54 protein-coding genes and 5 pseudogenes (1 of these 59 running past the window's edge) are annotated in these 56,915 nt (G+C 58.1%); 31 read left to right on the top strand and 28 right to left on the bottom strand.

The features are described from left to right. Window positions 1–1,009, bottom strand: the 5' portion of a protein-coding gene (gene icd, locus RT21_RS16765) for an NADP-dependent isocitrate dehydrogenase (protein ID WP_046163621.1). The gene continues 248 nt to the left of window position 1, outside the view; only the first 1,009 of its 1,257 coding nucleotides appear in the window; it begins with the start codon at window positions 1,007–1,009; its stop codon lies beyond the left edge, outside the window. A gap of 366 nt (window positions 1,010–1,375) precedes the next feature. Here icd and RT21_RS16760 point away from each other — a divergent pair, with 366 nt between their 5' ends. The 10 genes from RT21_RS16760 (at window position 1,376) to RT21_RS16715 (ending at window position 12,661) form a co-directional block, all read left to right on the top strand. Further along, window positions 1,376–3,601 (top strand): NADP-dependent isocitrate dehydrogenase, encoded by a 2,226-nt coding sequence (locus tag RT21_RS16760; protein WP_046163620.1) that lies wholly within the window; start codon window positions 1,376–1,378, stop codon window positions 3,599–3,601. 118 nt (window positions 3,602–3,719) lie between these two features. Next, window positions 3,720–4,160, top strand: a complete 441-nt coding sequence (locus tag RT21_RS16755; RefSeq protein WP_045426510.1) for an NUDIX hydrolase — start codon at window positions 3,720–3,722, stop codon at window positions 4,158–4,160. Between the two features lie 67 nt (window positions 4,161–4,227). Continuing rightward, complete coding sequence (gene mnmA / locus RT21_RS16750) at window positions 4,228–5,358, top strand: tRNA 2-thiouridine(34) synthase MnmA (RefSeq protein WP_046163619.1); 1,131 nt, start codon at window positions 4,228–4,230, stop codon at window positions 5,356–5,358. Beyond that, window positions 5,355–5,978 (top strand): high frequency lysogenization protein HflD, encoded by a 624-nt coding sequence (gene hflD, locus RT21_RS16745; RefSeq protein WP_045426495.1) that lies wholly within the window; start codon window positions 5,355–5,357, stop codon window positions 5,976–5,978. Before mnmA ends, hflD begins: the two co-directional genes overlap by 4 nt. 109 nt (window positions 5,979–6,087) lie before the next feature. Continuing rightward, the gene (gene purB, locus RT21_RS16740) at window positions 6,088–7,458 is read left to right on the top strand and encodes an adenylosuccinate lyase (protein ID WP_046163618.1); all 1,371 of its coding nucleotides are present in this window, start codon (window positions 6,088–6,090) and stop codon (window positions 7,456–7,458) included. Between the two features lie 76 nt (window positions 7,459–7,534). Beyond that, on the top strand, window positions 7,535–8,701 hold the full coding sequence (locus RT21_RS16735; RefSeq protein WP_046163617.1) for a ribosomal protein uL16 3-hydroxylase: 1,167 nt from the start codon (window positions 7,535–7,537) through the stop codon (window positions 8,699–8,701). Then, on the top strand, window positions 8,694–9,119 hold the full coding sequence (locus RT21_RS16730) for a GNAT family N-acetyltransferase (protein WP_045426487.1): 426 nt from the start codon (window positions 8,694–8,696) through the stop codon (window positions 9,117–9,119). The genes RT21_RS16735 and RT21_RS16730 overlap by 8 nt, the downstream gene beginning before the upstream one ends. Before the next feature lie 7 nt (window positions 9,120–9,126). Next, the gene (locus RT21_RS16725) at window positions 9,127–9,753 is read left to right on the top strand and encodes a DUF7931 domain-containing protein (RefSeq protein ID WP_046163723.1); all 627 of its coding nucleotides are present in this window, start codon (window positions 9,127–9,129) and stop codon (window positions 9,751–9,753) included. Next, window positions 9,750–10,556 carry a secretin N-terminal domain-containing protein gene (locus tag RT21_RS16720; protein ID WP_046163616.1) on the top strand — a complete coding sequence of 269 codons (807 nt, stop codon included), beginning with the start codon at window positions 9,750–9,752 and terminating at the stop codon, window positions 10,554–10,556. Before RT21_RS16725 ends, RT21_RS16720 begins: the two co-directional genes overlap by 4 nt. A 509-nt stretch (window positions 10,557–11,065) precedes the next feature. Further along, window positions 11,066–12,661 carry an isocitrate lyase gene (locus RT21_RS16715; RefSeq protein ID WP_046163615.1) on the top strand — a complete coding sequence of 532 codons (1,596 nt, stop codon included), beginning with the start codon at window positions 11,066–11,068 and terminating at the stop codon, window positions 12,659–12,661. 557 nt (window positions 12,662–13,218) lie between these two features. Here the strand turns inward: RT21_RS16715 and RT21_RS16710 are convergent. The 7 genes from RT21_RS16710 to ppsA form a co-directional block, all read right to left on the bottom strand. Further along, entirely contained in the window at window positions 13,219–14,211 is a 993-nt protein-coding gene (locus tag RT21_RS16710; protein ID WP_046163614.1) for an OmpA family protein, read from the bottom strand. Between the two features lie 99 nt (window positions 14,212–14,310). Further along, window positions 14,311–14,877, bottom strand: a complete 567-nt coding sequence (gene sigX / locus RT21_RS16705) for an RNA polymerase sigma factor SigX (protein ID WP_045426473.1) — start codon at window positions 14,875–14,877, stop codon at window positions 14,311–14,313. Window positions 14,878–14,983: 106 nt separating this feature from the next. Continuing rightward, on the bottom strand, window positions 14,984–15,808 hold the full coding sequence (locus RT21_RS16700; protein WP_046163613.1) for a mechanosensitive ion channel family protein: 825 nt from the start codon (window positions 15,806–15,808) through the stop codon (window positions 14,984–14,986). A gap of 2 nt (window positions 15,809–15,810) precedes the next feature. Then, the gene (locus RT21_RS16695; RefSeq protein ID WP_045426468.1) at window positions 15,811–16,056 is read right to left on the bottom strand and encodes a hypothetical protein; all 246 of its coding nucleotides are present in this window, start codon (window positions 16,054–16,056) and stop codon (window positions 15,811–15,813) included. 53 nt (window positions 16,057–16,109) lie between these two features. Then, window positions 16,110–17,102, bottom strand: coding sequence for a zinc transporter ZntB (locus RT21_RS16690; protein ID WP_046163612.1), 993 nt, complete (start codon window positions 17,100–17,102; stop codon window positions 16,110–16,112). A gap of 68 nt (window positions 17,103–17,170) precedes the next feature. After that, the gene (gene rraA / locus RT21_RS16685; RefSeq protein WP_046163611.1) at window positions 17,171–17,659 is read right to left on the bottom strand and encodes a ribonuclease E activity regulator RraA; all 489 of its coding nucleotides are present in this window, start codon (window positions 17,657–17,659) and stop codon (window positions 17,171–17,173) included. 216 nt (window positions 17,660–17,875) lie between these two features. Then, window positions 17,876–20,248 carry a phosphoenolpyruvate synthase gene (ppsA, locus tag RT21_RS16680; RefSeq protein WP_046163610.1) on the bottom strand — a complete coding sequence of 791 codons (2,373 nt, stop codon included), beginning with the start codon at window positions 20,246–20,248 and terminating at the stop codon, window positions 17,876–17,878. 156 nt (window positions 20,249–20,404) lie between these two features. Here ppsA and RT21_RS16675 point away from each other — a divergent pair, with 156 nt between their 5' ends. After that, window positions 20,405–21,223 carry a posphoenolpyruvate synthetase regulatory kinase/phosphorylase PpsR gene (locus RT21_RS16675; protein WP_045426458.1) on the top strand — a complete coding sequence of 273 codons (819 nt, stop codon included), beginning with the start codon at window positions 20,405–20,407 and terminating at the stop codon, window positions 21,221–21,223. Window positions 21,224–21,334: 111 nt separating this feature from the next. Here RT21_RS16675 and prpF read toward each other — a convergent pair whose 3' ends face one another. From prpF to RT21_RS16650, 5 genes are all read right to left on the bottom strand, one after another. Beyond that, a complete protein-coding gene (gene prpF, locus RT21_RS16670) occupies window positions 21,335–22,522 on the bottom strand; it encodes a 2-methylaconitate cis-trans isomerase PrpF (RefSeq protein ID WP_046163609.1) in 1,188 nt (395 codons plus the stop codon). 104 nt (window positions 22,523–22,626) lie between these two features. Beyond that, window positions 22,627–25,236, bottom strand: a complete 2,610-nt coding sequence (acnD, locus tag RT21_RS16665) for a Fe/S-dependent 2-methylisocitrate dehydratase AcnD (RefSeq protein ID WP_046163608.1) — start codon at window positions 25,234–25,236, stop codon at window positions 22,627–22,629. Between the two features lie 73 nt (window positions 25,237–25,309). Further along, window positions 25,310–26,437, bottom strand: coding sequence for a bifunctional 2-methylcitrate synthase/citrate synthase (gene prpC / locus RT21_RS16660; protein WP_046163607.1), 1,128 nt, complete (start codon window positions 26,435–26,437; stop codon window positions 25,310–25,312). Window positions 26,438–26,513: 76 nt separating this feature from the next. Then, window positions 26,514–27,401 (bottom strand): methylisocitrate lyase, encoded by an 888-nt coding sequence (gene prpB / locus RT21_RS16655; RefSeq protein ID WP_045426448.1) that lies wholly within the window; start codon window positions 27,399–27,401, stop codon window positions 26,514–26,516. Beyond that, a complete protein-coding gene (locus RT21_RS16650) occupies window positions 27,398–28,120 on the bottom strand; it encodes a GntR family transcriptional regulator (protein ID WP_045426446.1) in 723 nt (240 codons plus the stop codon). The genes prpB and RT21_RS16650 overlap by 4 nt, the downstream gene beginning before the upstream one ends. 266 nt (window positions 28,121–28,386) lie before the next feature. On the opposite strand from RT21_RS16650, the gene RT21_RS16645 reads away from it, so the two are divergent. From RT21_RS16645 to pabB, 4 genes are read left to right on the top strand one after another with little or no spacing between them, the layout of a single operon-like run. Continuing rightward, entirely contained in the window at window positions 28,387–28,923 is a 537-nt protein-coding gene (locus RT21_RS16645; protein ID WP_045426444.1) for a retropepsin-like aspartic peptidase RloA, read from the top strand. 4 nt (window positions 28,924–28,927) lie between these two features. Next, on the top strand, window positions 28,928–30,454 hold the full coding sequence (locus RT21_RS16640; protein WP_045426443.1) for an osmotic stress tolerance membrane protein RloB: 1,527 nt from the start codon (window positions 28,928–28,930) through the stop codon (window positions 30,452–30,454). A gap of 3 nt (window positions 30,455–30,457) precedes the next feature. Then, window positions 30,458–31,441 carry an alpha-L-glutamate ligase-like protein gene (locus tag RT21_RS16635; RefSeq protein WP_046163606.1) on the top strand — a complete coding sequence of 328 codons (984 nt, stop codon included), beginning with the start codon at window positions 30,458–30,460 and terminating at the stop codon, window positions 31,439–31,441. Window positions 31,442–31,488: 47 nt separating this feature from the next. Then, window positions 31,489–32,838, top strand: coding sequence for an aminodeoxychorismate synthase component I (pabB, locus tag RT21_RS16630; protein ID WP_046163605.1), 1,350 nt, complete (start codon window positions 31,489–31,491; stop codon window positions 32,836–32,838). 41 nt (window positions 32,839–32,879) lie between these two features. Here pabB and thrH read toward each other — a convergent pair whose 3' ends face one another. Next, window positions 32,880–33,497, bottom strand: coding sequence for a bifunctional phosphoserine phosphatase/homoserine phosphotransferase ThrH (gene thrH, locus RT21_RS16625; protein WP_045426436.1), 618 nt, complete (start codon window positions 33,495–33,497; stop codon window positions 32,880–32,882). A 185-nt stretch (window positions 33,498–33,682) separates the two neighbouring features. On the opposite strand from thrH, the gene RT21_RS16620 reads away from it, so the two are divergent. After that, window positions 33,683–34,417, top strand: a complete 735-nt coding sequence (locus RT21_RS16620) for a phosphoadenylyl-sulfate reductase (protein WP_046163604.1) — start codon at window positions 33,683–33,685, stop codon at window positions 34,415–34,417. Between the two features lie 110 nt (window positions 34,418–34,527). Here the strand turns inward: RT21_RS16620 and cysB are convergent, their stop codons facing one another. Next, on the bottom strand, window positions 34,528–35,502 hold the full coding sequence (gene cysB / locus RT21_RS16615) for an HTH-type transcriptional regulator CysB (RefSeq protein WP_046163603.1): 975 nt from the start codon (window positions 35,500–35,502) through the stop codon (window positions 34,528–34,530). A 321-nt stretch (window positions 35,503–35,823) separates the two neighbouring features. Further along, the gene (locus RT21_RS16610) at window positions 35,824–36,771 is read right to left on the bottom strand and encodes a putative 2-dehydropantoate 2-reductase (protein ID WP_046163602.1); all 948 of its coding nucleotides are present in this window, start codon (window positions 36,769–36,771) and stop codon (window positions 35,824–35,826) included. A gap of 264 nt (window positions 36,772–37,035) precedes the next feature. On the opposite strand from RT21_RS16610, the gene RT21_RS16605 reads away from it, so the two are divergent. Beyond that, on the top strand, window positions 37,036–38,112 hold the full coding sequence (locus tag RT21_RS16605) for a 3-deoxy-7-phosphoheptulonate synthase (protein ID WP_046163601.1): 1,077 nt from the start codon (window positions 37,036–37,038) through the stop codon (window positions 38,110–38,112). Window positions 38,113–38,152: 40 nt separating this feature from the next. Here the strand turns inward: RT21_RS16605 and RT21_RS16600 are convergent, their stop codons facing one another. After that, entirely contained in the window at window positions 38,153–38,443 is a 291-nt protein-coding gene (locus RT21_RS16600; RefSeq protein ID WP_045426423.1) for a GNAT family N-acetyltransferase, read from the bottom strand. A 423-nt stretch (window positions 38,444–38,866) separates the two neighbouring features. On the opposite strand from RT21_RS16600, the gene RT21_RS16595 reads away from it, so the two are divergent. Continuing rightward, complete coding sequence (locus RT21_RS16595; protein WP_029404583.1) at window positions 38,867–39,121, top strand: Lpp/OprI family alanine-zipper lipoprotein; 255 nt, start codon at window positions 38,867–38,869, stop codon at window positions 39,119–39,121. 88 nt (window positions 39,122–39,209) lie between these two features. Here the strand turns inward: RT21_RS16595 and RT21_RS16590 are convergent, their stop codons facing one another. The 3 genes from RT21_RS16590 to RT21_RS16580 form a co-directional block, all read right to left on the bottom strand. Further along, window positions 39,210–40,172, bottom strand: a complete 963-nt coding sequence (locus RT21_RS16590; protein WP_046163600.1) for a L,D-transpeptidase family protein — start codon at window positions 40,170–40,172, stop codon at window positions 39,210–39,212. 68 nt (window positions 40,173–40,240) lie between these two features. Further along, window positions 40,241–40,522: a hypothetical protein gene (locus RT21_RS16585; protein WP_045426416.1), complete on the bottom strand. Its 282-nt coding sequence runs from the start codon at window positions 40,520–40,522 to the stop codon at window positions 40,241–40,243. 45 nt (window positions 40,523–40,567) lie between these two features. Continuing rightward, the gene (locus RT21_RS16580; protein WP_046163722.1) at window positions 40,568–41,173 is read right to left on the bottom strand and encodes an arylesterase; all 606 of its coding nucleotides are present in this window, start codon (window positions 41,171–41,173) and stop codon (window positions 40,568–40,570) included. A gap of 10 nt (window positions 41,174–41,183) precedes the next feature. Between RT21_RS16580 and RT21_RS16575 the strand changes: the two genes are divergently transcribed. The 3 genes and pseudogenes from RT21_RS16575 to RT21_RS16565 all read left to right on the top strand — a co-directional run. Further along, a complete protein-coding gene (locus RT21_RS16575) occupies window positions 41,184–41,870 on the top strand; it encodes an ABC transporter ATP-binding protein (RefSeq protein WP_045426413.1) in 687 nt (228 codons plus the stop codon). Further along, a complete protein-coding gene (locus tag RT21_RS16570) occupies window positions 41,867–44,368 on the top strand; it encodes an ABC transporter permease (protein ID WP_046163599.1) in 2,502 nt (833 codons plus the stop codon). The genes RT21_RS16575 and RT21_RS16570 overlap by 4 nt, the downstream gene beginning before the upstream one ends. Before the next feature lie 64 nt (window positions 44,369–44,432). Continuing rightward, window positions 44,433–44,600, top strand: a pseudogene (locus RT21_RS16565) (transcription elongation factor GreB); the annotation flags it as partial. A gap of 91 nt (window positions 44,601–44,691) precedes the next feature. On the opposite strand, the gene greB reads toward RT21_RS16565, so the two are convergent. Beyond that, on the bottom strand, window positions 44,692–45,165 hold the full coding sequence (gene greB, locus RT21_RS16560; protein ID WP_046163597.1) for a transcription elongation factor GreB: 474 nt from the start codon (window positions 45,163–45,165) through the stop codon (window positions 44,692–44,694). 78 nt (window positions 45,166–45,243) lie between these two features. After that, window positions 45,244–45,714: a type II RES/Xre toxin-antitoxin system antitoxin gene (locus tag RT21_RS16555; protein WP_052724759.1), complete on the bottom strand. Its 471-nt coding sequence runs from the start codon at window positions 45,712–45,714 to the stop codon at window positions 45,244–45,246. Window positions 45,715–45,890: 176 nt separating this feature from the next. On the opposite strand from RT21_RS16555, the pseudogene RT21_RS23305 reads away from it, so the two are divergent. Next, window positions 45,891–46,260, top strand: a pseudogene (locus RT21_RS23305) (transposase); the annotation flags it as partial. 1 nt (window position 46,261) lies between these two features. Here the strand turns inward: RT21_RS23305 and RT21_RS16545 are convergent. Both RT21_RS16545 and RT21_RS16540 read right to left on the bottom strand, forming a co-directional pair. After that, complete coding sequence (locus RT21_RS16545) at window positions 46,262–46,861, bottom strand: DUF6088 family protein (protein ID WP_046163720.1); 600 nt, start codon at window positions 46,859–46,861, stop codon at window positions 46,262–46,264. A gap of 188 nt (window positions 46,862–47,049) precedes the next feature. Further along, window positions 47,050–47,316 (bottom strand): helix-turn-helix domain-containing protein, encoded by a 267-nt coding sequence (locus RT21_RS16540; RefSeq protein ID WP_046163595.1) that lies wholly within the window; start codon window positions 47,314–47,316, stop codon window positions 47,050–47,052. A gap of 104 nt (window positions 47,317–47,420) precedes the next feature. Between RT21_RS16540 and RT21_RS16535 the strand changes: the two genes are divergently transcribed. Then, window positions 47,421–47,867, top strand: a complete 447-nt coding sequence (locus tag RT21_RS16535) for a hypothetical protein (protein ID WP_045736009.1) — start codon at window positions 47,421–47,423, stop codon at window positions 47,865–47,867. Window positions 47,868–48,147: 280 nt separating this feature from the next. Here the strand turns inward: RT21_RS16535 and RT21_RS16530 are convergent, their stop codons facing one another. Further along, entirely contained in the window at window positions 48,148–48,450 is a 303-nt protein-coding gene (locus RT21_RS16530) for a hypothetical protein (protein WP_371263621.1), read from the bottom strand. Between the two features lie 88 nt (window positions 48,451–48,538). Beyond that, window positions 48,539–49,624 (bottom strand): annotated as a pseudogene (locus RT21_RS16525) (BREX system Lon protease-like protein BrxL); the annotation flags it as partial. Between RT21_RS16525 and RT21_RS16520 the strand changes: the two are divergent. The 5 genes and pseudogenes from RT21_RS16520 to RT21_RS16500 all read left to right on the top strand — a co-directional run bounded on the left by RT21_RS16520 (window position 49,611) and on the right by RT21_RS16500 (window position 54,399). Next, a pseudogene (locus RT21_RS16520) lies at window positions 49,611–51,097 on the top strand (IS66 family transposase). The pseudogenes RT21_RS16525 and RT21_RS16520 sit on opposite strands and share 14 nt — an antisense overlap. Window positions 51,098–51,127: 30 nt before the next feature. Further along, entirely contained in the window at window positions 51,128–52,390 is a 1,263-nt protein-coding gene (locus tag RT21_RS16515) for a TolC family protein (protein WP_046163594.1), read from the top strand. Next, a pseudogene (locus tag RT21_RS16510) lies at window positions 52,387–53,352 on the top strand (efflux RND transporter periplasmic adaptor subunit); the annotation flags it as partial. The gene RT21_RS16515 and the pseudogene RT21_RS16510, both read left to right, overlap by 4 nt. A 46-nt stretch (window positions 53,353–53,398) precedes the next feature. Continuing rightward, entirely contained in the window at window positions 53,399–53,911 is a 513-nt protein-coding gene (locus RT21_RS16505; RefSeq protein WP_234463652.1) for a hypothetical protein, read from the top strand. After that, complete coding sequence (locus RT21_RS16500; protein WP_046163593.1) at window positions 53,908–54,399, top strand: Mov34/MPN/PAD-1 family protein; 492 nt, start codon at window positions 53,908–53,910, stop codon at window positions 54,397–54,399. The genes RT21_RS16505 and RT21_RS16500 overlap by 4 nt, the downstream gene beginning before the upstream one ends. Here the strand turns inward: RT21_RS16500 and RT21_RS16495 are convergent. Beyond that, entirely contained in the window at window positions 54,396–54,944 is a 549-nt protein-coding gene (locus RT21_RS16495) for a 3'-5' exonuclease (RefSeq protein WP_046163592.1), read from the bottom strand. The two genes, RT21_RS16500 and RT21_RS16495, sit on opposite strands and share 4 nt — an antisense overlap. Before the next feature lie 88 nt (window positions 54,945–55,032). On the opposite strand from RT21_RS16495, the gene RT21_RS23050 reads away from it, so the two are divergent. Then, window positions 55,033–55,503 carry a hypothetical protein gene (locus RT21_RS23050; protein WP_052724758.1) on the top strand — a complete coding sequence of 157 codons (471 nt, stop codon included), beginning with the start codon at window positions 55,033–55,035 and terminating at the stop codon, window positions 55,501–55,503. Window positions 55,504–55,640: 137 nt separating this feature from the next. After that, the gene (locus RT21_RS23635; RefSeq protein WP_156155727.1) at window positions 55,641–55,928 is read left to right on the top strand and encodes a hypothetical protein; all 288 of its coding nucleotides are present in this window, start codon (window positions 55,641–55,643) and stop codon (window positions 55,926–55,928) included. A 28-nt stretch (window positions 55,929–55,956) separates the two neighbouring features. Here RT21_RS23635 and RT21_RS16485 read toward each other — a convergent pair whose 3' ends face one another. Continuing rightward, entirely contained in the window at window positions 55,957–56,583 is a 627-nt protein-coding gene (locus tag RT21_RS16485; protein WP_046163591.1) for a site-specific integrase, read from the bottom strand. Between RT21_RS16485 and tcmP the strand changes: the two genes are divergently transcribed. Beyond that, the coding region (gene tcmP, locus RT21_RS16480; protein ID WP_046163716.1) for a three-Cys-motif partner protein TcmP at window positions 56,570–56,915 on the top strand (346 nt) is incomplete at its 3' end. The two genes, RT21_RS16485 and tcmP, sit on opposite strands and share 14 nt — an antisense overlap.

Here is a 56,915-nt window from a genome sequence, read left to right as displayed (position 1 = left end):
ACATCGCTACTGTGTCCGAGAGATTCGCCCCCGGAGCAATACCGATGCCACCCACTTCAGCCGCCAAAGCATCTGACAGGTAGTCACCGTTCAGATTAAGTGTGGCGATCACATCGTACTCGGCAGGGCGCAGCAGAATCTGCTGAAGCATCGCGTCAGCAATGGTGTCCTTGACGACAATGTTCTTGCCTGTATTAGGGTTTTTGAACTGCATCCACGGACCACCGTCCAGCAACTCTGCACCGAACTCGTCGCGCGCCACCTCGTAGCCCCATTCTTTGAATGCGCCTTCGGTGAACTTCATGATGTTGCCCTTGTGGACAATGGTCACTGAGCTGCGATCATTGTCGACTGCGTATTGCAGCGCCTTGCGCACCAGACGCTTCGTCCCTTCCAGAGAAACCGGCTTGATGCCTATGCCGCAATTTTCAGTGAAGCGGATCTTCTTGACACCCATCTCTTCAGTAAGAAACTTGATGACCTTTTCGCACTCAGGCGAGCCGGCCTTCCACTCTACCCCTGCGTAGATGTCTTCAGAATTCTCACGGAAGATAACCATATCGACGTCTGCAGGCTTCTTCACCGGGCTGGGTACGCCTGTGAACCAGCGTACGGGGCGCTGACAGACATAGAGATCAAGCTCTTGGCGTAGGGCAACGTTCAGCGAGCGAATGCCACCGCCGACCGGGGTGGTCAGAGGACCCTTGATAGACACCACAAAATCGCGCACGACCTCCAGCGTCTCCTTGGGCAGCCAGGTATCCTGGTCATACACCTGCGTCGCCTTCTCGCCTGCATAGATTTCCATCCAGGCGATCTTGCGCTCACCGCCGTAGGCCTTCTCTACGGCAGCATCGACTACCTTGATCATCACTGGGCTGATGTCCACGCCAATACCGTCACCTTCTATATAAGGAATGATCGGATTGTTGGGTACGTTCAGGGTGTTATCGGTATTGACGGTGATTTTGTCACCGCTGGCAGGCACCTGGATCTTTTGGTATCCCATGCTGGACTCCGTTTGTGTGGTTAAACATTAAACAGTGGTCATCTTCGAAGAGTAACCCAGTTGAATCGGCCTAAACCATATGTTCGTTCGTCGTATGGCCAGGGCATTCTTTGACAACGGGTGGCAGTGATATACTGCTTAGGTGACTAACGAGTCATGAGAGGCAGCTAATCTCCGACGAGATCCTCGCCCCTGAACCGCCAGGCTGCCAACCGCAGCCGGTCGGTCAAATACTCAACACTCCAGTGGTGCTGCATCCAACATCATCGCGGCGAACCTCGAAACTGGCACGGCTAACGCAGCCAGGGCGCCTACCTGCGCAAATCGAAGTTCTGTGCACGCTCAGCAAGAGAGAGTCAACTCTACATGTCCACCCGCTCGAAGATTATCTATACCTTCACCGACGAAGCCCCGGCGCTGGCCACCTATTCGCTTCTGCCCATTGTAGAAGCCTTTGCCGCCTCCGCTGATATAGCCGTCGAAACACGTGACATCTCTCTCGCAGGGCGCATCCTTGCAAGCTTTTCCGATCAGCTGGGTGCCGACAAAGCGGTTGAAGATGACCTGGCCAAGCTTGCCGAGCTGACTAATCAGCCGGACGCCAACATCATCAAGCTCCCCAACATCAGCGCCTCCGTGCCTCAACTCAAGGCGGCCATCGCTGAACTGCAAGCATTGGGTTATGGCATTCCCAATTTTCCAGAAGACCCGCAGACGGAAGCCGACAAAGAAGTGCGTGCGCGTTACGGCAAGGTGCTCGGTAGCGCCGTTAACCCGGTTCTGCGCGAAGGCAACTCGGACCGACGCGCCCCGGCAGCGGTAAAAGCCTTTGCTCGCAAGCATCCGCACTCGATGGGCAAGTGGAGCAAGGCGTCGCAGTCGCATGCGGACTACATGCGCGGCGGCGATTTCTTCTCCAGCGAACAGTCCATCACCATGGCAGCAGCAGGTGATGTGCGCATCGAGTTTGTCGGCAAGGATGGCAAGGTTGAAGTCAAGAAGCAGCTCGCCTTGCAGGAAGGCGAAGTGCTCGACGGCATGTTCATGAGCTGCAACAAGCTGCGTGAGTTTTTCGAGCAAACGCTGCAGGACTGCAAGGAAACCGGTGTTATGTGGTCCCTGCATGTCAAGGCGACCATGATGAAAATCTCGCACCCGATCGTCTTCGGCCACGCCGTTAGCGTTTACTACAAGGACGTCTTCGACAAGTACGGCGAGCTGTTCAAAGAACTAGGCGTCAATCCAAACAATGGCATCAGCAGCGTCTACGACAAGATCAAGTCGCTGCCCGACTCCCAGCAGGAAGAGATCCTTCACGACATCCACGCCTGCTACGCCGAGCGTCCTGAAATGGCGATGGTGGATTCTGTCAAAGGCATCACAAACCTCCACATTCCGAGCGATGTGATCGTCGATGCGTCCATGCCCGCCATGATCCGCAACTCGGGTCAGATGTGGGGCAAAGACGGAAAGCAGAAAGACACCAAGGCGGTGATGCCAGAGAGCACCTATGCCCGTATTTATCAGGAGATGATCAACTTCTGCAAGACCAACGGTGCGTTCGATCCGGTAACCATGGGCAGCGTACCGAACGTCGGCCTGATGGCGCAGAAGGCCGAAGAGTACGGCTCCCATGACAAGACCTTCGAAATGCAAGCTGACGGCACCATGCGCGTCGTGCTGGCCGATGGCACCGTGCTGATGCAGCACGAAGTGGAGAAAGGTGACATCTGGCGCGCGTGCCAAACCAAGGACGCGCCGATTCGCGACTGGGTCAAGCTGGCCGTTACCCGCGCGCGCCAATCGGGCACGCCGGCCATCTTCTGGCTTGACCCAGAGCGCGCGCACGACCGTGAACTGCAGAAGAAGGTTGAAGCCTATCTGCAGGAGCATGACCTGAGCGGGCTAGACATTCGCATCATGGGCTACAACGAAGCCATCCGCGTGAGCATGGAGCGCTTGATTCGTGGCCAGGACACCATTTCCGTGACCGGCAACGTGCTGCGCGATTACCTGACCGACCTGTTCCCGATCATGGAACTCGGCACCTCGGCAAAGATGCTGTCGATCGTTCCCCTGATGGCAGGCGGTGGCATGTACGAGACCGGCGCCGGTGGTTCCGCACCCAAGCATGTCCAGCAGTTGATCGAAGAAAACCACCTCCGCTGGGACTCGCTCGGTGAGTTTCTGGCGTTGGCCGTGTCGCTGGAAGAGACGGGCATCAAGACCGACAACGTCAAAGCCAAACTGCTGGGCAGAACGCTGGATGCTGCAACCGGCAAGCTGCTCGACAACAACAAGTCGCCCTCTCGTCGTACCGGTGAGCTGGACAACCGCGGCAGCCACTTCTACCTGGCGCTGTACTGGGCGCAGGAGCTAGCAACACAAACCGAAGATACTCAACTGCAGGCCCGTTTCGCGCCCCTGGCGAAGCAGCTACAAGACAACGAGCAAGCCATTCTCGCTGAACTGGCCGAGGTTCAGGGCAAGCCCGTGGAGATCGGCGGCTATTACCGCTCCAATCCTGAGCTGACCAGCAAAGCGATGCGTCCTAGCGCAACGTTCAACGCCGCGCTCGCCGCCCTGGCTTGATCTTCGCTGGCGGTACTGCTTCATGAAACAAAGAAACCCCGGCGCTAGGCCGGGGTTTCTTTTTTACAGTGCCCGCGAAACGCTACCATCGAAGTCTATAGACGAGCTGAGGCCGAACATGAGCTGGCATCCACACATAACCGTGGCGACGATTGTCGAGGTCGATGGCCGCTTCCTTATGGTCGAAGAATCAAAAGGCGGCCGTTTGGTACTGAATCAACCGGCGGGGCACCTTGAACCCCACGAAACATTACGCCAAGCCGCGGTGCGCGAAACCCTAGAGGAAACCGGCTGGGAGGTCGCGCTCGCGGGTGTAGTAGGTATCTACCTATACACTGCACCTAGCAACGGCGTGACCTACCAACGCGTCTGCTTTGCGGCCACTCCGGTTCGCCATGAGCCGCACCGCGAACTCGACAGCGGCATTGTCGCAGCGCTCTGGATGACTCGAGACGAACTGGCCGACCAACCGGAACGTTGGCGCAGCGAGCTGATCCTGCGCTGCATTGATGACTATCTGGCTGGCCCGCCACACGATCTCGCCGTGATACGAGACTGAGCGACCTTAACCGCTGGCTTGACCGGCCTGTTAGAATTGCACGCTTTGCAGTTAACCCTGAGTCTTTATGCCTGATTCACCGTTCGTTGCCCCTGAAAACCTGCGCGTCATTGTCGGCATGTCCGGCGGTGTCGACTCGTCAGTTTCCGCTCTGCTTCTCCTCGAACAGGGGTACCAGGTCGAAGGCCTGTTCATGAAGAACTGGGAGGAAGATGACGGAACCGAGTATTGCACTGCTCGGGAGGATCTAGCCGACGCCCAGGCCGTCTGCGACAGGATCGGCATTAAACTGCACACGGCAAACTTTGCCGCTGAGTACTGGGACAACGTGTTCGAGCACTTTCTCGCTGAGTACAAAGCAGGCAGGACGCCGAATCCCGACATCCTTTGCAACCGCGAGATCAAATTCAAGGCGTTCCTTGATTATGCGCTGGCGCTCGGCGCCGACCTGATCGCGACCGGACACTACGTGCGGCGACGAGACATCGATGGGCGCAGCGAGCTGCTCAAAGGGCTGGACTCGAACAAGGACCAAAGCTATTTCCTTCACGCTGTTGGCGGCGAGCAGCTGAGCAAAACCTTATTCCCGGTGGGGGAGCTGGAAAAGCCAGCGGTCCGGGCAGTTGCCGAAAAGCACGGGTTGGCGACGGCGAAAAAGAAAGACTCGACCGGAATTTGCTTCATCGGCGAGCGCCGTTTCAGCGATTTTCTCAAGCAATATCTGCCTGCTCAACCGGGCAACATCGACACGATAGACGGCGAAACCATAGGTCGCCATCACGGCCTTATGTATCACACCATCGGCCAGCGGCAGGGTTTGGGTATCGGCGGCCTTAAGGACGCGAGCGACGAGCCTTGGTACGTGTTAAGCAAGGATCTCGAGCGCAACGTGCTTGTAGTAGGCCAAGGCAACGACCATCCCTGGCTGTTCTCGCGCGCCCTGCTCGCCTCAGAAATCTACTGGGTCAATCCGATCGAACTGACCGCCCCTCTGCGGCTCACGGCGAAGGTTCGCTATCGGCAGAGCGACCAGACCTGCACATTGGAACAGACCGCCAACGGCTATCGAGCGGTGTTCGACGAACCTCAACGCGCCGTAACGCCTGGCCAATCCGTGGTGTTCTACGATGGCGACGTTTGCCTCGGTGGTGGCGTGATCGAGACCGCAGAGCCCTGGTTCGCCGGAGCCCGCCCATGACGCCACGACAGGAACAACTAGTAGCTCTTGGGGCTGTATTCGAAGCTGCAGCACTGGTCGATCGAATAGCCCGAACCGGTCAAGTGCCGAACGCAGCCCTGGCGAACCTGTTGGGCAGCCTGTTGGTGCGAGAGGACAAACCGGCTTTGGAGATCTATGGCGGAGATGACTTGAATCTCCGCGAGGGCTATCGCGCCCTTGTCGGTGCACTGGAGCGAGACACCAGCAGCCTGCAACGCGAGCCGCTGCGCTATGCGCTGGCGATGATCGGCCTGGAACGACAGCTGGATAAACGCCGTGACCTGTTGCAGGTGATCGGAAGCCGCCTGGACCAGATACAGCAGCAGGCCGATCACTTTGGGCTGACCCACGAAAACGTAATCGCCTCTTTTGGCGGTTTGTACCAGGACACACTGAGCACCTTTCGCCAGCGCATTCAGGTCCAAGGCGACATGCGCCATCTTCAGCAGAACGACAACGCAGCAAAAATACGCGCACTTCTGCTGGCAGGGATTCGTTCAGCGCGGCTCTGGCGCCAGCTCGGCGGGCACCGTTGGCAGATGGTATTCAGCCGGCGCAAAATGCTCGACGCGCTATATCCCATGCTGAAATCTGAATAACCGCAACACGGAGCGCAACGTGCTTACTGGCCACAGCGGCAATTAGCCGTCCGCTTCGTGTATAATCTTCGCCCTCTTTTCGTCGCTCGACTGTCCGAGAATGCCCTCTATGCAGCTTTCCTCGCTCACCGCGGTTTCCCCTGTCGATGGCCGCTACGCCGGCAAAACCAGCGCCCTGCGCCCCATTTTCAGCGAATTCGGCCTGATTCGCTGCCGCGTTCAGGTTGAGGTCCGCTGGCTGCAGCGCCTGGCTGCACATGCCGGAATTCCAGAGGTGGCGCCTTTCTCGGAAGAGGCTAACGCACTACTCAATCAGCTTGCCGAAGACTTCCAGCTGGAACATGCCGAGCGTGTTAAGGAATTCGAGCGAACCACCAACCACGACGTAAAAGCGGTGGAATACCTCCTCAAGGAGCAGGCCAAGCAGTTACCGGAGCTGGCCAAGGTCAATGAGTTCATCCATTTCGCATGTACCAGCGAGGACATCAACAACCTGTCCCATGCTCTGATGCTACGCCAGGGTCGAGATGAGGTTTTGCTGCCCCTAATGCGCCAGTTAGCGGACGCAATCCGCGCCTTGGCTGTTGCGCATGCAGACGTACCAATGCTCTCCCGTACCCATGGTCAGCCCGCTTCGCCCACCACCTTGGGCAAGGAACTGGCTAACGTGGTCTATCGCCTGGAGCGTCAGATTGCGCAGGTTGCGGCGGTACCGCTGCTCGGCAAGATCAATGGCGCCGTCGGCAACTACAATGCTCACCTGTCGGCTTATCCCGACGTTGACTGGGAAGCTAACGCGCGAGAATTCATCGAAGGTGACCTTGGACTCTCCTGGAACCCTTACACCACACAGATCGAGCCTCACGATTACATCGCCGAGCTGTTCGATGCCGTGGCTCGATTCAACACGATTCTCATAGATTTTGATCGCGACATCTGGGGCTACATTTCGCTGGGCTATTTCAAGCAGCGCACCGTTGCTGGCGAAATTGGCTCCTCGACCATGCCGCACAAGGTCAACCCGATCGATTTCGAGAACTCGGAAGGCAATCTCGGTATTGCCAACGCACTGCTGAGTCACTTGGCGAGCAAGCTGCCCATCTCCCGCTGGCAGCGTGACCTGACCGACTCCACCGTACTGCGCAATCTGGGAGTTGGCTTTGCTCATAGCATTATTGCGTACGAGGCCAGCCTCAAAGGCATCGGTAAACTGGAGCTCAACGAAGCGCGAATTGCCGAGGACCTCGACGCTTGCTGGGAAGTACTGGCCGAGCCGATCCAGACCGTCATGCGTCGGTATGCCATTGAGAATCCCTACGAGAAACTCAAGGAGTTGACCCGAGGCAAAGGCATCAGCCCCGAGGCGCTGCAGACTTTCATCGAAGGCCTGGATATGCCGGCCGAAGCCAAGCAGGCGCTGCGCAAACTGACCCCGGCCGCCTACATCGGCAACGCCGCCGATCAGGCCAAGCGGATCTGAGCGAACTCATTATTTGCACGCCCGGCTGTGCCGGGCGTTTTTATTTGCAGCTCTTAAACAGAGCAAGGTACCTGGCATGACTTCCGACACCCCTTTGCAAATCCTTGGCGGGATCAGCGCGCGCGAGTTTCTTCGTGATTATTGGCAGAAAAAACCTCTACTGGTCCGCCAGGCAATTCCCGGGTTCGAAAGCCCGGTTTCCCCAGACGAGTTGGCCGGTTTGTCTCTGGAGGAGGAAGTCGAGTCCCGCCTGGTCATCGAACATGGCGAAACTCCGTGGGAGCTGCGCCGCGGCCCCTTCAGCGAAGATAGCTACCAGAACCTGCCGGAGCGTGACTGGACGTTGCTGGTCCAGGCCGTCGACCAATTGGTGCCGGAAGTTGCCGAGCTTATCGAGCACTTTCGCTTCCTGCCCAATTGGCGGATTGATGACGTAATGGTCAGCTTTGCAGCGCCGGGGGGCGGTGTGGGTCCGCACTTCGACAATTACGATGTATTCCTCCTCCAAGCGCATGGCCAGCGTCGCTGGCGCGTAGGTCAGATGTGCGACAGCGAGAGCAAAATGCTCAAGCATGCCGACCTGCGCATACTCGCGGATTTTCAAGGCACCGACGAATGGGTGCTTGAGCCAGGCGACATGCTTTACCTGCCGCCAAGACTGGCTCATTTCGGTACCGCCGAAGATGCGTGCATGACCTACTCGCTAGGCTTCAGGGCTCCCAGCGCAGCGGAAGTCCTCACCCATTTCACTGACTTCCTGGCGCAGTTCCTGCCTGATGAGGAACGCTACAGCGATGCCGATATGCTTCCGATCGAAGACCCGCACCAGATCCAAAGCGATGCGCTGGATCGCCTGCGCGCGATGCTCACCGAGCATATGGGCGACGAGCGATTGCTGCTAACCTGGTTCGGCCAGTTCATGACCGAACCGCGCTATCCGGAGCGAGTGCAGGGTCCGGAAATCGACGAGCAGGCAATGCTCGCAGCATTGGATGATGGCGCCATACTCGTGCGAAACCTGAGTGCGCGCCTGGCCTGGAGTGAAGTGGACATCGGCTTGTTGCTGTTTGCCAGCGGCCAAAGTCGGTTGATTCCAGGTCATCTGAAGGAGCTATTGAAAATGGTCTGTTCAGCCGATGCGCTCCATGCCGAAAATCTCGCTGGCTGGCTGAGCGACGAGGATGGGCGTAATCTCGTGCTGCAACTGGTCAAACAGGGAAGTCTGGAGTTTGCTGATGAGTGACATAGAAGTTCGCATCGCCGACTGGCAGCAGGATAACGCCGACCTACGCCGGATTAGGGAAACTGTGTTCATTGCTGAACAGTCCGTGCCCCCGGAACTGGAGTGGGACGCAGACGATGTCGAGGCTGTGCATTTCCTTGCCTTGGAAAGCGGCTATCCGATTGGTACCGCGCGACTGCTTAATGACGGGCATATCGGTCGCGTTTCGGTATTACGCGACTGGCGCGGAATGAACGTCGGCGGCGCACTGATGAAAGCGGTCATTGAAGAAGCCGAGCGGCGCGGCCTCAACGAACAGCGACTCACCGCCCAAGTGCATGCCACATCGTTCTATGAGCGCCTTGGCTTCGAAGTAGTCAGCGAAGAGTTCCTCGAGGCCGGCCTTCCCCACGTCGATATGCTACGAAAGAGCCACTAGCCATATGATGCATGACGACCCGGATCACTCTATCAGCGAAGACGCCCCGTCGATGATCGAGTTCCAATCACCGGGTCGCTTCCAGATTGATAACCCAGCGGCACAGCCTGCTCTCCAACAAGAATGGCACGCCGCGCCGTTTACGCTAGGCGTCAGCACTACAGTTCAAGCTTTCAATGACATGGGCGAAGCTCGTAAGCATGCGCTTGCGCTGATCGAGCAGGTCAGGCGCAGCCTGAGCATCTATACGCCGGACCTGGAACCTTGGCTGTACAACCACAGCTGCATTCAAAAGGCATGCTCGCAGTTTTTACGGGCCCATCCACGCAACCGCTTGCGTATCTTGGTGGGCGACTCGTCTCGCGCAGTCAAAGAAGGCCACCGCCTGGTCACTCTGAGCCGCAGATTGACTAGTAACTTGCACATTCGCCGCACTCATCAGGATTATCAACTACAAACCACCGCGTTCCTCGTGGTCGATGGGTGCGGCATGCTGATTCGCCCGAATGCGGATCAATTCTCTGGTCATGCGCTATACCGAGACCCTGGCCGCGCGCGCCAACAGCTAAGGCTATTCGACGCCGCCTGGGACCGTAGCCTTCCTGATCCCGATATGCGGAGCTTTTTGCTATGACTCGTCGTTTTTTCGCTGCTTGCCTGTTAGTCGTTAGCTCAGCGCTTAACGCTGCGACAGAGGTAATTCCGCTGGACTTCCGAATGGCGGAGGACGTGCTACCGATCGCCCAATCAGTTGTAGGGGATAAGGGCAAAGTCAACGCATATGGCAACCAGCTGATTGTAAACGCGCCGTCCGCTGTGATCACTGAGCTGCGCGATGTGCTGTCCAAGCTAGATACCGAACCTCGCAGGCTGCTTATAAGTGTCGATACCCAAAGCTCGGCCGCAGGCAGCGAAAGTGGCTATCGGGTCGACGGCACAACCCGCATCGGTGACGTTGAAATCCAGAGTGGCGACGGCGAGAAGAGAGGCAGAGACCAGGCGCGCATCATTCGTCGCAGCACCAACAGCCAAGGCGGAGGTGTTCAACAGGTCCAAGCCACCGAGGGTTATCCTGCATTGATTCAGATAGGCCAAAGCGTACCAATCACCACCACGGGGGCCGATGGCTACGGGCAGATCTATCAACAAACTCAGTATCGGGATGTCACTCGCGGTTTCTACGCCACCGCTACGGTACAGGGGGACCGGGTGCAGGTTACGATCAGCAGCCATAACGACCGTATGAGCGCATCCCAGCCAGGCGCAATCAACGTCCAGCAAACCGATACTCGGGTCAGCGGGCGGCTCGGCGAATGGATTGAGCTCGGCGGCGTTGACGAATCTGCAAACTCCAGCGAGAACGGAATGCTACGCAGATATTCCACAGCCGGCAGTCAAGACCTTTCCCTACGACTAAAAGTAGACACGCTGAATTAAGAAAGTTCAGCAGACAAATAACGCTCGGTTAAGAAATGTAGTGCTTACCAAAGCTCACTACAAAAACATTTGACGAACCATTTTAGCCGGAGCATCATGGCCCCGCTCCCGCTAACCAGAGACTCTGAAAGGGTCTCCGGATCGCGCTCAGCCAACCAGCAGAGGCGTTCCGTGACTGTACTGCCCACAAGGCGGACTGACGAGGTTGCGACTGGAACGAGTCGTCCTGAGGGACGGGGAAGCGATTAACGCATCAGCTCGAGACATAAGTTCGCTGATCCACTCAACGGCCCCGCGTCGCTGTGTGTTGGAATGCCACGATCATTCCACAGCTAACCGAATCCTCTTGCGGTCGTAACTGCATACCCTCCTCCTCTTGGTTCAATCCTCGTCTCGGTCGATATTTCGACGCTCTGCCACGTGTTGCCCGCTTCATCAGCGCAAGCACGTAGGTTTCAGTGGGAAAAGTCGGTGCTCAACCAAACACGAATTTCTTTGAAGGATTGACCATGTCAGCTTATCAAAACGACATCAAGGCCGTTGCCGCTCTGAAAGAAGCAGCTGGAAGCAGCTGGAGCGCGATTAACCCCGAATCCGTAGCACGTATGCGTACACAGAACCGCTTCAAGACCGGTCTGGAAATCGCGCAGTACACTGCCGACATCATGCGCAAGGACATGGCTGAGTACGACGCCGATACGTCCGCCTACACCCAGTCGCTAGGCTGCTGGCATGGCTTCATCGGTCAGCAGAAACTGATCTCCATCAAGAAGCACCTGAAGACCACCAATAAGCGCTACCTCTACCTGTCGGGCTGGATGGTTGCCGCGCTGCGTTCCGAGTTCGGCCCGCTGCCCGACCAGTCGATGCACGAGAAGACTGCCGTCTCCGACCTGATCGAAGAGCTGTATACCTTCCTGCGCCAGGCCGACAGCCGCGAGTTGGACCTGCTGTTCACCGCTTTGGACGCCGCTCGCGAAGCCGGCGACACTGCCAAGGCCGCCGAGATCCAGTCGCAGATCGATAACTACGAAACCCACATCGTCCCGATCATTGCCGACATTGACGCTGGTTTCGGTAACCCGGAAGCCACCTACCTGCTGGCCAAGCGCATGATCGAAGCCGGCGCATGCTGCATCCAGATCGAGAACCAGGTTTCCGATGAGAAGCAGTGCGGACACCAGGACGGCAAGGTAACCGTTCCTCATGCCGACTTCCTGGCCAAGATTGCCGCCGTCCGCTATGCATTTCTCGAGCTGGGCATCGACAACGGGGTCATCGTTGCGCGTACCGACTCTCTGGGCGCCGGTCTGACCAAGCAGATCGCAGTGACCAAAGAGCCGGGCGACCTGGGTGACCTGTACAACTCCTTCCTTGACTGCGAAGAGATCACCGAAGCCGACCTCGGCAACGGCGACGTTGTGATCAAGCGTGAAGGCAAACTGCTGCGTCCTAAGCGCCTGCCGAGCAACCTGTTCCAGTTCCGCAAAGGCACCGGCGAAGCGCGCTGCGTCCTCGACTGCATCACTTCGCTGCAGAACGGCGCGGACCTGCTTTGGATCGAGACTGAGAAGCCTCATGTTGGTCAGATCGCAGCCATGGTTGACGAGATCCGCAAAGAGATCCCGAACGCCAAGCTGGTCTACAACAACAGCCCGTCCTTCAACTGGACCCTCAACTTCCGCCAGCAGGTGTTCGATGCATTCGCTGCCGAAGGCAAAGATGTTTCCGCCTACGATCGCGCCAAGCTGATGAGCGTCGAGTACGACGAAACCGAACTGGCTCAAGTTGCCGACGAGAAGATCCGTACCTTCCAGAAGGATGGGTCCGCTCATGCTGGTATCTTCCACCACCTGATTACCCTGCCGACTTACCACACTGCCGCACTGTCGACCGACAACCTGGCAAAAGGGTACTTCGCTGATCAGGGCATGCTGGCCTACGTCAAAGGTGTACAGCGTGAAGAGCTGCGTCAGGGTATCGCCTGCGTCAAGCATCAGAACATGGCTGGCTCCGACATCGGCGACAACCACAAGGAGTACTTCGCTGGCGAAGCGGCTCTGAAGGCAAGCGGTAAAGACAACACCATGAACCAGTTCCACTAAGAACTGAATATGGCCCAGGCGCCGCCTGGGTCAGTGGTGTAACAGATGTCTTGGCATCTGCATAAAAGCTGCCCCTATATGGAGCAGCTTTTTTTTTGTGTACGACGCGCACACGAGACCTAGCTAACCGCCGCCCCTCCTCTCGCACCGTCCCTGGGCAGCCCCCGCCCAGACAGAGCACTGCCGACAAGCCGAACAGGCCTTCTGTACTAATCGCGGCGCTCACAACTTGCACGACAGCGTGGAGATCTTTAGACGATCTCAGTAGGCATGCTCGCCGCCCCTGCTCACAGTGTTATGGAGGGCTGTGATGTTGCGCACGACGGCGCTGCATGCCAACAAGCTGGAGAGCCAGCGTGAACGCTGTATCAGCCAGATGACAGGCATATCTGATCTCGCATGCAAAGCCCACCGATAGGTAGACCTTCAGGTCTACAAGGGACGTAGCTAAAGCAAAAAAAATCCGATGCCAGAATCTGGCATCGGATTTTTTGAAAAGCTTAGAAGGAGCCCAAGACTAAGCAGGGCACCCACCAGCTAGCGAAACAAGATACGAATTAACGAACCTGTGCTTCGACTTCAGCTTCTACACGACGGTTGATCTGACGACCTTCCTCGGTGCTGTTGTCAGCAACCGGGCGGGCTTCACCGTAACCGACCGAATCGACACGCTGGCTCTCAACGCCGTACTGGTTGACCAGCACCTCGCGGACAGCCTGAGCACGACGCTCGGACAGACGCTGGTTATATTGATCGGTACCCACCGAGTCGGTGTGACCTTCAACGGTCGTGTTGGTCTGAGGGTACTGCTGCATGAAGTCAGCCAGGTTCTTGATGTCGTTGTAGCTCTCTTCGCGAACGCGGGCCTTGTCAAAATCAAACTTGACGTCCAGCTCGACGCGAACGAGTTCCGGCTCTGGCTCTGGCTCGTTGTCGACCATTGGCGCCGGTGCTGGCGCAGGGGTCGGCTCGACCTGTGCTACCTGCTGCTGAGCACCACCACCGAAGTTCAGACCGACACCTACGCCAGCCATCCACTCAGCTTCGTCCGCATCGATGTTGTACATGCCGTCAACACTCGCCTTGGCGAAGAAGTTTTCGGTGAAGTAATACTTCACGCCAGTACCGACGTTGGCGAAGGTGCTGTGATCACGACCGCCACGGGCAGCTTGACCAATGCTTTGGTGAGCGGCACCTGCGGATACGTAAGGACGCAGACCAACGCCCGGCTGGCCGAAGTGGTAAGTGGCGTCCAGAGAAGTCAGGCTACCCTTGATATCTTTGTGCCCGCCTGCGCCGACCGGGTCCCGGGACGTCAAGTCGTGGTATTCGCCGTACGACAGACCAAGCGAAACGTCATCAGTCAGGAAGTAGCTAGCGCCAGCTCCGTACAGTTCGCCGTCACGCTGAACATCGCGCGAGCTATCGGTGAAGTAATGCTTACCGAATGCTTCCACCTCTACGGCACCTTGGCCCTGGGCCAGCGCGCTAATAGAAGTGGCGGCAACCAAAGAACCAATTACAACGCCTAAGGTGTTTTTAAGCTTCATCCGTAAATCCCCATCTGGTGGTGAGTATCAGAACAATCTAAGGAAACCGGCTAACTGCAAGCCCAAGCTGTTCGCTAACAATAGGACAGCTTAATGCCGTTAAGTTTCAGCGATTCCCGAAAATTTTTCGCGTAATTTATCTAGCGCCCGCTTGTAACGCATCTTTGTTGCGCTTAGTCCCATGTGCATGATGTCGGCAATTTCCTGAAACTCCAATTCTGCCACAAAGCGCAGAACGAGAATCTCCCGATCGATCTGGTTCACATGCACCAGCCACTTGTCTAGCTCCGGCCTTTCTTCGACGTTCGGCGCCTTTTCCTCGGACGCCTCTTCCACAGGATCAAGGCTCAAAGCATCAAGTAAGCGGCGCTTGCGGCGCTCTTTCCGGTACTGAGTAATACACTCGTTGTATGTAATGCTATATAGCCATGTTTTGAACTTCGATTTACCTTCAAAGTTCTTTAAACCATATAAAACCTTGAGCATCACTTCCTGACAAACGTCATCAGCGTCTCGGTCGTTTCCTAAATAACGCGCGCATACGTTGAAGAGTGTACGCTGATAACGGCGCATCAGCTCTTCATAGGCCCTCGTTACATGAAACAGCTCCGCATGGGCGCGCTGCACCAGCTCCTCATCGGATAGCTGGCGGGGGTCGTAGCTCATGGTCGGCGGATGGGTTTTAGTCAAGGCGCTTCGAACCGGCAATAATCGTGGCCGCCGTTCGCGGTAACCCGCAGAAGAGGCTGCGCACTTTAACAGAATACCGGGCCTAACGGCTGCCTACGCGCTGCTCTAGCAGCACTCTATTTGCAACCGAGATCAGCTCACCTTCATCGGTAAGCAGCAAGGTCTTTGCGGTTCCAATCTCTTCGATCGAACCCTCTAGCCCCTCGATGCGCACCCTTTGGCCAACCTCGTAAAGTTCACGAACGTAAATGCCGGCGAGAATCTGACTCACCAACTCTCGGCTACCGAGACCGAAAGCCAACGCAACCGCCAGCCCGACAGAGATCAGTGCAATTGCGATAACGTAATTAAGCAGCTCGGTCTTAACCTCCAGCTGGCCGATTGCGACGGAGATAATGATGATGATCACCAACCCCTGCGCGATTCGTCCAAGCCCGGCGGAATATTCAAGGCCAACGCTTTCAGCAGCGCCTCGCACCAAACCATTGACCAGCTGCGCCAAGAGTATGCCAACCAACAAGATCAGCCCCGCCCCGAACACCTTGGGCACGTATAGCGCGAGCATATCGAGCGTCGCCGAAACGCGAGCGAGCCCCAGAGATTCTGCAGCCGACACCAGAAAGATCAGCAATACGAACCAATAGACGATCTTGCCAATCAAGGCCGAGATCGGCATGCGAATACCGGCACGCCCAAGCAACTTGGTTGCCCCGGTACCGGCAACCAACCGGTCCAGACCCAGTTTTGCCAGGACCTTCGACAACAGAGTGTCCAGTAGCTTGGCGACGACAAAACCAACGGCTACCAGCAAGAGCGCCCCGAACAAACGAGGAATGAAGGCAGCGATAGGTTGCCAAAGGGCGCTCATAGCACCCAGCAAGCTCTGGCTCCAGGGATCGAGTTCCATGATCAGTCGACCTTATTGAAAGTAGTACGGGAACTGGAATGGCGTCGAGTCACAGCCGATGTGTGCGGTGCGCCGGCGCTAAACGCGATCAGCACAGCCTGTAGCCAATGCCCCATCAGGCCAAACAGGTCGCCAGCGCCCACCTGTCGGTTGGCCGTTTTCAGTACACGATCCAAGCGGGCGTCGTCATGACGCTCCGACTGCGTGTTAAGCATGTCCCGCAGGGATTCTTCAAAGGGATCGTGCATGTTTACCTCTGCAACAGTGAGACTCTGACGGCACAGCCATATCAGTAGTCACATCACACCCATTTCAATCGGCGGAAGATCCACCATTGGAAACAGGCCACCGCACCAATGAGCACACAAGCCACTGCAAATCCGTAAGGATGTTCGGACCCGGGGATGCCGCCCACGTTTATCCCAAGCAAGCCCGTGAGAAAGCTCATCGGCAGAAAAAAGCCGGTAATGATGCCGAGCAGGTACATGGTTCTGTTCATCCGCTCGCGCATTCGCCTTTCTTCTGCTTCTAGCACTAGATTGACTCGCTCACGGACCAGCTCCAACTCCTCCAGGTAGCGAATCAACCGGTTGCTCAGCTCGTTCCAGTAATCTGTATCGTCATCAACAAACCACGGCAGACGATTGCGCGTGAGCTGCGCGTATATCTCGCGCTGCGGTAACAGAAAACGGCGCAGACCAGCCGCCTGGCGCCGCAACGACAGCAACTTGTCTTGAGGTGGTGTATATCGTTCATCCGTCTCGACTCGGTCTTCTTCTCCATCCAGCTTTTCTGTCAGAACGGCAACGAGCTCATCAACCCGCTCGGTGAGCGCGTCTGCCAGGGCAAGCAATACTTCGGATGCCGTTTTCGGACCAACACCAGCGTCAAGCTGCTGGAGCACCACTTCGGTCGAGCGCAGCGGCCGCAGGCGCAACGAAATAACCCTGCGCGCATCTGCGAATACCCTTAGCGAAACCATGTCCTCTGGCTCCGCATCGGGATTCAGGTTGACGCCTCGCAGGAATAGCAGCAACTCGTCGCCAGGCAGCGCAAGCAAACGTGGACGAGTATTTTCTTCCAGTAACACGTCGCATGCGAACGCGCTCAGGCCGCTCCGGTCGCGCAACCAAGCCTGGGCCTGAGCCTGACTGCGATCCCAATGAAGCCACAAGCTTTCATGCGCGGCTAACTCCAAAGAGGAAATGTCTGCATAGGCAATTCTGCGCGCACCACCTTGCCCGTCTAACACAAGGGCATGTAGAAGCCCTATACGACCTATTTCGTCAGGCAACGGTCCCGCCTCCTAAAAATCGTAAAAAAGCCCGGCATAACCGGGCTTGATCAACCAACCGCTACCGGCTAGTCGGGTATCTTCAGCTCTTCGGGCGAAACGATAATGCCGTTGTTGTCGGCATAAACGTATTCACCAGGGCGGAAAGTCACTCCACAAAAGGTCACCGGTACATTGAGGTCGCCTATTCCGCGCTTGTCGGTTTTCATCGGATGGGTGGCCAGCGCCTGGACGCCCAATTCCGTTTGCGCGATTACGTCGACATCACGGATGCAACCATAGATCACCAGACCTTCCCATCCATTGCGCGCTGCTTTCTCAGCAAGCATGTCCCCGAGCAATGCCCGACGCAGCGAGCCACCACCGTCTACCACCAACACCTTGCCTGCGCCGTTTACATCTACCTGCTCCTTGACCAATGAATTGTCTTCGAAGCATTTGATCGTGACGATCTGACCACCGAAGGAGTCGCGACCACCAAAATTGCTGAACATCGGCTCCACCACCTGCACCAACTCAGGGTAGGCATCGCATAGATCGGGGGTGATGTATTGCATGGTAAATCTCCTCAAACATGAAACGCGTCAGGCTCGGTCGCCAACATGCTTCAAAGATAAGCAATTTGCCTACCCGCACTGGTTTCCAGCCACAATGGCTATAGCAGCATTAGCGGAAGCGGCATGCGTCGCGACAAAGATAATGGCATCGGCTGACAGCCCCGCTTTTGCTCAACGCAAAAAAGGGCGGAAACCGCCCTTTTTGCCGTGCTGTGCTTATTTGATCTCGGCGTCAGCCAGGAAGAACCAGGTATCGAGCACCGAGTCCGGGTTCAGCGATACGCTCTCAATACCCTGCTCCATCAGCCACTTGGCCAGGTCCGGGTGATCGGAAGGCCCCTGGCCACAAATGCCAATGTACTTGCCCACTTTGTTACAGGCTTCGATCGCATTCGCCAGCAACTTCTTGACTGCAGGGTTACGCTCATCGAACAGGTGGGCAATGATGCCGGAGTCACGATCCAGACCAAGCGTTAGCTGGGTCATGTCGTTCGAGCCAATGGAGAAGCCATCAAAGAACTCGAGAAACTCATCGGCCAACAAAGCGTTGGAAGGTAGCTCGCACATCATGATGATGCGCAGGCCGTTCTCGCCACGCTTGAGTCCGAACTGACCGAGAATGTCGATAACCTGCGAGGCTTCGCCCAGGGTGCGCACGAACGGGACCATCAGCTCGACATTGGTCAGCCCCATCACGTCGCGAACCTTGCGCATGGCACGGCACTCGAGCTCGAAGCAGTCGCGGAAGGATTCGCTGATGTAACGCGATGCACCGCGGAAGCCGAGCATCGGGTTCTCTTCTTCCGGCTCGTAGAGCTTGCCTCCGATCAGGTTGGCGTATTCGTTGGACTTGAAGTCAGACAGCCGCACGATGACCTTCTTCGGCCAGAATGCCGCAGCCAGTGTACTGACACCTTCAACCAACTTTTCAACGTAGAAGTCGACCGGGTCGCCGTAGCCGGCAATGCGCTTTTCGACACTGCTCTTCACGTCGGCCGGCAGGCCATCGAAATTGAGCAGCGCCTTGGGGTGAACACCAATCATCCGGTTGATGATGAATTCGAGACGCGCCAGACCGACGCCTTCGTTGGGTAGCTGGGCAAAATCGAACGCGCGGTCGGGGTTACCGACGTTCATCATGATCTTGAACGGCAGTTCTGGCATCGCATCGATAGAGTTCTGGCGGATATCGAAGCCCAGTTCGCCTTCGAAGATCAGACCGGTATCGCCCTCGGCACAGGTGACCGTGACACGCTGGCCGTCCTGCAGCAACTCGGTGGCGTTACCGCAACCAACAACGGCGGGAATACCCAGCTCGCGAGCAATGATGGCTGCGTGACAGGTACGACCACCACGGTTAGTGACGATGGCGCTGGCGCGCTTCATCACAGGTTCCCAATCTGGGTCGGTCATGTCGGAAACCAGTACGTCGCCCGGCTGAACCTTGTCCATCTCGGAGACGTCGTGAATGATCTTGACCGGACCGGCGCCGATGCGCTGGCCAATAGCACGGCCTTCGACCAGTACTTTTCCTTTCTCCTTCAGCAGGTAGCGCTCCATGACGTTCCCGCTGCTACGGCTCTTAACTGTTTCCGGGCGAGCCTGGACGATGTAAAGCTGGTTATCATCGCCATCTTTGGCCCACTCAATGTCCATCGGACGGCCATAGTGCTTCTCGATGGTCATCGCCTGATGGGCGAGATTGGTCACTTCCTCATCAGTCAGGCAGAAGCGCATACGCTCAGCCTGATCAACCTCGACGGTTTTGACCGACTTGCCGGCGCTGGCCTCCTCGCCATACACCATCTTGATTGCCTTGCTGCCGAGATTACGACGCAAAATGGCAGGGCGGCCGGCTTCAAGGGTGTGCTTGTGTACGTAGAACTCGTCTGGGTTGACAGCACCCTGGACGACAGTTTCGCCGAGGCCATAGGCACCTGTGATAAACACGACGTCACGAAAGCCTGATTCGGTGTCCAGGGTAAACATTACGCCAGCTGTGCCGGTCTCGGACCGCACCATGCGCTGAACACCTGCGGACAGCGCAACCAGCTTGTGGTCGAAGCCCTGGTGGACGCGGTAGGCAATCGCACGGTCGTTGAAGAGGGATGCGAAGACCTCCTTGGCAGCACGAATCACGTTATCCACGCCGCGTATATTCAGGAAGGTTTCCTGCTGGCCCGCGAATGAGGCGTCCGGCAGGTCTTCAGCCGTCGCCGAAGAACGAACCGCGACCGCCATGTGGTCGTTGCCACCGGCCATCTCAGCGAATGCGGCACGAATGTCGGCATCGAGCTTGGGAGGAAATTGGGCCTCCATGACCCAGCCGCGAATCTGTGCGCCGGCTTTGGCAAGGGCATTGACGTCGTCCACGTCCAGCGCATCGAGAAGCGCGTGGATTTGCTCGTTGAGACCGCTGAGCTCCATGAAATCACGGTAGGCCTGGGCGGTAGTGGCGAAACCACCAGGTACCGAAACTCCCGCACCTGCAAGGTTGCTGATCATCTCGCCGAGGGAGGCGTTCTTGCCCCCTACACGCTCAACATCATGATTGCCGAGCTTATCGAGGGAAACTACGTACTCTACCAAGGTGATCTCTCCACGTTGTGTTGGAAACTCGGTTCGTGCCCATCCGCGGCACGGTGGCCTGGCCCTGCAAAATAAGTAACAATGCCAGCCAATCGAGGCTCGGCGAAGGGGCCTACTATAGCTGAGAACCGTTCTTGACTTAAGGTCCCATGCGCAATGAAACGAACTGCATTTTTCATATCCGACGGTACCGGGATTACAGCCGAAACGCTCGGCCAAAGCCTGTTGGCACAGTTCGAAACCATCACGTTTACCAAGCTCACGCGGCCATATATCGATACGGCTGAAAAAGCGCGAGCAATGGTACAGCAAATCAATAAAGCGGCGGAAAGCGACGGCGCGCGGCCGATCATATTCGATACGCTGGTAAACCAGGAAATCCGCGACATCCTGGCTGAGTCCAATGGCTTCATGATCGACATCTTTTCTTCCTTCCTTGCCCCGCTGGAACATGAACTGATGTCACGTTCTTCCTATTCTGTCGGCAAATCCCATTCGATCAGCCATAACGCCAACTACATGGAGCGAATTGACGCCGTCAACTTCGCCCTGGACAACGATGACGGTGCCCGCACGCACTACTACGACAAGGCGGATCTGATTTTGGTCGGCGTCTCCAGGTGCGGCAAAACGCCCACCTGCTTGTACATGGCGATGCAGTACGGCATCCGGGCCGCCAACTACCCGCTGACCGAAGACGACATGGAGCGACTGCAACTTCCGAGCGCGCTCAAGACCCACCGCGACAAACTGTTCGGCCTGACCATTGATCCGGACCGCTTGACCGCCATTCGCAACGAGCGCAAACCCAACAGCCGATATGCCAGCTACGCCCAATGCGAGTTTGAAGTTCGCGAGGTAGAGAACCTCTTCCGCCGCGAAAACATCAACTACATCAACTCCACGCATTTCTCCGTAGAAGAGATATCCGCCAAAATCCTCGTGGAAAAAGGCGTAGAGCGTCGACTCAAATAAGCGCCGTTCTGCTAGACAACAAAAAGCCCGCTTAGTGCGGACTTTTTGTTTTCGTGCTCAACAAATTTGAGCTTTGCCAACGCCGAGTTGCGTCATTGTGTCGGCAACCGCTTAGAACGCGTCGCCAGGAACGCGCACCCAGCCCTCCATAAGAACCCTGGCGCTCCGACTCATGATCGCCTTGGTTACAGACCAATTTCCGTCAGCCTGCTCCGCCTCGGCGCCGACGCGAAGCGTGCCGGAAGGATGCCCAAAGCGCACTGCCGTCAGCTCGCCGCCACCGGCAGCCAGGTTAACGAGAGTACCGGGCACCGCCGCAGCCGCACCGATAGCAACCGCACAGGTTCCCATCATGGCGTGGTGCAACTTGCCCATGGACAATGCGCGCACCAGCAGATCAACCTCGCCTGCTTCGATGGTATTGCCAGATGACGCTCGATAGGTTTTCGGCCTCGAGACAAACGCAACCTTTGGCGTGTGCTGGCGGGTCAAGGCCTCTTCCGCTGTCCTGATCAACCCCATACGCAACGCACCGGCAACTCGAATCGCTTCCAGCCGCGCCAACGCCTCGGGATTGCCGTTGATGTCTTCCCGCAGTTCGCTGCCCTGGTAACCGATGTCCTCGGCATTGACGAAAACCGTTGGGATACCCGCACTGATCATGGTCGCCTTGAGCGTACCGATGCCGGGAACCTCAAGATCATCGACCAGGTTGCCGGTTGGGAACATCGAACCGCCCTCCTCGCCGTCGTCGGACGGATCGAGAAATTCCAGCACGATCTCGGCAGCCGGGAAGGTCACGCCGTCCAGTTCGAAATCGCCGGTCTCCTGCACCTGGCCGTTGATGACCGGCACGTGGGCGATGATGGTCTTGCCAATGTTGGCCTGCCAGATCCGCACCATGCAGGTGCCGTTCTGCGGAATACGCTCGACGTCCACCAGGCCGGCATGCAGCGCGAACGCACCGGCGCCGGTTGAAAGGTTGCCGCAGTTGCCGCTCCAGTCGACGAAGGGCTTATCGATCGACACCTGACCATAGAGGTACTCGACGTCGTGATCAGGCCGGCTGCTCTTCGACAGGATGACGCATTTGCTGGTACTGGAGGTCGCACCGCCCATGCCGTCGATATGCGCCGAGTAAGGATCGGGGCTGCCGATAACACGCATGAACAGCCTGTCGCGCGCAGCGCCAGGTACTTGGCAGCTTTCCGGCAAATCTTGCAGGCGGAAGAACACGCCTTTGCTGGTGCCGCCACGCATGTAGGTTGCGGGAATCTTGATCTGGGATTGTTGCGCCATGGGTGAGTCCTGGCTGGAAATGAATGGACGGTCGGGTGGATCAGGCTCGGCCGGCCCGTCGGGACCGGCACGGTGGATGGAAGCAGGCCATCCACCCGACGGGTTCACGCAGTGGTTGACGCGAGGAAGTCCTGAGCGAAACGCTGCAGCACGCCACCCGCCTGGTAGACGCCCACCTCGGCCGCGGTGTCGAGGCGGCAGATGACCGGCACGCGAGTTTCTTCACCGTTCTTGTGGTGAATGACCAGAGTCAGGTCGCAGCGCGGCGATAGTTCGCCTTCGATGTCATATGTTTCGGTGCCATTGAGGCCAAGGGTCAAGCGGGTAGTACCCGGCTTGAACTCGACCGGCAATACACCCATGCCGACCAGGTTGGTGCGATGAATACGCTCGAAGCCTTCGGCCACGATCACCTCGACACCGGCTAGTCGCACGCCCTTGGCCGCCCAGTCACGCGAACTGCCCTGACCGTAGTCGGCACCAGCGACGATGATCAGGTTTTGCTTGCGGTTCATGTAGGTTTCGATGGCTTCCCACATGCGCATCACCTTACCTTCCGGCTCGACGCGGGCGAGCGAGCCTTTCTGCACCTTGCCGGCGACCACAGCCATCTCGTTGACCAGCTGCGGGTTAGCGAACGTCGCCCGCTGTGCAGTCAGGTGGTCGCCGCGGTGGGTGGCGTAGGAGTTGAAGTCCTCCTCCGGCAGGCCCATCTTCGCCAGATACTCACCGGCTGCTGAGTCCAGCAGGATGGCATTGGATGGCGACAGGTGATCAGTAGTGATGTTATCCGGCAGGATCGCCAGCGGACGCATGCTTTTCAGCGTGCGTTCACCAGCCAGCGCACCTTCCCAATACGGGGGACGGCGGATGTAAGTAGATGTCGGCCGCCAGTCGTAGAGCGGGCTTTCAGCTTCCTCGATGGTGCCGAGGTCGAACATCGGGATGTAGATCTGACGGAACTGCTCGGGCTTCACCGACGCAGCAACAATGGCGTCGATTTCCTCGTCAGATGGCCAGAGGTCCTTGAGCGTGACCGGATTGCCATGCTGATCGGTGCCAAGCACGTCCTGTTCAATGTCGAAGCGCACAGTGCCCGCGATGGCATAGGCGACTACCAAGGGTGGCGACGCCAGGAACGCCTGCTTGGCGTACGGGTGGATGCGACCATCGAAGTTACGGTTGCCTGAAAGTACGGCCGTGGCGTACAGATCACGGTCGATGATTTCCTTCTGGATCTTTGGATCCAGCGCACCGGACATGCCATTACAGGTCGTACAGGCGTAGGCGACGATGCCGAAACCGAGCTTTTCCAGTTCAGTCAAAAGGCCGGCGTCTTCCAGGTACAGCTTGGCGACCTTGGAACCTGGAGCGAATGAAGTCTTGACCCAGGATTTGCGCACCAGACCCAACTCGTTGGCCTTCTTCGCCAGCAGGCCGGCCGCGACCACGTTGCGCGGATTGGAGGTGTTGGTGCAGCTGGTGATGGCCGCGATGATCACTGCTCCGTCCGGCAGCAAACCTTCAGCCTCTTCGGCCCGCGCCGCAGCCAGCATATCTTCGTCAGCAATGCCGCGCTCGTGCAGCGCCGAGGTCGGCAGACGCTTGTGCGGGTTGGACGGGCCAGCCATGTTGCGCACTACACTGGACAGGTCAAACTCCAATACGCGCTCGTACTCGGCCCCTTCCAGCGCCGTCGCCCACAAGCCGGTTTCCTTGGCGTACTGCTCGACCAGCGCGACCTGCTCCGGCTCGCGGCCAGTCAGCTTGAGGTAATCGATAGTCTGTTGGTCGATGTAGAACATCGAAGCCGTTGCGCCATATTCCGGACACATATTGGAGATCGTCGCGCGGTCGCCAATCGTCAAGCTGTCAGCGCCTTCACCGAAGAATTCTACCCAGGCCCCAACCACGCGCTCCTTACGCAGGAACTCGGTCAAGGCCAAGACGATGTCGGTAGCGGTGATACCCGGCTGCCGCTTGCCAGTCAGGCGCACGCCGACGATGTCGGGCAGGCGCATCATCGACGGCAGTCCGAGCATCACGGTTTCGGCTTCGAGACCGCCGACGCCAATGGCGATCACACCCAGCGCATCGACGTGCGGCGTATGCGAGTCGGTGCCGACGCAGGTATCCGGGAAGGCCACGCCACCGCGCGCCTGAATCACCGGCGACATTTTTTCCAGGTTGATCTGGTGCATGATGCCGTTGCCGGCCGGGATTACGTCGACGTTCTTGAACGCGGTCTTGGTCCACTCGATGAAGTGGAAGCGGTCCTCGTTGCGGCGCTCCTCGACGGCGCGGTTCTTCTCGAACGCATCCGGATCGAAGCCTGCAAATTCGACCGCCAGGGAGTGGTCGACGATTAATTGAGTCGGAACAACCGGGTTGACCTTCGCCGGGTCGCCACCCTGCTCCGCGATCGCGTCACGCAAGCCGGCGAGATCGACAAGCGCGGTCTGGCCGAGGATGTCATGGCAGACGACGCGCGCCGGATACCACGGAAAGTCGAGGTCGCGCTTGCGTTCAATGATCTGCTTCAGCGAGTCGGTCAGCGCTTCGGGCTCACAGCGACGCACCAGCTGTTCGGCCAGGACGCGGGAGGTGTAGGGCAGCTTGCCGTAGGCACCCGGCTGAATGGCCTCGATCGCCTCGCGGGTGTCGAAGTAGTCAAGCCCAGTGCCTGGCAAAGGTTTGCGGTGTTCTGTATTCATGCCGGAAGGACCATCCAATAAATTCGTAGGGCAAGGCGAGGGAGCGCCGACCGTCGGCCCCCCCCCCTGACGATCAACGCTCAGCGAGCGGAACGACCTTGCGCTGTTCTGGGCCGACATAATCGGCACTCGGCCGAATGATGCGGTTGTTGGCCCGCTGTTCGATTACATGGGACGCCCAGCCAGTGACACGCGAGCAAACGAAGATCGGCGTGAACAACTTGGTCGGGATACCCATGAAGTGATAGGCAGAGGCGTGGTAGAAATCGGCGTTAGGGAACAGCTTCTTCTGCGCCCACATGGTTTCGTCGACAGCGACCGACACCGGATAGAGAACGGTGTCGCCGACTTCGTCAGCGAGCTTCTTCGCCCATACCTTGATGACTTCGTTGCGTGGATCGGACTCCTTATAGATCGCGTGACCGAAACCCATAATCTTGTCTTTGCGCTCGAGCATGCCGAGGATGCCCTGAACCGCTTCTTCCGGGGATTTCCACTGCTGGATCATATCCATGGCCGCTTCGTTAGCACCTCCATGTAGCGGACCGCGCAGCGAACCGATCGCGCCGGTGACGCAGGAATACATATCCGACAGGGTCGACGCACAGACGCGCGCAGTGAAGGTCGAAGCGTTGAACTCGTGCTCGGCGTACAGGATCAGCGACACGTTCATCACCTTGACGTGCAACTCGCTCGGCTTCTTGCCATGTAACAAGGCCAGGAAATGCCCACCCAGGGTGTCCTCATCGCTGCCGCATTCGATCCGCGCCTGTTCGTGAGTGAAGCGGTACCAGTAGCACATGATCGCCGGGAAAGCCGCCATCAAACGTTCGGCCACATCCCGCTGCTGCTCGAAGGAGTGCTCGGGCTCTAGCGTACCGAGCATGGAAGCGCCGGTCCGCATCACGTCCATCGGGTGAGCGTCGGCGGGGATTCGCTCCAGCACTTCCTTCAGGGCGGCAGGCAGATCCCGCATCGTCTTGAGTCGCGCCTTGTATTCACTCAGCTGCTGTGCGGTCGGCAGCTCACCGTAGAACAGCAGATAAGCGACTTCCTCGAACTCGGCCTGTGCGGCCAGATCACGTACGTCGTAACCACGGTAGGTCAGTCCTGCGCCGGTCTTGCCAACCGTGCAAAGAGCGGTCTGCCCGGCAACCTGGCCACGCAGGCCGGCGCCACTCAATACTTTTGCTTCAGCCATTGCCTTCTCCTTAATTGGATTTGTTCTGGATACTGCAAACTGCTCATCAAGCCGGACGGGGCGATTGCCCCCCGCGTTAGCTTTTCTTCTGGGCGAACAACGAATCGAGGTGTTGCTCGAACGCGTGGTAATTGATGCGATCGTAAAGCTCCATGCGGGTCTGCATGGTGTCGATTACGTTTTTCTGCGTACCGTCACGGCGCAATGCCGTATAGACGTTCTCGGCCGCCTTGTTCATCGCGCGGAACGCGGAAAGCGGGTACAGCACCAGCGAGACATCGACACTCGCGAGTTCCTCGGTGGTGTACAGAGGCGTTGCACCGAACTCAGTGATATTGGCCAGGATCGGAGCTTTCACCCGATCTGCGAACGTTTTGTACATCGCCAGTTCGGTGATGGCTTCGGGAAAGACCATGTCAGCGCCCGCCTCGATACAGGCTTGCGCACGATCAAGCGCCGATTCCAGCCCTTCTACGGCCAGCGCATCGGTACGCGCCATGATCACGAAGCTGTCATCGGTCCGCGCATCCACAGCCGCCTTGATCCGATCAACCATCTCCTGCTGCGAAACGATTTCCTTGTTGGGGCGGTGACCACAGCGCTTGGCGCCCACCTGGTCTTCGATATGGATAGCCGCAGCGCCGAACTTGATCATCGACTTGACCGTACGTGCCACGTTGAAGGCCGAGGAACCGAAACCAGTATCGACATCAACCAACAGCGGCAGGTCGCAGACATCCGTGATACGGCGCACGTCCGTCAGTACGTCATCAAGCCCGGTTATGCCGAGATCCGGCAGGCCGAGCGAGCCGGCCGCCACGCCGCCACCCGATAAGTAGATCGCCTTGAAGCCAGCACGCTGGGCCAGCAGAGCGTGGTTGGCGTTGATAGCGCCGACCACCTGCAGGGGATGCTCGCTGGCCACCGCGTCACGGAAACGCTGACCTGGGGTAGGAAGTGTCATGCCTCACCTCTTGGTTGTGATGTCTGTTGCTGAGCAGCCAAATAATGCCGCTCGATATTGCGCTTGGAAGCGCAGATGTGGCGCCGCATCAGCAGCTCGGCCAGCTCGCCGTCGCGGTCGGCGATGGCGTCGAGAATCCGGTGGTGCTCGGCGAATGCCTGACGCGGGCGGTTGGGCGTTGCGGAGAACTGGATGCGGTACATACGCACCAACTGATACAGCTCCCCACACAACATCTGAGTCAGCGTGCGATTGCCGCTGCCCTGAATGATCCGATAGTGGAAGTCGAAGTCGCCTTCCTGCTGGTAATAGCCGACACCCGCCTGGAATGCCTCGTCTCGCTCATGGGTATCCAGAACGCGCCGTAGCTCATCAATTTCCGCCTCGCTCATGCGCTCGGCGGCGAGTCGGCAAGCCATGCCTTCCAAGGACTCGCGGATCTCGTATAGCTCGATCAGCTCGGCATGGTTGAGCGATACCACCCTGGCGCCAACGTGCGGCACACGGACTAGCAGCTTCTGCCCCTCGAGACGATGTATTGCTTCACGCAGCGGGCCGCGACTGATGCCATAGGTACGAGCGAGCTCAGGTTCCGATATTTTGCTGCCCGGTGCGATATCGCCTTTTACGATGGCTGCCTGAATCCGTCGGAAAACGTGCTCGGAGAGCGTACCGCTGTCCACCTGATCGGAGCGAGGGACTTCCAGCGTATCCAGCATATTGTCGACACCTCAACCTTAATAGCCATACGTTAGCCCCTGAAAACGCGGCAGGTCAATAATACAAAAGTAGATTGTCGACAATCTATCCACCTACAAGAGCTAACCACGGCACGCCTAACGCCGCAGCACGGCTTGAGCCTAGCCTCGCGATCAGCCGCCCATGCTAGAATGCGCCACTGTATATGCCACGCCCGGCGCTCGCCTCGACGTGCTTCACTATGGCTGTTGTCCCGGCCACTTCCTCGACTCGACTACCTGGATTTATGAGCACCAAAACCCGCCTTCTATTGCTCTGTCTCGTAAGCGCTCCGTTTTGGGCACAGGCCGATGAAAAAACGATCTACGGCCTGAATGAGCACGTGGCGTTGCCCGATTTCGGTCTTGAGGTGCCAGCCAAACTCGATACAGGCGCACAGACTGCCTCGCTCAGCGCCCGCGACATCGAGCGCTTCAAGCGCAACGGAAAAAACTGGGTACGCTTCTACCTGGCTATTGATGAGGCCCATAACCGGCCCATCGAACTCCCCTTGCAGCGCATCAGCAAGATCAAACGTCGCGCTGGCGACTTCGATCCAGAAGAAGAAAAAACCTATACACCTCGCCCGGTTGTTGAACTCAATCTCTGTATGGGCAAGGCTAAACGAAGCATTGAAGTGAACCTCACGGACCGAAGCGCATTCCAATACCCACTTCTAATCGGTTCTGAAGCGCTTGCTCGCTTCGGTGCCCTGGTCGACCCTGGCCTTAAGTACGCTGCTGGCAAGCCCGGCTGCATTATCGAATCCGAAGCTGACGAGTAACCCCATGCGCGCCCTTACACTGCACCTGAAAATATTGATTCTTTTGCTCGTCACGCTGGGCATCGCAATCACTGCCTACCAGATATTCATCTTGGGCATCCCGGTTACTGAAGATGAAACCGATGACCTTTGGAACATAGACGCCAAGGTTGAATTTCAGGCCAACCCGCGCGAGCCGGTGAAGCTGCAGATGTACGTGCCTCCGCTTAACCAGGAATTCGTCAGCCTCAACGAGAGTTTCATTTCCAACAACTATGGTGTGAGCATCAACCGCGCCGATGGCAACCGCCGGGTTACCTGGTCAGCGCGGCGCGTCAATGGCAAGCAGACGCTTTACTACCGACTGGTCCTGACCAGGCGCTACAGCGGTGAACAGACCAAGGCTACCGGCCCGATTTTCCGCGACAGCATTCCGGTTGAAGGCGCTGAAAAGATCGCCGCAGAAGCATTGCTTTCGCCGATACGCCAGCATTCGGCCGACGTTGAGACCTTCATCAGCGAAGCCATAAAGCGTGTCAACAATGCCAACGATGACAACGTCAAGCTGCTGCTTGGCGGTGACGCTTCCACGCCGAACAAGGCACGGGTAATCGAGCTGCTGCTGTCCATAGCGCACGTGCCTATGGAGCGCGTTCATACGGTTCGACTGCAGGCCGACATGGCTCAGTCCCCCGAACTCTGGCTGCGGAGCTTCAACGGCGACAAATGGCTGTATTTCAATCCGGAAACCGGCGAGCAAGGTTTGCCTGATGACCGTCTGGTCTGGTGGACCGGTAACGAGCCGCTGCTGAACCTCGAAGGTGGGCGCAACCCGCAAGTTACCTTTACGCTCAATAGCAGCGAAATGAATGCTATCCGTCTGGCAAAACTGACTGACGAAAATACCGACGCCGACTTCCTCGAATATTCGCTTTACGGCCTGCCACTGCAAACTCAGCAGACCTACCAGATCATGATCATGATTCCGATCGGTGTTCTGGTGATTCTGATTCTGCGCAACCTCGGCGGTTTGCAAACACTGGGTACCTTTACGCCAGTGCTGATTGCGCTGGCCTTCCGTGAAACCCAGATCGGTTTCGGCATTATCCTGTTCACCATCATTACAGCCATGGGCCTGTCGCTGCGCTCGTATTTGGAGCATTTGAAACTTCAAATGCTGCCGCGCCTGTCCGTTGTGCTCACGTTCGTCGTGGTGCTGATCGCGGTGATCAGCCTGTTTAGCCACAAGCTCGGACTTGAGCGCGGGTTGTCCGTTTCACTGTTCCCGATGGTCATCCTGACCATGACCATCGAACGCCTCTCCATCACCTGGGAAGAACGCGGCGGCGGCCATGCATTCAAGGTTGCGGTCGGTACACTCATCGCAGCTGCGCTGGCGTTCGTTCTGATGAACATTCCGGAACTGACCTACTTCATCTTCACTTTCCCGGCGGTCCTGCTGATCATGGTCGGCTTCATGCTTGCGATGGGTCGTTATCGCGGCTACCGCTTGACCGAACTGTTTCGTTTCAAAGCCTTTTTGAAGGATTGAGCCATGTTCGGTCTAATCAAGACGTGGAAGGCCCTCGAAGCCAAAGGCATCATGGGCATCAACCGCCGCAATGCGGACTACGTGCTCAAGTACAACAAGCGCAACCTGTACCCGATCGTCGATGACAAGATCATCACCAAGGAGCGCGCAATCGAGGCTGGTATCGATGTCCCGGAGATGTACGGGATCATCGAGACCGAGCGCGATATCGAGAAGCTCAAGGATATCGTCAAGGACCATACCGACTTTGTGGTCAAGCCTGCGCAGGGTGCGGGCGGTGACGGCATTCTCGTCATAGCCGATCGTTTCGAGGGTCGTTACCGGACGGTGTCAGGAAAGATCCTTACTCACGACGAGATCGAGCATCAGATTTCCAATATCCTCACCGGGCTGTATTCGCTCGGTGGGCACCGTGACCGCGCCCTGATCGAATACCGCGTTACCCCTGACCCAATCTTCAAGAGCATCAGCTACGAAGGGGTTCCGGACATCCGCATCATTGTCCTGTTGGGCTACCCGGTAATGGCCATGCTGCGCCTGCCGACCCGACAGTCTGGCGGCAAGGCCAACCTGCACCAGGGCGCCATCGGCGTTGGAGTAGACCTGGCAACAGGGATTACGCTACGCGGCACCTGGCTGAACAATAAAATCACCAAGCATCCGGACACCACCAACGCCGTGGACGGCGTACAACTGCCGAACTGGGACGGCTTCATGAAACTTGCAGCCGGCTGCTACGAGCTTTGCGGCCTTGGCTATATCGGTGTCGACATGGTGTTGGACGAGGATAAGGGGCCGCTGATTCTCGAGCTCAACGCTCGCCCCGGCCTCAACATTCAGATCGCTAACGACTGTGGCCTGACCCACCGCGCCCACGCCGTGGAAAAGCGGGTCGAGGAGCTCAAGAAGGATGGGGTGCAGGAAACCCCCGAAGAGCGAGTGCGATTCGCTCAGGAGCTGTTTGGCCACATCCCGGCTCACGACTGAGCCTGAGCCCGGCTCACTGGCCGGGCTTCCTCCGAACGAAACACATCATGCCCCTCTGCACGCTCCATGCCCTTCCCTATCGCCCCGATCCAGCTTTCTGGTTCGAGCGCATCCGCCATGCGCCCGGCGCAGTGCTGCTCGACTCCGGCCGGCCGGTTGCCGAACGTGGCCGATTCGACTTGCTCAGCGCATGGCCAATACAGGTTCTCGAACCTAGCGCGTCGGAAACGGGCATCGCATTTTTTTCGAGGCTGCGTGAGGCGCTCCGCTCATTAGGTGATGCCGAAGCGCCGCCGAACGCCGATGTTCCCTTTATAGGCGGCCTGCTGGGCTATCTCAGCTATGACTTCGGCTCACGATTGGAAAAGTTTTCAAATGATGCTGCCGACGACCTGGGTCTTCCCGATGCTCGGTTCGGCATCTATGCCTGGGCAGTGGTGAACGATCATCAGCGTCAATCCACGCACCTGGTCTTTCATCCATCAATGGATCAGACGGAACGCGATCGCCTGACCACGCTATTCGAAACGGATTGGCAATCTCCACCAGTAACGTTCAGCCTGTCATCTGCCTTCACAGCCGACCTGATACCCAGCAAGTATCAAGACGCGATCGAGCGTATCCAGCATTACATCCAAGCAGGTGACTGCTATCAGGTGAACTTCGCCCAACGCTTTCAAGCCACCTATAGAGGCGACCCGTGGCCGGCGTTCCGCCTCCTGCGCGACGCATGTCCGACCCCCTTCGCTGGCTTTATGGCGACCGAAGAAGGGGCCATTGTCAGCGTCTCCCCTGAGCGCTTCCTGCGCGTGAGCGACAGGACAGTCGAGACCCGCCCGATCAAGGGCACTCGCCCTAGAAAGCTCGATCCTCGAAGCGATCAGGCACAAGCCGACGCGCTGATGGCCAGCACAAAGGACCGGGCAGAGAATCTGATGATTGTCGACCTGCTTCGCAACGACCTGGGCCGCAGCTGCGAAATCGGAAGTATCCGCGTGCCGGAGCTGTTTTCCCTGGAAACCTACCCCAATGTGCATCACTTGGTTAGCAGCGTCAGCGGGCGACTTGCTACGGGCAAGGATGCGCTCGATCTGCTCACCGGCGCCTTTCCCGGCGGATCGATTACAGGCGCACCGAAGATCCGCGCTATGGAGATCATTGGAGAGCTAGAGCCGACTCGCCGCGCCATTTACTGCGGCTCGCTACTTTATCTGGATGTGCGCGGCGAAATGGATAGCTCTATTGCGATCCGCACCCTGTTGTTCCGAAAAGAAGACGTCTACTGCTGGGGCGGCGGGGGCATCGTGGCAGATTCAGCCTGGCAGGCTGAGTATCAGGAAACCCTGGATAAGGTGAGCGTGTTGCTGGGAACGCTGGAGACAACGCTAGAAGCATAAGGCTCCACGGCGGCTGGGCATGCTGCCGTGGAGCCATTTTTTTACAGCGTCAGCTTGCGGCTAGATGCCTTGATGAATTCTTGCTTGAGCGCATCGAAGGTATGCACCGCGGGAAACTGAGGGAACTCTCGGATGACGTTGTCCGGCGCATGGAAGAGGATGCCGGCATGCGCCTCGGAGAGCATGGTGGTGTCGTTGTACGAGTCGCCTGCTGCGATGATGCGGTAGTAGAGGCTCTTCAGGGCGATCACAGACTGTCGCTTGGGATCTTTCTGGCGCAGCTGGTAGTCCACGACGCGGTCCGAGTCGTCAGTGATCAGACGATGGCAGAGCAGCGTGGGGAAACCCAGCTGACGCATCAGTGGCTGCGAGAACTCGTAAAAGGTATCGGACAGAATCACCACCTGGAAACGCTCTCGCAGCCAGTCCACGAAATCGACGGCGCCATCGAGCGGCTTCAGCGTGGCGATGACTTTCTGGATGTCCGAGAGCTTCAGATTGTGCTCGTCCAGAATCCTCAGTCGCTGTTTCATCAGCACGTCGTAATCAGGAATGTCGCGCGTGGTCGCCCGCAGCGATTCGATTCCGGTGGCCTCGGCGAAGGCAATCCAGATTTCCGGAACCAAAACACCTTCCAGGTCGAGACAGGCTATTTCCACGGGCGCGCTCCTTACAGCAGAAAAATTGAAGCGGCACTCTAACGGCATGGACCCAGCGAAGCAACGCGTCGCTTATTCCACAAAGAGTGGTCTGTAGACCTGAAACGTTATTTAGCGTCATAACAACTGTTTGTTAACATCGGCGCCAGCAGAGCGCGCCAAGCGCCAACCAAGGAAGCCGCCTGATGAGCCAACCCATTGATGTAGCCGCGCTGGCAGCCTCCTATGCCGGCAAATCCCCGCAGGACATTCTCAAACTGGCCTTTGACCTTTTCGGTGATGATCTGTGGATCTCGTTCAGCGGGGCTGAGGACGTCGTGCTGGTCGACATGGCCTGGAAGCTGAACAAGAGCGTGAAAGTGTTCAGCCTCGATACCGGACGACTGCACAGCGAGACCTATCGTTTCATCGAGCAGGTCCGCGAGCACTACGGTATTCCCATCGAAATCATGACGCCCGATCCGGCGCTGCTACAGCCTATGGTCAACGAAAAGGGGCTGTTCAGTTTCTACCGCGACGGCCATGGCGAGTGCTGCGGAATTCGCAAGATCGAACCCCTGCGCCGCAAGTTGTCAGGCGTTCGCGCTTGGGCAACAGGCCAGCGCCGCGATCAGAGCCCGGGTACGCGCAGCCAGGTTACGGTGCTCGAAATTGACAGCGCGTTTTCCACACCCAACCACAGCCTGTACAAGTTCAACCCACTGGCGCAGATGTCCAGCGAAGAAGTGTGGGGCTACATCCGCATGCTCGAGCTGCCATATAACAGCCTGCACGAGCGCGGGTTTATCAGCATTGGTTGCGAGCCGTGCACACGTCCGGTACTGCCCAATCAGCACGAGCGTGAGGGCCGCTGGTGGTGGGAAGAGTCGACCCAGAAGGAATGCGGTTTACACGCTGGCAACCTGATCGCTAAAAGCTAACGACCGACGCTAGCCTTTCTCGATGAAGGGGCCTATGAGCGGGCCCCTCGTCACGGCTTGGCACCGAACGTTCCCGTTTCGCCCGCTCCCTGCCTCTTGTCGAGGTGGACTTAAAAAGTTGGCAGGTCGACGTTCATGAACAATTCATCCAGCTCGATTTTATTTTTGCAATGCACGGCTTTCTCCAGCATTTCGCGATCAAGATGCGGCGCAAAGGTTTCGATGAAGTCGCACATGAAACCGCGTAGAAAGGTGCCGCGACGGAACCCGATTTTGGTCACGCTTGGTTCGAATAGCTCGCTCGCATCGAGCACGACCAGATCCGGGTCGAGCTTTGCATCGACGGCCATGCGCGCAACGATCCCGACACCCAATCCGAGGCGCACATAGGTCTTGATGACGTCGGCATCAGCGGCGGTAAAGACCACCTTCGGTGATAGCCCCCTGTGGCTGAACGCCTCGTCCAACTTGGACCGTCCGGTGAAACCGAACACGTAGGTCACGATTGGATGCTCGGCCAAGGCTTCCAGCGTGAGCTTCTCCAGTTTTGCCAGCGGATGCCCCTGCGGCACGACGACGCAACGGTTCCAGCGATAGCACGGCATCATGACCAGGTCGCCGAACAGTTCCAGCCCCTCGGTAGCAATAGCGAAATCGACGGTTCCATCTGCGGCCATTTCTGCAATCTGCATTGGCGTGCCTTGGTGCATATGCAGCGAAACGTCCGGGTATTGCTTGATGAATGCACTGATCACGGGCGGCAGTGCGTAGCGCGCTTGCGTATGGGTGGTCGCGATGCTCAGCGTGCCGCGCTTCTCGTTGGAGAACTCCTGGGCGATCTGTTTAATGCTTTCGCATTTGCGAAGGATCTCTCCAGCGGTGGTGATGATCCGCTCACCAGCTGGCGTAACCCTGGTCAGATGTTTCCCGCTGCGCGCGAAAACCTCTACGCCCAACTCATCTTCGAGCAAACGAATCTGTTTGCTGATACCAGGCTGCGAGGTGAACAGGCTTTGCGCTGTTGCCGAGACATTGAGGTCATGATGCGCCACCTCCCAGATGTAACGCAGTTGCTGAAGCTTCATAGAGATCCCTCAAAGGCCAATGGCGCCCGGACGCCACCCATATTTTTTATAACTTTAAGCACCAGAACGGCGGAATTCTAGGCCATTTCCGTATGAGCCGCCTGCAGATATCGAGCCATAGACTGCTTCCGCCCTTAGCCAAGGCAGAGCGACAAGCCCAACCCTCGCTCTTTATAGGTCCGCCAACCCAATCGCATTGCCGGGCCAGTCACATAACCCGTATCTGGCGGTCCTATTGAGCTTAGCAGCCGAGAAGCGAACCACTACGGCACCGAGAACCGCCCAGCGGACATGACCCGCCGGGCGGGTTGGCCAAAATCGTCAGAGCGCGCGTGCTGACAGGAAGCGCAGAGCCTGGTAAAGCGCCTCGGTCTTCGGCATTGCAAATCCCGCGCCTGCCGCAGCAGCCAGCGGAGCGGCGTAGATCGCATCAAGCTCCATCGGGCGACCGTGTACATGATCGTGATACATGCTCGGCAGATAGTTGGGCATGTGATCAGTGGCCATCAACATTCGGTCCACCAGCGCATCGGGCAGCGGTTCGCCACAGGCGGCGGCAGCTCCACAGGCTTCCAGCATGATCGATCTAACCAGGGCTCGGCTGTTAGGATCTTTCATCAAGGGTTCCGTACCGGCGTCGAGCAATACGGAAAGACCGTTATACGGCAGATTCCAGACCAGCTTCTGCCAACGCGCCTGCGCGAGGTTCGTAGCCGCATTAGAGTCGACACCCGCCGCACGAAACATTGAAACACCCTCTTCAACCAAGCTCTGCTGCTCAGCGGCATTGGCCGGGCCGGAGTGATAGCCAAGATTCACTCCACCAAGCGCCTGGTGCTCCACAACGCCTAACGCTGATCGATGGGCGCAGATGAAACAGAGACCACCCAGCAAATGGATGTTCTCTGGCAGCACCTGGCGCAGGGTCTCCTCGACCCCCAGGCCGTTCTGCAACACCACAACTTTGGCATTTTCCGCTGCAGCCTCGGCGATCAGGGGAGCCAAGTCCGAATTGCTGGTGCTTTTCGCGCCAATCAGCAGCCAGTCGCACTTGGGCATTTGCGCAGCAGTGCGGTAGGCCTGTACCGAGTCCAGGTGCATCGAGCCATGCACCGCACTGTTTATCTGCAGGCCATTCTGCAGAACCGTCTCGTATTCGCTGCGCAGAAGAAAATGCACATCGTAGCCAGCCCGGGCGAGCATCACGCCGTAGAAGCCGCCGATAGCGCCAGCACCGATGATTCCGATTCGAGATTTGGGAGCAGTCATGCGGGAACTCCAACTACAGATCAGTGGGACGCCATGATTGGCGCACGTTAAACGGTCACCTTATCAGTGTCCCCAGGCAGCGCCCAGCAGCTATGGATAGCTGCCTGGCACGCCAGCCACCGGCGATATGGCAGTCCGACTTCAAGATGATTGTCGAGGCAGCGCAATACGCGATAAGGTTCCGCTTCCCCGCTGCGCCCTCAAGCTCTGCTCCGCCGCACCGGGATTGGCTGGCGGACGGCATCTGTGATTGACGAGAACACGATGGCTGATTTACCGATCGATGACCTTAACGTTTCTTCCAACGAGACACTCATTACGCCTGAACAGTTGAAGCGTGATATACCGCTGACCGCTGCAGCGCTGGCGACCGTCTCCGAAGGGCGCCAGGTAATACGCGACATTCTCGACGGCAAGGATCATCGCCTGTTCGTCGTGATAGGCCCCTGCTCGATTCATGACCTGAAAGCCGCGCATGAATATGCCGAGCGTCTAAAAGTGCTTGCCGACAAGGTCTCGGATACCCTGTTCCTGGTTATGCGTGTCTACTTCGAGAAGCCACGCACCACGGTCGGCTGGAAGGGCCTGATTAACGATCCGTACATGGATGACTCGTTCAAGATTCAGGATGGCCTGCATATTGGCCGTCAGCTGCTGCTCGATCTCGCAGAAATGGGCTTGCCGACCGCTACCGAAGCCTTGGACCCGATCTCGCCGCAATACCTGCAGGATCTGATCAGCTGGTCGGCCATCGGTGCGCGGACCACCGAATCCCAGACTCACCGGGAAATGGCATCAGGGCTGTCGTCTTCGGTGGGTTTCAAAAATGGCACCGATGGCAGCTTGACCGTAGCGATCAATGCGCTCCAATCCGTATCCAGCCCACACCGTTTCCTGGGTATCAACCAGTCCGGCGGGGTCTCCATCGTCACGACCAAGGGCAACGCCTATGGTCATGTGGTGCTGCGTGGCGGGAATGGCAAGCCGAACTATGATTCGGTCAGCGTCGCAGTCTGCGAACAGGAACTGAGCAAAGCCGGCATCAAGCCCAACATCATGGTGGACTGCAGCCATGCCAATTCAAACAAAGACCCAGCTTTGCAGCCACTGGTGATGGACAACGTGGCCAATCAGATCCTGGAGGGCAACAATTCGATCGTTGGGTTGATGGTGGAAAGTCACCTGGGCTGGGGCAACCAGCCCATTCCCAAGGACCTCGGCGATCTGAAATACGGTGTCTCGATCACCGATGCCTGTATTGACTGGGAAGCAACTGAAAAAGCCGTTATTGGCATGCACACGAAGCTGAAGGACGTACTGCCCAACCGCGCCCGCAGCTGACGCTGTCAGAATCGAAAAAACGCCGGCTTGCCGGCGTTTTTTATTCCCGGTCGAGACCGTCCGAGGAAGCACCCTGCCGTTCGATGTACCACTCCACATACGAACAGGATGGAATAACCGTATAGCCCTCCCTCGCGGCGTAATCCAGCGCATGCTGGGTCAATACGGCCGCAATACCTCGACCACGCAGCGCATCGGGTACGAAGGTCCGGTAGATATCCAGAGTTTGTTTGCCTAGATCAACATAGGCCAGATACGCGCGGTGACCATCCACGGTGGTCTCGAACTGATGGCTCGTTCGATCATGATGGATGTTTAGCTGTTCGGTCATCTCGCCTCCTCTGCAGGCTTGACCTGCCCTGTTTGTTTGGAAACTACGTGCAGCGTCCACACGTATTCTCCGTTCTTATTGTTAGCTGGACGACGCATGCTACCGCCAGGTAAGACTTGGCTTCAATTGCTTAAATCAGTAGCCGCCGCGCAATAAGCCGAACGAGCCGTAATCAAATGACCGACGCAGATGAAAACTGCAACTTTTCGGTACTCACACCGGTCCATGTATCGAGTGCAGCGGCTGACTCTGGCTGTTTTTCAGCCAGTTTGACCAGCAGTTGCCGTTAAATGAATGAGCATGCAGAAAAAATGTGGTAGCGGCTGCTTGGCTCAGTTTACTTAGCGCAACTAATAGGTAGTATGTGCGCGCCAACTTTCCATAACGGGAGTTGCCATGGATTTCATCCTTAAGGGGAACACGATGAACAACGTTCTGAAATTTTCTGCTCTGGCTTTCGCCGCAGTTCTGGCCACTGGTTGCAGCAACAGCATGACCAAAGAAAGCGAAGCCCGCCTGACCGCGACCGAAGACGCCTCTGCCCGCGCTCAAGCGCGTGCCGACGAAGCGTACAGCCGTGCCGACGAGGCACTGCAGGCTGCTCAGAAGGCCCAGCAGACTGCTGACGAAGCCAATGAGCGTGCACTGCGTATGCTGGAACGCGCCAGCCGCAAGTAAGCTTCAGGCAAAGAAAAAGCCGACCTGCCATCAGGTCGGCTTTTTTATGCGCGCCAGATTCTCCTGACGCGATCTACAGGCGCGGATTCTAGAAGACGTGCTCTTCATGAGTGGCCAACGCTTGGCCCCGCTCGGCGATCTGGATCGGCAGGCCATCCTCGCCAGCGATGATCTCACGAACCATTTCCCAATCCAGCTGGAGGGAACCTGCAGCCTCATCACGCTTGAGCAATGTATTGATGACCACCGCATGCTTGTCCATGAGTGTCATCGGTTTCTCTTCGTCTTGAAGTGGCGTGTGTGCTTCCAGATAGATCTTGCCCTGGCTCACACCAAATTTGTATGGCTCATCGATGATCCGCACCGGGGTGCCGACCTTGACCAAGCCCGCCAGCTCCAGGACGTTGTGGTTGAGCATACGGAAACAGCCATGACTGACGCGCATGCCGATACCGAATTTCTTGTTTGAACCGTGGATGAGATACCCGGGCAACGCGAGGCTCATCTTGTAAGGACCAAGCGGATTATCAGGTCCTGGCGGCACGACCTTTGGCAAAGGATCGCCATCGGCAGCGTGTTCATCGCGGATAGATTGCGGCGGGTACCAGGCAGGATTGCTTGTCATGGCTGAAATCCGTGTATTGCCCACCGGGGAGCCCCACCCCTCACGCCCGATGCCGAGCGGAAAAGTGTGCACCACGTTTTCGCCTTCCGGGTAGTAATACAGACGGTACTCCGCAAGGTTGATCACGACGCCTTCTCGCGGTCCGGGCGGCAGAATGTACCGAGTCGGTAGGATAATGTCGGTTCCTTCACCCGGTAACCAGGGATCCACGCCTGGGTTTGCCGCAACCAGTTCCAGATAGCCCAGATCATGCGTCTCGCCGAGTGCAGCGAACGTGTCCTCGTAGTTGGCCTTGATCACCTGAATCTGCCCAACCACGTCCTCACCCTCTGGAGGTAGCGGTAGTTCGAGAGCGACAGACTGGCCGGCCGAAAGCAAGGCTGCGAGTGACACACTGGAGGCGACTGCAAACGCACGCGAAAGCATTCAGGGGTTTCCTTGGGAAAGTGTTCGTGTTGGCGGCGATTGTACTCGAACCGCTGACGGCCGCCGAGCTACCAGGCGCTGACAGCAGACGGAAGGCCTTTACGCTGTGCGCTAAGTGCTTCACGGCAAGCGGGACAGAGGCGGCGATCTTTCAGAATCGAGCGCTCGATGTCTTGCCAGAGCGGGCGCGCTGGAAGAAAACCGCCACAGAGCGTGCGATCAACCTGACCATTCAACTCAAGTTGCCGTAATGCCAAGTGCAGACGATTTTCGCGGCAGGCAAACAGATCGAACTGCTCGTCTGGAACGATGAGGCGATAGGCAAAAAGGGTCCAGGCTGGGCGCGGCATCTGAGGCTCCGATTCGAGGGGCGCGACAGTAGCCGCGCGCACGTTTCAAAGCAAGGGTTCGAGCACCGGCCAGACGTTGTCCAGCAACTGCTGCTGCGCACTCGCAGTGGGATGGATGCGATCGGCTTGCATCATGCCCTCTACACCCCCGACACCTTCGAGAAAAAACGGGACGTATGGAAGGTTCTGCTCGTCTGCAAGCGAGTCGAACGCGTCGGCAAATGCACTTGTGTAACGTTGCCCCAAGTTGGGAGGCAAGCGCATACCGAGCAACACGACCTTGGCATCGGCCTCGCGTGATAGGCCGACCATGGCTGCCAGGTTTTGATTCAGTTGTTTCGGCGGCTGACCACGGAGCCCGTCGTTGCCACCTAATTCGATAATGACTACTTCCGGATCATATTCCTCCAGCAGCGCAGGCAACCTCGCCAGCCCTCCAGCGCTGGTGTCACCGCTGATCGAAGCGTTCACCACGCGATGATCGAGATTCTCTGTATCAAGGCGTTGCTGAAGCAGCTGTACCCAGCCCTGGCTGGTTTCCAGCCCGAAAGCGGCGCTGATACTATCCCCGACCACCAACACCGTTCCCGCCAAGGCGCCCTGAGCCCAGCACAGCAAAACCAGGACCCCACCTTTCAGCCAATTTCGCATCGGAATCTCCATGAGCGCCAGCATTCTTTACGCCCGGAACCTTAGCAAAGCGGTACCCAGCGCGGAAGGCGAGCTGGCGATACTAGACGATGTGTCATTGAGTCTCGACAAGGGCGACAGCCTTGCGATAGTCGGCACTTCCGGTTCTGGTAAATCAACACTGCTCGGCTTGTTGGCTGGCCTGGACCTGCCCAGCTCTGGCGAGGTCCACCTGGCCGGCCACCTGCTTGGCGCTCTCGACGAAGACCAGCGGGCACGCGTGCGAGCGGAACACGTCGGCTTCGTCTTTCAATCGTTTCAGCTGCTCGACAGTCTCAACGCCCTGGAAAACGTCATGCTGCCGCTGGAACTGCATGGCCGCCGTGACGCACAGGCGAAAGCTACCGAACTGCTCGACAGGGTTGGCCTAGGCGCGCGTTTGCACCATTACCCGAGGCAACTGTCAGGTGGCGAACAACAGCGTGTCGCCGTGGCCCGCGCATTCGCAGCGGAACCGGCGGTGCTGTTCGCTGATGAGCCGACCGGCAATCTGGACAGTCATACGGGCGCAACCATCACCGAGCTGTTATTCGAGCTCAACCGAGAACGCGGCACGACACTGGTGCTGGTGACTCATGACGAACGCTTGGCACAGCGTTGTCAGCATCTGCTCCGCCTGGAAGGCGGTCGCCAACTCCTCGACGAGTTGAGCCGATGAAAAATGTACCCGCCAGCCGCTTGGCAACGCTAGCGCTGCGTCAGCTGTTGCGCGATGCGCGCGCCGGTGAGTTACGCGTATTGTTCTTTGCGCTGTTGATCGCGGTCGCAGCCAGCACGGCTATTGGTTATTTCGGCGCGCGCCTGAACGACGCCATGCTGCTGCGTGCAACCGAGTTTCTGGGCGCTGATCTCGTGCTGCGTGGCAGCGCGCCCGCCGAACCCGAACAGGTCGAGGCAGGCGAGCAACTACAACTCCAGCACGCTCGGGTGGTTGAGTTCTCCAGTGTCGTCGCAACGGATGACAACCTGCAGCTGACCAGCGTCAAGGCCGCTGACGATAGCTATCCGTTACGCGGAGAGCTTCGCAGTGCAGCTGCGCCCTACCAGCCAGAACAACCAGGACCAGGCCCGCAGCCAGGCGAAGCCTGGGCCGAAGCGCGCCTGTTCGCCGCCCTGAACCTGCAGATCGGCGATCAAATAGAGGTGGGTAACAAGCCGCTGCGGCTGACCCGCGTGCTGACTTACGAACCTGATCGTGTCGGCGACTTCTACAGCTTGACGCCACGCGTGCTGATGCATCTCGACGATCTCGAGGCCACCGGCGTAGTGCAGCCAGGTAGCCGCGTGAGCTATCGCGAACTTTGGCGCGGCTCGCCCGAACAGCTGGGAGCGTATGAAGAGCGCATCAAAGCCGACCTCCAACCGCACCAACGCATCGAGACAGCCAAAGACGGCAACCGCCAAATCGGGGGTGCGCTGGGGCGCGCCGAGCGCTACCTGAACCTCGCCAGCCTGGCCGCCGTGCTGCTTGCGGGTGTCGCGGTGGCCTTATCGGCGGCGCGTTTCGCGGCGCGCCGCTTCGATGCCAGCGCGCTGTTGCGCTGCCTCGGTCTGTCACGCCGCGAAGCACTAATGCTCTATTCCCTGCAACTCGCGTATCTCGGCCTGTTTGCCAGCACGGTTGGCGCACTGCTGGGCTGGGCAGCGCAACATGGATTGTTCTTCCTCCTGCGCGAACTTGTGGTCAGCGAAGTGCCACCGGCCACCCTCTGGCCGGCGCTGGCGGGAATTGCGACCGGCCTGGTTGCGCTGGCCGGTTTCGCACTACCGCCCCTGGCCGCGCTCGGTCGTGTGCCACCGCTGCGGGTACTGCGCCGCGACATGTTGCCGATCCCGCCAAGCTCCTGGCTGGTGTATGGCGCCGCGGTGGTCGCTCTTGGCTTGATCATGTGGCGGCTCAGTCTGGACCTGAAGATTACCCTCGCGCTGCTGGGGGGTGGTCTGCTCGCCACCGCGATCCTTGGCGGACTGCTTTTGCTGGCACTGAAAGGGCTGCGTCGAGCGCTTTCCGGGGCGTCGCTGACATGGCGTTTAGGGCTCGGGCAACTGCTCCGACACCCGCTGGCGGCGGCTGGTCAGTCGCTGGCTTTCGGCCTGATCCTGCTCGCCATGGCTCTAATAGGGCTGCTGCGCGGCGAACTGCTCGACACCTGGCAGAACCAATTGCCGGATGACGCCCCCAACCATTTTGTTCTGAATGTCCTGCCCGCCGACCGGGACGCATTCGCCGCACGCATCGAGGCACTCTCCGATCACGTCGCGCCTTTGTATCCAGTGGTACCGGGTCGCCTGGTTGCCATCAACGGCGAGCCGGTGCGCCAGCTGGTCAGCAAGGAAAGCCAGGGCGAACGCGCGATTCGCCGGGACCTGAGCCTGACCTGGGCCCAGGAAATACCTGCCGACAATCGCCTAACCGCCGGCCAATGGTGGCCTTCAGCGAGAGGCGAACTGCCTGGCGTGTCAGTGGAAGCCGAGCTGGCCGAGAGTCTTCAGGTGCAGCTGGGTGACCGGCTCAGCTTCACAGTTGGTGGGCTCACCCGCGACGTCAGCGTGACCAGCCTGCGGGAAGTCAACTGGGACAGCTTCCAGCCCAACTTCTACATGATCTTCGAGCCACAGACCTTGGAGGATATACCCGCCACCTACATGACCAGCTTTCATCTGCCCGAAGGAAAGGATCGCGAGCTGGTACAGCTAGCCAGGGATTTTCCGTCCGCAACGATTTTGCAGGTGGAAGCCTTGCTCAGCCAGTTGCGCAGCATCCTGTCGCAGGTTTCGCTAGCGGTCGAATATGTGCTGATGTTCGTGTTGGCGGCAGGCCTAGCGGTATTGTTCGCCGGTCTACAAGCGACGCTGGACGAACGGATTCGTCAAGGTGCACTGCTCCGAGCACTCGGAGCGGAGCGGACGCTATTGATCAGAGCCAGACGTACCGAGTTTGGGGTATTGGGTGCCGCCAGTGGTGTACTTGCCGCATTGGGTTGTGAACTGGTCAGCGCCCTGCTCTATCACTTCGTCTTCGATCTTCGCTGGCAGCCGCATCCATGGCTGCTACTGCTACCGCTGATCGGCGCGCTGCTGGTCGGTGCGGCTGGGGTGCTGGGGACGCGGCGAGCCCTTAATGCCAGCCCACTGAACGTCCTGCGTGAAAATTGACCGGAGCAGGCTGCGCGTTTGACAACCTGTAGAATGCCCAGCCCGTGCCTGAACTGGAAACTCCATGAGCCGTTATCGTCCACCTCGCCCTGCCGGAACCCCTCTGATCACCCCCGAAGGCGAGGCACGGCTACGAGCCGAACTGCACGAACTGTGGCACGTGAAGCGTCCACAGGTCACCCAGTCGGTCAGCGAGGCGGCGGCGCAAGGCGACCGTTCGGAAAACGCCGAATCAGGTTTATCGCCCCAAGCGCCATACTAAGTCTAAAAAATCCCTTGTAATTCATACAGATAAAAATAGTACGCATACTAGATAAGCCATACTATTTCTCGTATTCGATGACATTGACCCACCAACACGCCTCGCCTTGAGGAGTATGCACGATCGCCTCGTCGCCAACCTCCTTCTTGAGAAGGGCCCTCGCCATCGGTGAGTCGATTGAGATGTAGTCCTTACGACCATAGATCTCGTCGTACCCTACGATTCTGAACCGCTTTAGATCCCCAGCTTCGTTCTCAATTTCAACCCAAGCACCGAAGAAGACTCGCCCCTCCTGCGAAGGTGCGTACTCCACAACCCGCATGTCTTCCAAGCGCTTGCGCAGGTAGCGAACACGGCGATCAATCTCGCGCAGCAGCTTCTTGTTGTACTGGTAGTCAGCGTTTTCACTGCGATCACCAAGAGACGCAGCCCAGGTGACCTTCTGTGTTATCTCTGGTCGGTAAACCCTCCACAGATGATCCAGCTCCTCTTTCAAAGCTTCATACCCTTGCTTTGTGATGAGATTTGTACTCAAAAATTTTCTCGCTGTGTGTGGAGTGTCAATTGGAAACGTTGGTCTGGCTCTGGAAGACAATCTGAGGCTTCGGCCGGATCACTGGTAAACACCGAATTCGATGCGGGTCAACAGATCCTCCAGCATTCGCTCCCCAAACGAGTTGCTCAGCAGATCAAGCGGCGTCCTGCCTTCGAATCCAAACAGCGGCTTAACCAGCCAGCGTTCTGCAGCTTCTCTGCTACCCAGCACTTCCTCAGCCTTCGATAGGATCTCTGCAAAGCGCATAACCTTGCTGCTCTGGCCAGAAGTTAGGGCCATGCGCTGTGCCTTAGCCCGGTGCCGCAGTGTGCGTTCGGTCATGCCGATGACCTTGGCAAGAACAGCTTTGTCTTTCAGCAGCTCCACCGCATCCACCAAGCGCAGGACGTCTTCCGGCGCAAGGCCGACCTCAATCAGGCGATAGACTGCAAGCGGATCGTCAGGGTCGACTCGCTCATTGAGGAGTACCTGCATGGGATTCGCGGCTACGTTGCTGCTGCGCGAGCTAGCGGCGGAAGACTGATCCATACTCAATCTCTGCAAAAGATGAAGAGCTCTGACCTTAAGCCTGACTCCAGTGGCAAGCAACGCTATGAGCAGGTTCGACGACGCCCGGGCTTAGTCAGAAGAATGTCGGGCCGAACCATGGGCATGTCTCTTCCCCCTTTGCTGCAAGTGGATCCTGCTGCGCTGGCTAAGCCCTCAATCGCGGCGTACAGGACGTCTTCGTCGCCTGCGTGGATGGCCTGAAGGGCTTCCCCGAGGCCATCGAGGATGGTGTTCTCGCACACCAGCGTGCAGCTGTGCATCGTGCACATGATCAGGCACAGCCTGAACTACGTGTCCTGGAAGCGCCGGGCCGAGGCAGCGGCCGACCTGAAGCGGATTTATCAGTCCAGCACGGCAGACGAGGCCGAACTGTGCCTCGGTGAGTTCGAAGCCAAATGGGACGACGACCACATGCCGATTGGCCAATTCTGGCGACGCAACTGGGCGCGGATCGCACCGTTCTTCGATTTCCCGCCGGAGATCCGCAAGGTGATCTACACCACCAACGCCATCGAGTCGGTGAACACTACTCACTTTCCTTGGCGGCATGGCTCAATGCCGATCGCATCCATTCTGGCATCTTACAGGCCCGGAGCTTAATCAGCTCTTCGCTGCTCAGCGCGTTGACTATCTTGGAAACCACCTTCGCGGACACTCCCTCCTTCCCGATGTAATGGAGAGCTGTAAGCGCCACCCCTACCTTCGTGCCTGCGTGCTGCAAGCGATCCTTGGAGACGTGCTGGAGACGAACCACCGCATTACCAACCTTGATCTCGCGAGTAGATCCGCTGGTGTAAAAGGTCGGCAACACCTGCATCTGTGTGCTGAGGCCCAACCTCCGAACAGCCTCCGCGCCGTGTATCTGGATCGTCTCGCCGTTCGCCTTCGTGACGACCTCCATTACAGCCAGCGGACTCGGGCGCACCACCCTGCCGGTGTACTTGCTCATTTTAGGGCGCATGTAGACACCGCGAGCCAATCGCTCCAGCGTGCCTGATTGCACCAGCCTAGAGAGCGCCTTATTGATCGACGCACGGGAACCGACATACGCGAACACCGCACCGGCAAAGGGCCTCCCCTTTGGCATGTGCTTGACTCGATTTAAAATAGCTTGTGCGACGGACATATGAGCCCCAAAAGTCAGAATCCACATATTTTCTGACGCCCACGAAATCTATCAGCCCTGCCAAAAACGGGACCTTCAGGCCAGTCACAGGACACAGAGGGACAGCAAGGTCAACGCTCACTGTACTGCCACGGAGCCGGCCCCTCACACAGTCCCGCTGAGTAATCAGTCAGGTTCGACTAGAGCTCTCAACTCCTCACCAACCTTATCCAGGAGCTGCTCAAACTCTCAGGAGCTTCGGATCCAAGCAGGTAGGTCAGGGCCAAGAGGGTGACTGGATGGGTGTCGAGCACTGTGCAGAGGCTATCGAGCTTTTCAAGAGTTGGGCTCGTCGCCCCGCGCTCCAGCATGCTGACGAAGGTACGACTGCTAACGAGCGAGAAATCTTCCTGGGCGAGCCCCCTACGCTGCCGCACGAACCTCAACGCTTTCCCGAACGAATCCCGGACTTCCATTTTGCAGCTCCGCAAAATGGAAAGATGAAGCGCGATTGAACAATATATGACTACAAAATATATTGTTCATCAATCAAGCACAATTCTCATTAGGAAGTTGCCGCGTGTTCAAAACCAGCCGAAATGCGGAGCTGCTCCCCGGACTCTCAACAGCGCCAGATGGTGTCCAGTTCTGGTCATATGTCGAGCTAGAGGTGACCTCGCCCTGGTTCTACTTGCAGATTGTTGAGGATGATGGCAAGGAAGCTTTTCGAAGCATGCTAATGGTTCCTTCGGTCCCGTTGCTTGAGCAGATCATAGCCGCGCAGACTGACCACGCATGGCTGGAGCAGGCGTATCTTGTGAATCCCGGGCACATGAACAAGGCTGATCGCTGGATGATGGAGCCATTGCTAGAGGTTAGCTCCATTCGAGACGCACAAGGCAACGAGCTTGGGCATCAGTACAGAGTGGAGAGCGGTCGTACGTACTCAACCTCAGCGAGTCAGCCTCTCGATACTCGGATGAGTACCCACGTGATCTTCTCTGCTGCATTGCATCTGCGAGGCTAATCGCCCCCAGGCTGCAGCCTGGCCGGCTTGTCAGAATTTGCAATGTGAGATTTGGCACACTGCTTTCTCTCACCTGCTCTCCATCGGCAAGGCCCTGCGGCTGCCCCAGGTGGTGCGACGACCTCTCTGTTTCGAAAAAGAGGCCGATGGTAGTGAAATAATCCTGCGAGGCTGCCACCTGCCCGGGAGAGTGGTCGGATGCTCATGGTATGGGTGGCCAGATGACTGTGGATCCGCAGTCACGTTCACCGGACGTCCGCAGCTAGGCGACTCAACGGGCTCAGCCATCTTTCCAGAATTCGCTCCGCTGCACCAGGCCGAATTCACCGTCAGAAGTACCGGGATTCTCATCGAACATGGTGTTGACCATGCGTTCGCGACGCAGACCGCTCAGCGTTCGGAAAAAGCAGGGCTCACAGAGATGGACTTCGTAACGCTCGCCATCATGCTTGGAGCCATATCCCCAGTGTGCCTGAAGGGTTCCAAACTGGAGGCCATAGCCTTCAACGCGAGTACTCTGACAACAGGCATCACAGGTAATGTCTGCGACCGTTTCAGCCGGCAAAACAACAACATGCTTCACAATCAGCACCTCCAGCGGCGACACCGCCCTTGCCCGGCGACTTCTTCGATGTGCCTGCAGACCGCCCCGGCATCCTGAGTCCTCAGGCTCAATCCACACCTAAAGCCTTTATAACCGCATCAACGGGATCCGCGTAGAAACTCGTTTGAAACTTGGTAAACAGCTCCGGGGGAATGGTTGGCAGATCCACCGCGCTGCTCATAGGCAACGCGACCCGCTTGCCGCCTGCATCGAAAGCCACCTGCAGACACTCCGCAATACTTTCCACTGGAGTGATGTTGCCACCCAGACTCATATCGCCAAGTACAACCATCTGCCCCTGGGCGGGGCGCCCCAGCAAGCCGGAGGCAAAAGCTACCAAGCTAGCAAGAGCCATGTGGGTCAGCGGACCAGTGTTTTGCAACTCCACCACATGTAGGTGGAAATCATGCTCTAGAACCCTGGCCGAGGCACTGATGCGCGAAGCATTTGCCTTGAAGTAATCAAAGGCAATCTTCACCTGCTCCTTGGCAATGCTGGAATTCCAGAGACCAGAGGTGGCGAGCTTCCCAGAGCCTTTGGTGACCTGTAGCTCAAGGCGGTACAGCCCTGGCATACCTTTTCCGCTCAAGCCGATGGTATGAATGAAACCAGGCTTGCTCTGGCCTTCAGGGATCAGCGTCCCGCCCCCCTGCTCTTTCACCGTTACGAAATGCTCCTCCAGCGTTTCATTGTCGATGTAGCTGAAGTGAACATCGTAGAACTCCATGCCACCGATTTTCTTCAGCTGCTCCTTGACCCGACGACGTACCTGCAAGGCGTACTCCAGGCACTGCCGCACGTCTTCCTTGGTGAACTGGTCATGGGGATACAGCAGCTTGAGTAGCCCGGAAACGGTCTTGCGCACCGCGATCACGTCGCGCTGGTTGAGATTGTTGCCAAGTTTGAAGAACTTATCGATGGCATCGGCGAAGCTGCGCTTACGCATTTCGCGGAAAAACTCTGCCAGGTAGTCGACGATCAGGCCGTACCTATTGGTGAAGTACTCCGGGCGCATCTTGGGGATCTCCCAGCCCGGAATGTAGGCATGGAAGCGGTCGAAGAAGGCCGAGTCGATCATCTGCTCCGGGAAGGGAGCCAGCAGGTGGCTGGTCTTCACCAGGGACTCGACGCTCTGGTTGATGTTGCCAACGAAAGTCGACACGCTGGGTAAGACGGTTGAAACGATGGGCAAGAAGATCGACCGCGATCAAACCGTCATCGAGCAGCTCACCCATGAAATCGCCTGGTTCAAGCGACACAAGTTCGCCAAGCGTAGCGAGCAACTAAGCCCTGACCAGGGCAGCCTGCTGGATGATTTTCTCGACACGGACATTGCCGCTATCGAGGCGGAACTGAAAACCCTCAATCCTCCGGTGGCTCCGGCTGAACCCCGCCAACAGCCCAAGCGCACCGCGCTGCCAGCCCAGTTTCCGCGTACTGTGATCCGTCACGAGCCGCAGAACACTCAATGCGCCTGCGGCTGCCAGCTGCAACGCATCGGCGAAGACATCAGCGAAAAGCTGGATTACACGCCGGGCGTGTTCACCGTCGAACAGCACGTGCGTGGCAAATGGGCCTGCCGTCAGTGCGAAACACTGATCCAGGCGCCGGTACCAGCCCAGGTGATCGACAAGGGCATCCCCACTGCCGGCCTGCTGGCTCACGTGATGGTGGCCAAATTTGCCGACCACCTGCCGCTGTATAGGCAAGAGAAGATCTTTGGCCGTGCGGGTCTGGCCATCGCCCGCTCGACGCTGGCGCAGTGGGTCGGACACACCGGCGTACAGCTCCAACCATTGGTCGACGCCCTGCGCGAGGCGGTACTGGCGCAAGGCGTGATCCACGCCGACGAAACCCCCGTGCAAATGCTGGCCCCTGACGAGAAGAAAACCCACCGGGCTTACGTCTGGGCATACTGCACCACACCCTTCGCCGACCTGAAGGCCGTGGTGTATGACTTCAGCCCCAGCCGTGCAGGTGAGCATGCGCGCAATTTTCTGGGTCAGTGGAGTGGCAAGCTGGTCTGCGACGACTTCGCCGGCTACAAGGCCAGCTTCGAGCAGGGCATCACCGAAATTGGCTGCATGGCCCACGCCCGCCGCAAATTTTTCGATCTGCACGCAGCGAACAAAAGCCAGTTAGCCGAACAGGCGCTGCACTCCATTGCCGGGCTGTATGAAATCGAGCGGCAAGCACGGCACATGAGCAATGAAGAGCGCTGGCGAATACGGCAGGAAAAGTCTTCACCAATCCTCGATGCGCTGCATAACTGGATGCTGGCCCAGCGTGATCGGGTGCCCAACGGATCAGCCACGGCGAAAGCCTTGGATTACAGCCTCAAACGCTGGTTAGCGCTGACGCGCTATCTGGACGACGGCGCCGTGCCCATCGACAACAATCAGGTCGAGAACCAGATTCGACCATGGGCCCTTGGACGCTCGAACTGGCTGTTTGCCGGGTCGCTGCGCAGCGGCAAACGGGCGGCGGCGATCATGAGCCTGATCCAGTCGGCGCGGATGAATGGGCATGATCCGTACGCCTACCTGAAGGATGTGCTGATGCGGCTGCCGACACAGCGGGCCAGCGAGATTGGCCAACACTGCCGCATCAATGGGCACCCGCCTGAATTACGCAAGGTGAGTTCGGCAGACGCTTACTGCCCGCTTTCCTTTTCACACGCCGTGGCTATCTCGGCGTGTTGGCTGCCTCATTCTGGGCAGCTCCCTGGCTTGCCGCGCAGGCGCAGCCCCTAACCTTCGAACGAGCCCAAGCTCTGGCCGAGCAGAGTGCCCCTGAGAACCTCGCGCGCCAGGCGCAGGTGGCATCGGCACAGCAGGCTGTAGGGCCCGCAGACGCCCTGCCCGATCCCAAGCTTATTCTAGGCATCGACAACCTGCTGATCGAAGGCCCTGACCGTTACACCCTGAATCGTGACTCCATGACCATGCGCCGCATTGGACTCATGCAGGAGGTACCAAACGGCGACAAGCGTCTGGCCCGTCGCCAACTGGCCGAAGCCTCCATGACGCGGGCCGAAGCCGAGCAACGTGCCATGCAGTTGGGAATCAAGCGCCTGACGGCAGTGAGCTGGCTGGACGTGTACTACGCCGAACGCAGTGTTGGCCTCTTCGATCAACTGGATCGTCAGCTCGAGATGCTCCGCTCGACCGTGCAATCGCTGATTGCCGGCGGTAGTGCTCAGCCTGGCGAGCTGTTGCAGGCCGACCAGGAAGCTTTGGCATTGCAGGATCGGCGAGACGAGCTGAATCGCGATGTAGCAGTGGCTCGTGCCAAGCTGCGCCGCTGGATAGGCAACGAGGCCGATCAGCCTTTGCAAGGAGGTGTTCCCAATCTGAGCCTGGAGGCACCGCACCTGCCGCAACGCATTGCCTCACACCCTGAGTTGCGCGCTGCCTCGGCCCGAGTCGGCGAGGCTAGCGCCGAGCTGAACGAGGCCATCGCCGAAAAGACTCCCGACTGGGGTGTCGAGTTTGCCTACAACAATCGCGACAACCAGTTCGGCGATATGGTGATGGTGCAATTCACCTTCGACCTGCCGTTGTTCGTAGGCACACGTCAGGGGCCCAAGATCAATGCCAGGCAGCACAGCGTGTCGCAGATGGAAGCCGAGCAGGAGGCGTTACTGCGCGCCCATCAGGCTGAGCTTGAAGGCGGTATTGCCGAGCTTGAGCAACTGCGCAGGACCTTGTCACGCACCGAAAAAACCTTGATCCCGCTTGCAAGCAAACGGGCCGATCTCGAACTAGCCGCCTACCAAGCCGGTAACAGCCAGCTCACATCCGTTATTACCGCACAGCGCGACCTGATCGAGGCGCAGCTGCGGCAGATTGAACAGCAGCGCAAGTTGAGCCAGCTCTCCGCAAGCCTGTATTACGCCTATGTGGAGGGACTGAGATGAAGATATCGGCATTTGGTTTTGCGGTCGCCTTGCTGGCCGTGGGCATTGGCGCGGCAGGCGGCTACTGGCTGGCCCAGCGGCAGGCCAAACATGAGGTTCTGCCCAGTTCTGCACCGACGGACGAGCGCAAGGTGCTCTATTGGTACGACCCGATGCAGCCCGAGCAGCGCTTCGATAAACCGGGCAAGTCACCTTTCATGGATATGGAGCTTGTCCCTAAATAGGCGGGATCCGAGCAGGATCCGTCTGTCCTGAGCGTCCCCGCTCAAGCCGTACAAAGCCTCGGAATGCGAACTTCTCCGGTGATCCGCGGTGTACTGCCCTCGGGTATCGAGGCGGTCGGTTCCCTGGCCTATAACCAGCGAGAGGTGGCGAACCTCCAGGCTCGCGCTGGCGGATTCGTCGAGCGGGTTTACGGGCGTGCCCCGGGCGATGTGCTGCCTGCCGGTACCCCCCTGGTCGACCTGCTGATTCCCGAGTGGTTCGCCGCGCAGTTGGAGTTCCTGGCGGTACTGCGTACCGCTGACATTCGCTTGATAAGTGCGACCCAAGAGCGCCTGCGCCTGCTCGGCATGCCTCAAGCGTTGATCGAGCAGGTTCGCCGCAGCGGCAAACCGCGGGCGGTGCAAACCCTCACCACACCTATCGCCGGCGAGCTCCAAGCCTTGCAGGTACGCGCCGGGATGACCGTGGAGGCGGGTCAGGACCTGGCCAGGATCAACGGGCTGTCCACGGTCTGGCTCGATGCGGCGATACCCGAAGCAATGGCTGGAATGGTTCAGGTTGGGGCTGACATCCGCGCCACCCTGACCGCCTTCCCCGGGCAACCGCTGCAGGGCCGCGTCATCGCTTTGTTGCCGAGTGCCGACCCGCAAACGCGCACGCTCACGGTACGCAGCGAGCTACCCAACCCTGCCGGTAAGTTGCGCCCCGGCATGTTCGCCGCCGTACGCCTGAACAGTACCTACCACGGAGGTCGCTGCGTTCGCTGACTTCGCTGAAGTGGTGATGTACCAGAATCCCGAGGTATTTGATAAAGCGGATCTGGTCGTAGTCACCACTGCGGATTGGCAGTCAGAGGTGGCTCTGTGGAGCTCCAAGTCGAATGGCACATCCTGGGGGCTACTCCAGGCCTGGAGCGAACCTCATACGCAGGTGGGGCATGTGCTCCTTGCACCATCGGGTGCATTTGATGCTCGAGGCCTATTCACAGAAAACGGTGAATTTAGGCACAAGTTCACCGAGTGGCCGGAAGGTGGCGTTGTCGCCCTTCCCGCCTGCGGAGAGAGTTTCATCCCAGGTGGTTCTCTGGGAATGGTGAACATTGCTTCAATGGTCTCTCAGGCCGCATTACGAGCATTGAGCGGCGACACCGGAGCCCCGATCTGGGTCAGCAGCATCAATGGCCCCCACGACGTGGCGACGCTGGGAGGACAGTATCTTGGTCCTGAACTACCTGCTGGCATGCAGCAGGCTCAGTTGGAGCGTGATTGGCCGGAGCAGTTGGAGACAGCTCGATGACGGCAATCGCCTGGCAATGGAGCTGGCCCGGGGTGGACACGCATCTGTTGGTATCGCAGGACGTTGCGAATCTGTTGGAGCGCTATCGGCAGAGGCGCTTCGATGTGGAGCGTGGGGGACAGCTATTTGTCGACCCCGCAAGCGCTGCCGGACTGGTACTTGCCTTGGCGACTCCCCCCCATCGAGATGATCGGGCTGGAAGAGCTTGGCTGGAGTTGAATGCCCATCGCTGCCGAGATGAAATTGAACGAGCCAATGCTGCCGGGCTCCGACTGGTGGGGTACTGGCATACTCACCCGCAAAGCATTCCTATGATCTCCCCCACTGATGTCGGGAGTTTTTCCAGGTTTGCAGCGCGCTACACGCAAGATCTGCCGCATCCGCTGGCAATTATCGTGGGCAACTCCAGCAGCCCTGAAGGCATAAAGGCTTGGTCCTTCAGGGAGGGGCGTTATGTTGAAGCTGCATGGGGTAGCTGGCCAAGTTAGCGGTTACACCCTTCTGCCAGCATTAGCGCAAAGAGCTCCGCTTGAAATCGTGCATCGTCCAACGCGTTATGGTTGGGTGCGCTTTGGGGGTTGAGCCGAGCTGTCATTTGCGAGGATTTAGTTTCCTTCCAGCGGCATCCGGTAACCCCCATGTAATACGCCTTCATGTCGAGTGCGGTGAACCCAAAGGGGTTCGCCCCAGAATACTTATGGAAGTAGTAGTTGATGAACGACCAGTCGAACGGGGCATTCAGCCCCACAAAAACGACTTTCTGATCTGCCGAACATAGCTGGTTCAACCATTGTTCTAGCTTGAGCATCGCCGTCTGTGGGGCTAGCCCTTCGTTTTCGAGCTTGGTGAGGTCAAGGCCAGTTACGGCGACAGCCTCCGGATCGTGCTGTAGGCCGTCTGGCTGGAGCTCGAGATAGATTGACTGAGCGGGCTCTGAGACGACGCAAGCGCCGATGGAAAGCAGGCTATAGATGCCCGGTACCGGCCCGGAAGTTTCTACGTCGACGGAAACATAAAGCTCATCGCTCACCATTTCACCCCTTTATTTAGTCCGACCCATTCGGACAGTATGCGGTGAGCTGCATAAGCCGAACACCCACCCCCATGGAGACGTCAGCGTCATGGACAACGCTCGTGATCGTATTACCCAGGAAATTGTTGAGGCCGAAGACCTTAAACTGCTGGCGGCAGTGGATACCTATGGCTACCAATGCCCTGGCTGCCAAACTCAGGCCTTCCCGCGCTCCTACCGCCCGGAGAACTTGGTTCGGGCTCACTTTCAACTGCGTGACCCTCACGTCTCAGGTTGTGAGGTGGAGGGCGAAACCAAAGTTATAGCGCAGGGCAAGCGCGGCAGTGTTCAGCAGGAGTTGGAGACCTCGCCAGGTTTATCGCCCGCCCGGCTGCAGCTAATTGACGACCGTACAATCGTCGATCCTGCGCTTCCTCACACCGAGTCTCAGACACAGAGCGTCAGGCGGTCGGATGGAGCCACTGGCCTGGTGCGCCGAGAGGGACGACGCGCAGCAAACAGTATTCGTCCTATCTGCCGTGCTTTTTTGCGCTTCCCTTCGATAGGCATCTTTCTTTAGCTATCCCGGGTATTGCCCCAGCGACCTATCAAACCGCCTTCAAGAAACTTCGGTCGAAAGGGTTGGAGCCATGTCCTAATGCGCGCGTTTTCTATGGAGAGCTGGCCTGGACGCCAGCCGCTGAATCGCCCGAACACTTGACCATTTCACTCAACGCGGGCGAATGGGAAGAGAAAAAACTAACGCCTTACCAGGCGGTCGTCCTTTGGAGAGAGTGGTCAGCAGCTGCCCGCGGGCGACTGAAAAATGAGCTGGAAATAGCCCGCCAAGAGAACATGAAAGCCAAAAAAGATAAGCAGGCATCCCGCAGTTATCTCTTCTTTGTGGGTGCCCAGGATGCCAAGAACCCTGCATTTTTCCATGTGCTGGAACATTCACTCATTTGCACCGCACATGACGAGCTGGTGTTCCCAGTGCGCGGCTAGGTGCGGATCGGGGCCGCCGAAGGCGGTCTTATGGCAGTCCCTCGGGCCAGTTTGAGATATGTTGTAGCGCACTCAGCTGCCCAGGGAACACTCCTGTGCTCTCGACATAGCGCAATGCGGATTGACCATCGCTCCAGCCAACGTACTGCATCAGTGCTTTGAGATCCCAGCCGCTGCGGGTAGCCCAGGTGGCAAAACCGCGGCGCAGCGAGTGGCTACTGTACAGCTCCGCAGGCAGCCCTGCCGCCTGCAGGACGGCGCGCATGAGTGGGACAACGCTATTTGGGTGCAAATCCTGCTCACTTAAGTGCCCCCAGCGATCAACTCCACGGAAGACCGGACCACGCGCAATGCTCGCCAGGCTAATCCAGTCGACGTAGGCCTGTACCGGGCACAGCCTGGCCAACGCCGGTGCGCTAAAGGTCTGGCCTTGGTTGTCCCGGTCACCTTTGCTCCAGGGTAGGAACAGTTGCATGCCCTCCCCGGGCCTTACCTGGATGTGCTCGACCTGCAGGCGGCACAACTCATCACTGCGGAACGCCCGCCAGAAGCCAATCAGGACCAGTGCACGGAAGTGCTCGAGCGCTTGCTGGTAGCTGCGCCGCGTGTTGGCGCGAGTGCCGGCCTGCAGGTACCGCTCGATGTCCTGGCTCATCTGGGCCTATGGCGACGTGCCGTTCCCCAAGATCAAATGGATTTTCCAGCACCTCAGCAATGCCGAGGTGCTGCTGACCTTCAACGTCGATTTTCTGGTCACGTACCTGGCTGACCGCCAAGCGAATCGGAAGGCCATCGCCAATATCGGCCTGGATCACCATGTGCCATGGAGCATGCTGAAAGAGCTGAAGGCCCATCAGCCGCGCAATTGGCAGTACCTGATCCAACGCCATCTGTCTGAAGGGATCAAACAGGAAAGCGGTGCCCAGTACATGACCGTGTTCTTCATCCGCCCTGCTGGCAGCAACCCGATGGCCTATTGGTTTATCC

This window comes from Pseudomonas sp. 10B238 (genome assembly GCF_000970615.1).
Taxonomy (GTDB): Bacteria; Pseudomonadota; Gammaproteobacteria; order Pseudomonadales; family Pseudomonadaceae; genus Stutzerimonas.
This window is presented reverse-complemented; position numbering and strand designations above follow the sequence as displayed.

Bases quoted from the DNA above. Each gene is read 5' to 3' on its own strand.
- RT21_RS16545 (WP_046163720.1), bottom strand. From the start codon at position 46,861: ATGTCCGTCGCACAAGCTATTTTAAATCGAGTCAAGCACATGCCAAAG.
- RT21_RS16755 (WP_045426510.1), top strand. From the start codon at position 3,720: ATGAGCTGGCATCCACACATAACCGTGGCGACGATTGTCGAGGTCGAT.
- mnmA (WP_046163619.1), top strand. From the start codon at position 4,228: ATGCCTGATTCACCGTTCGTTGCCCCTGAAAACCTGCGCGTCATTGTC.
- RT21_RS16585 (WP_045426416.1), bottom strand. From the start codon at position 40,522: ATGCCGCGCCCAGCCTGGACCCTTTTTGCCTATCGCCTCATCGTTCCA.
- cysB (WP_046163603.1), bottom strand. From the start codon at position 35,502: ATGAAGCTTCAGCAACTGCGTTACATCTGGGAGGTGGCGCATCATGAC.
- RT21_RS23050 (WP_052724758.1), top strand. From the start codon at position 55,033: ATGGACAACGCTCGTGATCGTATTACCCAGGAAATTGTTGAGGCCGAA.
- prpC (WP_046163607.1), bottom strand. From the start codon at position 26,437: ATGGCTGAAGCAAAAGTATTGAGTGGCGCCGGCCTGCGTGGCCAGGTT.
- acnD (WP_046163608.1), bottom strand. From the start codon at position 25,236: ATGAATACAGAACACCGCAAACCTTTGCCAGGCACTGGGCTTGACTAC.
- RT21_RS16605 (WP_046163601.1), top strand. From the start codon at position 37,036: ATGGCTGATTTACCGATCGATGACCTTAACGTTTCTTCCAACGAGACA.
- RT21_RS16575 (WP_045426413.1), top strand. From the start codon at position 41,184: ATGAGCGCCAGCATTCTTTACGCCCGGAACCTTAGCAAAGCGGTACCC.
- prpF (WP_046163609.1), bottom strand. From the start codon at position 22,522: ATGGCGCAACAATCCCAGATCAAGATTCCCGCAACCTACATGCGTGGC.
- RT21_RS16590 (WP_046163600.1), bottom strand. From the start codon at position 40,172: ATGCTTTCGCGTGCGTTTGCAGTCGCCTCCAGTGTGTCACTCGCAGCC.
- sigX (WP_045426473.1), bottom strand. From the start codon at position 14,877: ATGAGCTACGACCCCCGCCAGCTATCCGATGAGGAGCTGGTGCAGCGC.
- RT21_RS16700 (WP_046163613.1), bottom strand. From the start codon at position 15,808: ATGGAACTCGATCCCTGGAGCCAGAGCTTGCTGGGTGCTATGAGCGCC.
- RT21_RS16600 (WP_045426423.1), bottom strand. From the start codon at position 38,443: ATGACCGAACAGCTAAACATCCATCATGATCGAACGAGCCATCAGTTC.
- RT21_RS16675 (WP_045426458.1), top strand. From the start codon at position 20,405: ATGAAACGAACTGCATTTTTCATATCCGACGGTACCGGGATTACAGCC.
- RT21_RS16595 (WP_029404583.1), top strand. From the start codon at position 38,867: ATGAACAACGTTCTGAAATTTTCTGCTCTGGCTTTCGCCGCAGTTCTG.
- RT21_RS16555 (WP_052724759.1), bottom strand. From the start codon at position 45,714: ATGGATCAGTCTTCCGCCGCTAGCTCGCGCAGCAGCAACGTAGCCGCG.
- RT21_RS16500 (WP_046163593.1), top strand. From the start codon at position 53,908: ATGACGGCAATCGCCTGGCAATGGAGCTGGCCCGGGGTGGACACGCAT.
- RT21_RS16760 (WP_046163620.1), top strand. From the start codon at position 1,376: ATGTCCACCCGCTCGAAGATTATCTATACCTTCACCGACGAAGCCCCG.
- RT21_RS16695 (WP_045426468.1), bottom strand. From the start codon at position 16,056: ATGCACGATCCCTTTGAAGAATCCCTGCGGGACATGCTTAACACGCAG.
- RT21_RS16735 (WP_046163617.1), top strand. From the start codon at position 7,535: ATGACTTCCGACACCCCTTTGCAAATCCTTGGCGGGATCAGCGCGCGC.
- RT21_RS16710 (WP_046163614.1), bottom strand. From the start codon at position 14,211: ATGAAGCTTAAAAACACCTTAGGCGTTGTAATTGGTTCTTTGGTTGCC.
- RT21_RS16485 (WP_046163591.1), bottom strand. From the start codon at position 56,583: ATGAGCCAGGACATCGAGCGGTACCTGCAGGCCGGCACTCGCGCCAAC.
- RT21_RS16650 (WP_045426446.1), bottom strand. From the start codon at position 28,120: ATGCTGGATACGCTGGAAGTCCCTCGCTCCGATCAGGTGGACAGCGGT.
- RT21_RS16505 (WP_234463652.1), top strand. From the start codon at position 53,399: ATGTACCAGAATCCCGAGGTATTTGATAAAGCGGATCTGGTCGTAGTC.
- RT21_RS16720 (WP_046163616.1), top strand. From the start codon at position 9,750: ATGACTCGTCGTTTTTTCGCTGCTTGCCTGTTAGTCGTTAGCTCAGCG.
- RT21_RS16645 (WP_045426444.1), top strand. From the start codon at position 28,387: ATGAGCACCAAAACCCGCCTTCTATTGCTCTGTCTCGTAAGCGCTCCG.
- RT21_RS16620 (WP_046163604.1), top strand. From the start codon at position 33,683: ATGAGCCAACCCATTGATGTAGCCGCGCTGGCAGCCTCCTATGCCGGC.
- RT21_RS16725 (WP_046163723.1), top strand. From the start codon at position 9,127: ATGCATGACGACCCGGATCACTCTATCAGCGAAGACGCCCCGTCGATG.
- RT21_RS16540 (WP_046163595.1), bottom strand. From the start codon at position 47,316: ATGGAAGTCCGGGATTCGTTCGGGAAAGCGTTGAGGTTCGTGCGGCAG.
- RT21_RS16610 (WP_046163602.1), bottom strand. From the start codon at position 36,771: ATGACTGCTCCCAAATCTCGAATCGGAATCATCGGTGCTGGCGCTATC.
- pabB (WP_046163605.1), top strand. From the start codon at position 31,489: ATGCCCCTCTGCACGCTCCATGCCCTTCCCTATCGCCCCGATCCAGCT.
- RT21_RS16570 (WP_046163599.1), top strand. From the start codon at position 41,867: ATGAAAAATGTACCCGCCAGCCGCTTGGCAACGCTAGCGCTGCGTCAG.
- RT21_RS16715 (WP_046163615.1), top strand. From the start codon at position 11,066: ATGTCAGCTTATCAAAACGACATCAAGGCCGTTGCCGCTCTGAAAGAA.
- RT21_RS16635 (WP_046163606.1), top strand. From the start codon at position 30,458: ATGTTCGGTCTAATCAAGACGTGGAAGGCCCTCGAAGCCAAAGGCATC.
- RT21_RS16495 (WP_046163592.1), bottom strand. From the start codon at position 54,944: ATGGTGAGCGATGAGCTTTATGTTTCCGTCGACGTAGAAACTTCCGGG.
- RT21_RS16580 (WP_046163722.1), bottom strand. From the start codon at position 41,173: ATGCGAAATTGGCTGAAAGGTGGGGTCCTGGTTTTGCTGTGCTGGGCT.
- rraA (WP_046163611.1), bottom strand. From the start codon at position 17,659: ATGCAATACATCACCCCCGATCTATGCGATGCCTACCCTGAGTTGGTG.
- RT21_RS16730 (WP_045426487.1), top strand. From the start codon at position 8,694: ATGAGTGACATAGAAGTTCGCATCGCCGACTGGCAGCAGGATAACGCC.
- hflD (WP_045426495.1), top strand. From the start codon at position 5,355: ATGACGCCACGACAGGAACAACTAGTAGCTCTTGGGGCTGTATTCGAA.
- purB (WP_046163618.1), top strand. From the start codon at position 6,088: ATGCAGCTTTCCTCGCTCACCGCGGTTTCCCCTGTCGATGGCCGCTAC.
- RT21_RS16640 (WP_045426443.1), top strand. From the start codon at position 28,928: ATGCGCGCCCTTACACTGCACCTGAAAATATTGATTCTTTTGCTCGTC.
- prpB (WP_045426448.1), bottom strand. From the start codon at position 27,401: ATGACACTTCCTACCCCAGGTCAGCGTTTCCGTGACGCGGTGGCCAGC.